Here is a 54001-nt window from a genome sequence, read left to right as displayed (position 1 = left end):
GCCGCGCAGGCGGCCCTGGAGCTGCGCGACGGCCAGCACGTCAACCTGGGCATCGGCATCCCGACGCTCGTGGCGAATCACCTTCCCGCCGGGGTGTCCGTGACCCTGCAGAGCGAGAACGGCATGCTCGGCATGGGGGCGTTCCCCATCGAGGGCACCGAGGACGCCGACCTGATCAACGCCGGCAAGCAGACCGTCACCGTGCTGCCCTTCGGCGCGTTCTTCGACTCCGCCACCAGCTTCGCGATGATCCGCGGCGGTCACATCGACGCCGCGATCCTGGGCGCGCTGCAGGTGGGCGCGAACGGCGACCTGGCCAACTGGACCATCCCCGGCAAGCTGGTCAAGGGGATGGGCGGCGCGATGGACCTGGTGGCCGGCACTCGGCGCGTCGTGGTGGTGACCGAGCACGTCGCCAAGGACGGCAGCCCCAAGATCGTCGCCGAGTGCACCCTGCCCCTGACCGGCCGTGGCGTGGTCCACCGGATCGTCACCGACCTCGCGGTGCTCGACGTGGAGCCGGGCGGGCTCGTGGTCCGACGCCTCGCGCCGGACGTCACCGAGGATCAGGTGCGCGCCTCCACGGGCGCGCCCGTCACCTTCGAGCTGGAGGCGGCATGAGCGTCGTCATCGCGGGATACGCCCGCACCCCCTTCGTGAAGTACTGCGGCGCGTTCTCCCGGATGCCCGCCACCGCGCTCGGCGCGCACGCCGTCGCGGCGGCGTTGGACGATGCGGGGATCGCCGCCGAGGTGGTCGACCAGGTGGTCGCGGGCCAGGTCCTGCAGGGCGGCGCGGGTCAGAACCCTGCCCGGCAGTCCGCCGTCGGGGCCGGGATCCCTCTCACCGTCCCGGCCTCGACCCTCAACGTGGTGTGCCTGTCGGGCACGGAGGCGGTCGCCGCCGGCGCGCGGCTGATCGCCGCGGGCGAGGCTCAGGTGGTGGTCGCGCTCGGGCAGGAGTCGATGACCCTCGCCCCGCACGCCTACGCCGCCCGCATGGGCACCCGCTACGGCCAGATCGCGCTGCTCGACACGCTCGCTCACGACGGTCTCTCCGATGCGTTCGAGAAGCGCTCGATGGGCGAGTCCACCGAGGAGCACGGCGCCCGGCACGGCTTCACCCGCGAGGAGCAGGACGCGTGGGCGGTCGAGTCGCACGCCCGGGCCGTCGCCTCCCGCGAACTGCTGGCCGGCGAGATCGCGCCGGTCACCGTCAAGGAGGGGCAGGACCCGGTCGCGGAGGACGACGGCGTGCGACCCGGGACCTCGCTCGAGTCGCTGGCGCGGCTGCGCCCCGCCTTCGGGGCGAGCGGCACCATCACTGCGGGCAACGCGTCGCAGATCTCGGACGGGGCGGCCGCCGTGGTGCTGGCCGACGAGTCGGTCGCGCCGCGCGCCATCGCGCGCATCGTCGCGACCGCCCTGGTCGCCGGCCCCGACGTGTCCTTGCACGAGCAGCCCGCGGCGGCCACCGAGGCGGCGCTCGCGAGGGCCGGCCGCGCGGTGGGCGACCTCGCGACCGTCGAGATCAACGAGGCGTTCGCGTCCGTGGCGCTCGCGTCGATGCGTCGCCTCGGGGTCGATGCGAGCATCGTCAACCCGCACGGCGGCGCGATCGCGCTCGGCCATCCGATCGGCGCCTCCGGGGCGCGGCTCGTGGGTCACGCGGCACGAACGCTGGCGTCGCTCGGCCCGGGCGCGCTCGGGGTAGCTGCGCTGTGCGGCGGAGGGGGTCAGGGATCGGCGGTGCTGTTCGAGGCGGTCTGAGCACGCGGGTGCGGGGCCGCTTCGCCTCATGAGGCGCGGACCGGTGCCGTAGCTGGGCGCGGCACCCGTCGCCAGGTCGCCTAGCTCTGGGCCGTGCGGTCCTCGATCTGCTGGGCCAGCACGTCCTCGGCGGCGGCGTCGCGGGCCTCCCGCTCCGCCTCCTCCGGCGTCGGATAGCGCACCCGCACGAACGGTCGCGAGAGCTGGTACGTCAGCGTGAGCCGCTGGTCGCGCACCACCCACGCGGCGGCGGCGACGGAGACCAGCAGCGCAGCGATGGCCCCCACGGCGATCGACCAGCGCGGGCCCCAGGCCTCGCCGATCCATCCGACGATCGGTGATCCGATCGGCGTGGTGCCCAGGAACACCATCATGTACAGCGCCATCACGCGGCCACGCATGCGCGGCGTGGTCGAGGTCTGCACCGCGGCGTTCGCCGACGTGATCATGGTGAGGGCGGTGAAGCCGACCGGCACGCAGGTCACCAGGTACACCCAGTACGTCGGGGCGAGCGCGTTGAGGCCCGCGGCCACGCCGAACGCGAAGGCGGCCCCCACCACCAGGCGCAGCCGCGCCTGCCGTCGGCGCGCCGCCGCCAGCGCTCCCGCGAGCGATCCGATCGCGATCACCGAGCCGAGCAGGCCGTACTCGCCGGCGCCGCGCCCGAACTCCGTCGCGGCCATCATCGCGCTGGTGAGCTGGAAGTTGAGCCCCAGCGCGGCGACCACGCCGACCACGATCGTGATGATCATGAGGTCGGGCCGCCGTCGCATGTAGCGCACGCCCTCCCGCACCTGACCGCGGCGCCGGGACGCCCGTTCCTGAGGATGCAGCTCCGAGGCGCGCATCAGGGAGAGCGCGGCGATGGTGGCCGCGTAGGTGAGCGCGTTGATCAGGAACACCCAGCCGGTGCCGACCGCCGCGATCAGCAGGCCCGCGACGCCGGGACCGATCAGCCGCGCAGCGTTGAAGGAGGTCGAGTTCAGCGCCACCGCGTTCTGCAGGTTCGAGGTCGGCACCAGGTCGGACACGAAGGTCTGGCGCGCGGGGCCGTCGATCGCCGAGACCACCCCGAGCGCGAAGGCGAGCACGTACACGTGCCACAGCTCGACATGCCCGAGCAACGTCAGCGCCGCGAGAGCGAGGCCCAGCACCGCCTGGCCGATCTGGGTGAACATGAGCAGCGTGCGGTGGTCGAACCGGTCGGCGAGCAGGCCCGCCCACGCGCTCAGCAGCAGGAACGGCAGGAACTGCAGCGCGGTGGTGATGCCCACGGCTACGCCCGACTCCGGCGTCAGCACGGTGAGCACCAGCCAGTCCTGGGCGACGCGCTGCATCCAGGTGCCGACGTTGGACACCAGGGCGCCGGCGAACCACAGGCGGTAGTTGAAGATCCGCAGGGAGGCGAAGGTCTGGCTCATGCGCCCCCTGGAACACTTGACGTACGGCGAAGTATTCCGCCCCGCCCAGGCTACTCCCGCATCGTCCCTCCTCTTGCGGGGGGACGCTGCGCGGCGTACCTTCGTGCGGGTGCGCCGCGACCGTCGGCGCCGAGGAGGACCGGTGGAGCGCTAGGGATGCCAGACCACGAGTCTGGCCATGGTCATCGCACCTTCCAGACCCTCGGAGCTCCCCATGCCCGCGCTCACCTTCTCCCATGTCTCCTTCGCCTGGCCCGACGGCCGCGCGTTCCTCGACGACCTGACCTGGTCGCTGCCCGACGGCCTCACCGCGCTCGTCGGCCGCAACGGGATCGGCAAGACCACGGTGATCCGGCTCGCGCTCGGCGACCTCGTGCCGACCGCGGGCCGCGTCGGACGGCCGCCGTCGCTCGCCTACGTCCCGCAGGACGTCACGCTCGCACGCGGCACGACCGTCGCCCTGGCGCTCGGAGTCGCCGACCGGCTCGCCGCGCTGCGCGCGATCGAGGCGGGCTCCGCCGACCCGGCCCACTATGACGTCCTCGCCGACGACTGGACCGTCGAGGAGAGCGCGCACGCGACCCTCGCGGGGCTGGGCCTCGGGCTCGACCTCGACCGCCCGGTCGAGCGCGCGAGCGGCGGCGAGGCGGTGCTGCTCGCCGTCGGCGCCGCGCTGCTCGCGCGCCCCGAGGTGCTGATCCTCGACGAGCCGACCAACAATGTCGACGCGGGCTCCCGGGCCGCGCTCGCGCACCAGCTGCGGGCGCGTACCGGAGCGACGCTGGTGGCGAGCCACGACAGGACGCTGCTCGCGGGCGTCGACACGATCGCCGAGCTGCGCGAGCGCGACGACCGCACGGCCGAGCTCCGCTGGTACGGCGGCGGGCTCGCCGCGTTCGAGGCCGCCCGCGATGCCGAGCGGGCCGCTGCCGACCGCGCGGTGACCGCGGCGACCGCCGACGTGGCGAGGCAGCGGCGGGCGCTCGCCGCCCACGTCGAGGGGGCCGGACGCAAGCGCCGCGCGGGAGAGAAGGCCCGGGCGGAGCGCCGGGTCGTCGGCCTGGTGGCGGACGCGAAGAAGCAGCAGGCCGAACGTACCGACGCGCGCGTGCGCGGCATCCATCAGGAGCGCCTCGCGGATGCGCGCGGACGCCTGGCCGACGCGCGGGCGGCGCTGCCGCGCGACCGCACCATCCGGATCGACCTGCCTGGCACGGCCGTGCCGCAGCGTCGCCTGGTGCTGGAGGCGAGCCGCCTGGCGACGCGCACCGGCGCGGTGCTCGACGCGATCGTGCGCGGCCCCGAGCGGATCCATCTCGCGGGTCCCAACGGGTCGGGCAAGAGCACCCTGGTGCGGACGCTGCTGGGCGGGCTCGCCGCGCGTGACGGCCTGGTCGAGATTCCGGTGCCGGTCGGCGTGCTGCCGCAGCGCCTCGACCACCTCGACGATGCCGCCACCGTGCTCGACACCGTGCGGCGCGCGGCTCCGGACGCCGACGAGCAGGAGATCCGCGACCGCCTCGGCCGCTTCCGGCTGCGGGGCGCGGCCGCGTCGGGTCCCGTCGGGACGCTGTCCGGGGGCGAGCGCTTCCGGGCCGCGCTCGCATGCGTGCTGCTCGCCCGTCCCGCGCCGCAACTGCTCATCCTCGACGAGCCCACCAACAGCCTCGACCTCGACTCCCAGGCGCAGCTGGTCGAGGCGCTCGAGGGCTTCGGAGGAGCGCTGCTGGTGGTGAGCCACGACGCGGCGTTCGTCTCCTCGCTCGCCCCCACGCGCCGGTGGTCGATCACGGCGGGGCCGGGAGACGTGGTCGACGAGCCGTTGCGGTGAACCCCTCACCGCGGCGCGGCGCTAGGGCTAGCCTGGGCATATGCCTCGGCTCCTGATCCTCGGCGGCACCGCGTGGCTCGGCCGCGAGACCGCCCGCGAGGCGCTCGCGCGCGGGTGGGAGGTGACCTGCCTCGCCCGGGGCGAATCCGGCGACGTCGCGCCGGGCGCGACGCTGGTGCGCGCCGATCGGGACGCCCCGGACGCCTACGCCGAGGTCGCCGGCACCCGCTGGGACGCCGTGGTCGAGGTCAGCTGGCAGCCGCGGCACGTGCGCGAGGCGGCCGAAGCGATCAGCGCCGGCCACTGGACGTACATCTCGTCCGTCGCCGCCTACGCCCCCACGCGCGTGGTGGTCGCGGAGGACTCGTTGCTCCGGCCGCCCGTCCCGCGCGATGCCGAGGTCGACGGATCCCTGTACGACGCGGCGAAGGTGCGCTGCGAGCTCGACACCGTCGCGACGCATCCGGATGCGCTCCTGGTGCGTGCGGGGGTGATCGCCGGACCGGGAGATCCGACCGAGCGCCTCGCCTACTGGCCGCGCCGGGCCGTGCAGGCCGGGGACCACGCGATGATCGAGCCCGCCGGACCCTCGCACCCGCTCCAGGTGGTCGACGTGCGCGACCTGGTCGCCTGGCTGATCGGCGCGATCGAGGCCGGTGTGACGGGCGCGGTCAACGCGGTGGGTCCGCAGGTGCCGTTCGAGGACCTGGTCTCCGCCGCGCGCGACGCGGCGGTCTCGACCGGGGCCCGCATCCGGGTCGAGCACGACCGGCTCGGCGACCTGGACGTGAGGTCCTGGAAGGGGCCGCGTTCCCTGCCGCTGTGGGTCGCCGACCACGGGGGACCCGCACGGACCGGCTACCACTCGGACGCGCGGTTCCTCGCGACCGGTGCCCGCCGGCGCCCTCTCGCTGCGACGGTCGCGGACGTGATGGAGGAGGAGATCGCGCTCGGGGTCGACCGCGAGGTCGCCGGCGGCCTTACCCGTGACGAGGAGCTCGCGCTCCTCGAGGAGCTCGCCTGACGGTCGGGCCGGGGGTCAGCCCCAGAAGCCTTCGTGCGGCGCGCGGGCCTCGTCCGCGAGCAGCGGCCCGGTGACGTCGACGGCGCGGGATCCCGCCGCGAGCACGTCGCGGCAGGGCAGCAGCAGCGTCGGGTTCTCCGGGTGCGCCCCCGTCATCGCGTAGAGCTCCGACTCCGGCAGGCCGTAGACGACCGCGCCGATGCCCGCCCAGTAGATCGCGCCCGTGCACATGGCGCACGGCTCGGTGCTGGTCACCAGCGTCGCGGCCGCCAGCTCGTCCGCGTCGAGCTGGTTGGAGGCGAGCCGCACCAGGTTGGTCTCCGCGTGGCCGGTGGCGTCGCGGTGCGTCACCACGGTGTTCTCCGCCTCGAGGACGATGCGGCCGTCGCCGTCGAGCAGCACCGCGCCGAAGGGGTGGTTGCCGTGGGCGCGGGCCGCGTGCGCGACGTCGATCGCGCGGCGCAGGGCGGTGAGGTGATCCATGCGGTCAGCCTAGGTCCGGCCGAGCTCCGCCAGGCGCGCCTCCACCAGCGTGGTGATGAGCGCGCGCGGAGGCGGCCGGTCGGCGGGCAGGCGAACCGCGCCCTTCGACCAGCCGACGCCCTCGAGCGCGGTCGGATCGGAGGCCGCAAGATCCGTCAGCACGGTGCCCGAGTGCGGGAGGTAGGAGACGTGACGGGCCGCGGCGGAGAAGCCCGCGACCGGTGTCCCTCCCATCCGGAACGCGGGCGCCGCGTAGCTGAGCCCCTGCTCGGCGTCGGGGAGGAGCTCGGCGAGCAGGTCGCGCAGCGCGGCGAGCGTGCTCCGGTGCGGCTCGTCGAGCCCCGCCAGGTACGCGTCGATCTCCGCGGCGGTCATGCCGCCCACGCTACGTCGCGCATCGTCCCTGCGCGCCGCGGCTCACACACGTCCGAAGGCGACGATGTCCTGACCGAACTCCCCCGCGACCTCGTCGGACACGGTCGCCCGGGTGGACGCGATCGCCGCGAGGTAGTCGTCCGTGGTGGGCCCGGGTGCGCCGGCGCCGCGGCCGTCGACCGCCGCCTCGAGCGCGGACTGCGACGCCCGCCGCGCCGCGAACTCCATGTCCGCGGGCGTGAACCCTCCCGAGGCCGCGACCAGCGCATCGAGATCGACGCCGGCCGCCGCGTCCGCGGGCACGAACCGCGACCAGATCGCCTGACGGGCCTCGCCGTCCGGCAGGCCGATCGGGATCACGTAGTCGAAGCGGCCGTGGCGCAGGAACGCGCTGTCGAGGGAGCGGATGAAGTTGGTGGCGCACACCAGCAGGCGATCCGGGCGCTCGCGGAAGGCGGGGATGATCTTGAGCAGCTCGTTGGTCACCCCCTGCAGCGGCGACGGCGGATCGCCGCGGCGGTGCGAGGCGATCTCCTCGACCTCGTCGATCAGCACCACCGCGTGCTCGAGCTCCGCGATCTGGTGGAAGGTCTCGCGCAGCGCGCCCGCGAGCCCGCCCGGGTCCGCCGCCAGCCGCGACGGGAACACCTCCACGAACGACCACTCGAGGCGCGACGCGATCGCCTTCGCGAACGTGGTCTTGCCGGTCCCGGGCGGTCCGAACATCACCACCGCGCGCGGCGGTGCGACGCCGTAGCGCTGCGCGAGCGACGGCTCGGCCAGCGGCAGCACCAGGCGCTTCTCGATCAGCGCCTTCTCCGCGCGCATGCCGGCGACGCCGTCCCACAGCCCGCGCGGGAGGATGCGCCCCCCGAGCTCGGACAGCATCGCCATCTCCTCGCGCTGCACCGGGAGCCGACGCTCGAGGTAGCGGACCGCCTTCTTCTCCCCGTAGCCGGCGTCGCGGAAGGCGTCGAGGTGGGTCTGCTCCGCGGGCACCAGGGCGGACAGCGTCGACGGGCCCGCCTCGGCGACCTGGGCCTCGAGGGCGCCGAGCAGGGCCGGGCCGATGCCCTGGCCGTGCATCGCATCGTCCACGCCGTGGAACACCACCCACGCCTGGCGGTGCGCGCGTCGGCCGACGGCCGCGCCGACGATCTGCTCGTCGACGGTCGCCACCACCGCCATGTCCTCGGTCGCGGAGGTCAGCACCTCCGCCAGGGCGTAGACGGGCTCGACGCCGGCGGATCGGGACTGCTCCCAGAGCCGCACGATGCCCTCGAGGTCGTCGGCGTGCGCGTCGCGGATGCGCCAGCTGGCCATGGGTCGCTCCTTGCCTACGTCGTCGTAGCGGGGACGTCTCGACGCTACTCCAGGGGGGTATCCGGTCGCCAGGCGTCGGCCCGCGCGCGTCCTCTCGGCCTAGGCTGGCCGGGTACCCGGATCGCTAAGGAGCGAACATGAGCAACCCCACCATCACCCGCGACGCCTCCGGCGCGCCCTCCGTCGACTTCTCCGGCGCCGAGAAGCCCGAGGGTCTCGTGGTCGACGTCCTCGCCGCCGGCGACGGCCCCGAGGTGGCCGAGGGCCACCACATCACGGTCCACTACACCGGCTGGCTGTGGGACGGCGCGAAGTTCGACTCCTCGTGGGACCGCGGCGACACCATCTCCTTCCGCATCGCGTACGGCTCGCTGATCGACGGCTGGGTCGACGGGATCGTGGGCCAGCCCGTGGGCTCGCAGCTGCTGCTGGTGGTCCCGCCGGAGTCCGGCTACGGCTTCCGCCCGATGGGTCCGATCCCCGCCGGCTCGACTCTGGTGTTCGTGGTCGACGTCCTCGACGCCAAGTAGCCCGGGCTCGTCCGGTCCGGCATGGAGGCCGCCGCCGCATCGTCCGCTCCGAAGCACCTCGTCACGGCGCTGCACGTCGGCGCGGTGGCGCTCGGCATCGCGTTCCTCACCACCGGCGTGCACGAGTGGTTCGGCGGCGACCTGCCGGTCGCGGACCCGCTGCGGCGCTGGCTCACCGGGCTCCTCGCGGTGGTCTACCTCGGGCGCCTGCTGATCACCCAGTACGTCATGGTGACGCGGCCGTTCCCGTGGGCCGAGGCGCTCGCGGTCGGGCCGTGGGTGGTGGTGCTGCAGCTCACCATGGCGTGGTTCGGCGGCACCACCCAGGCCCCGGTCGACGGGGTCGTGTGGGTCGGCGTCGCGCTGTACGCCCTCGGCTCGTGGCTCAACACCTGGTCCGAGGAGCAGCGGCGGCGGTTCAAGAAGGACCCGGCGCACCGCGGCGTGCTGTTCACCGGAGGCCTGTTCTCCGTGGTGATCCATCCGAACTACCTGGGCGACACCCTGCTGTTCACGGGGTTCGCGATGGTGGCGGGAGGCTGGTGGCCGCTGCTGGCCGCCGCGATCATGGCGGCCAGCTTCGCGTTCGGGCACATCCCGCGGCTCGACGCGCACCTCGAGGAGCACTACGGGGATGCGTTCCGCGCGTACGCCGCCCGCACCAGGCGGTACATCCCGTTCGTGTGGTGACGGGCGCGTAGGCTCGCGGGATGGCCGCCCCGTTGACCGACGCCCAGGTGGTGGAGCTGCGCGAGTCCTACGCGGCGGGCGCGCGTCAGGTCGATCTCGCCGCTCGCTTCGGGATCTCGCAGACCGCGGTCTCGGCGATCGTGTCGGGTCGCACCCGCGCGGCGGCGGGCGGGCCGGTCAAGGAGTCGGCTCCCCGCGCGCGCCGTGCTCGGAGCGGGTCCGCGCCGGGACCGGGCCCGGCCGGGGCATCGTCCCGCCGGACGCGCCTCACCCCCGTGCGCGTCGACGCGATCCGCGCGCGGGTCGCGGCGGGGGAGCCGCGGGCGGCCGTCGCCGAGGCCGAGGGGGTGTCGATCCACACCGTTCACTCGATCATGAGCGGTCGGCGCAGCGGGTCGGCGGGCAGCGGGTCCCTCACCGACGCGCAGGTGACCGAGCTGCGTGCGGCTGCGGAGGCCGGTGCGGGCCAGGCGGAGCTGGCGGTGCGGTTCGGCATCTCGCAGCAGGCGGTGAGCGCGATCCTCCGCGGCCTCTCCCACCGGGACGGTCAGTACTGATCCACGGCCCGGCTCGTGCCGCAACCGCCCTGCGCCTGTCGGGACACTCAGTCCTCCGAATCTGCTGAATCGCGGGCTCTCGGGACACTCAGTCCTCATCCGGCCCATCGAAGAGGACTGACTGTCCCGGGAACGCGAGATCCGGCTCGAGATGAGGACTGGCTGTCCCGACCCCGGCGGGTGAGGGGCGGGCGGAGGGTGAGGGGTTGCGCCGCACCCCGCCCGGGTCTAACCTGCAACCAAATGGTTGTACAAACTGATCTCTCCGACGCCGAGGTGGACCGCATCTTCCACGCTCTGGCCGACGCGACGCGCCGCGACATCGTGCGCCGCACCCTCACGGTCGAGTCCTCCGTCAGCGAGCTGGCGCAGGCCTACGACATGTCCTTCGCCGCCGTGCAGAAGCACGTCGCCGTCCTGGAAGGAGCGGGCCTGGTGGTGAAGACGCCACGCGGCCGCGAACGCCTGGTCCGCGGCAACCCCGACAGGATCAGGAAGGCCCAACGCCTCCTGGATGCCTACGAGCAGCTCTGGCGCGACCGCGTCGACCGGCTCGACTCGCTCTTCGCCGAGCGGCCCGACCGCTGACCCCACCCGCACGAGACAGGTCCCCACCATGCCCATCACCTCCGTCACCAAGGACCCCGAGGCGCTCACGATGACCGTGGTCGCCGAGTTCCCCGTCCCCGTCGAGCGCCTCTGGGACGCCTACACCGACCCGCGCCAGATCGAGAGGTTCTGGGGTCCGGTCGAGTGGCCCGCGACGTTCACGCGCCACGACTGCGCCGTGGGCGGCCGCACCGACTACTACATGACCGGCCCCGACGGCGAGCGCTCCGGCGGCTACTGGACCTGGCTCGCGGTGGACCCGGGCCGGAGCTTCGAGGTCGAGGATGGCTTCGCGACCGAGGACGCGGAGAGCAACCCGGACCTGCCGTCCATGCGTATGACCTTCACGTTCGAGTCGACGCCCGCCGGCTCCCGCCTCACCACCACCACCCGCTTCCCGAGCCTCGAGGCCCTCGAGCAGCTGCTGGGCATGGGCATGGAGGAGGGCATGCGCTCCGCGATGAGCCAGATCGACGCGGTGGTCGCGGATCTCGAGTCCTTCGCCGCCGGCCGCGGCACCGAATCACAGATCCTGTCCGACACGCAGGTCCGGATCTCCCGCGTGATCCGCGGCAGCGCCGCGCAGGTCTGGCGCGCCCACCACGAGCCCGAGCTGATGAGGCGATGGCTGCTGGGACCCGAGGGATGGACGATGCCGGTGTGCGTGGTCGCCCGGAACGTGGGCGACTCCTACCGCAACGAGTGGGCGCCCGTCGCGGGCGGCGCCGCCGACGGGCAGCCCGGCTTCGGCTTCGAGGGCGAGCTGCTCGCATCCGAGCCGCCGTACCGCGAGGTCACCACCGAGCGGATGATCGGCATGCCCGGGGAGGGCAACGTCAACGAGCTCACGCTGATCCCCCGCTCCGACGGCACCACGCTCCTCAGCCTGCTCATCACATATCCGAACGCGGAGATGCGCGACATGATCCTCGGCACCGGCATGACCGACGGGATGGAGACCAGCTACGCGCGGCTCGAGGAGGAGGTGCTCGCACCGGCCTGACGCGCCACCACGACGACGGCGCCGCGCTCGTCGTCCCGCTCCAGCGCGGGGACGAGCCCGGCGCCGGCGGCCGCGGCCACCGTCAGCCTCTCCAGGGCGTCGCTCGTCTCCACGACACAGGCGCCGCCGGGGCGCAGCAGGCGGGACGATGCGGCGAACACCCCGCGCTGCAGGTCCAGGCCGTCGGGTCCGCCGTCGAGGGCGAGGACCGGCTCGTGGTCGCGAGCCTCGCGCGGCATCAGCGGGATCTGGGCGGTCGGCACGTACGGCGGACACGCCGTCACCACGTCGACGAGGCCGCGGAGGTGCGCCAGCGCATCGTCCAGGTCCGAGGCGATCGCGGTGGCGCCGAGCGGCGCGAGCAGCGCGTGCGCGAGATCGACCGCGGCCGGGTCGATGTCCGCCGCGACCACCGTCAGGTCGGGACGGGCGTACGCGACGGCGCCCCCGATCGCGCCCGCGCCGCAGCACAGGTCGACCATGGTGCCGCCCGCGGGGGCCAGTGCGAGGGCGACCTCCGCGACCAGCTCGGTCCGCCTGCGCGGCACGAACACCCCGGGGGCGACCGGCACGCGCAACCCCGCGAACAGGGCCCACCCGAGCACCAGCTCGAGCGGCTCGCCGCGCTCGCGGCGCGCCACCAGCGCGTCCCGGTCGCCGCCCGCGGCGGCGAGCAGTGCGGCCTCCTCCTCCGCGAACACGCAGCCCGCGGCGCGCAGCCGCGTCACCATCGCATCGTCCATGCGCGGCACGCTACCCGTGACGGACCGCGCCGGACAGGGCACACTGAGGGACATGGACGATGCGGTCATCGACCCGGCGCACCTGGGCCGGGTCATCCACGCCGAGGCCACCGACGTGCTGCGCTTCGAGCGCACGTATCCCGCGCCCGCCGTCGACGTGTGGGACTCCCTGGTGTCGCCCGACCGCAACGGGACCTGGGGCTTCCCGACCGGCTACGAGCCGCGCGTCGGAGGTGCCGTGTCCGCGAACGGCGCGGAGGTCGGGGAGGTCCTCGCGTGGGAGCCCGGGCGCGTGCTCGAGTACGCGTTCGACGGGCCGGGAGGCCGCTGGCACCTGTGCCTCATGCTCGACGCGGTCGACGGCGGCACGCTGCTCACCTTCGACCACCTGGCCCCGGATCCGCACGACCCCGACTACGCGGCGGGTTGGCACTGGCACCTCGACCGGCTCGCCCAGCACCTGGTGGGCGAGGATCCGGCAGCGGTCGAGTCGGACGCGCACTTCGAGGAGCTGCAGCGGCTGTACTCGCAAGCCGGCGGCTGAGTGGCGCAGGAGTGCCGCGACGGGACCGCGTCAGGCGGGCCGTCCGCGGTGCTGGCCCCGCCAGAGTGCGTGAGCGTCGCGTACGAGGGGCGCGATTGTACGGTCGATCTCGCTCGCCTCCTGCGGCCATTCTCGGCCCTCCGCTCGTAGCGCCGCGGCGGCGGCTTCGCCGTACAGGGTCTCGCGGTTCCATTCGACCTGGACCACGTCGACGACCGGCTCGGCTGACCCGCCCGTCGAGCCGAAGGTGTCGCGCAGCTGCACCGTCTCGGCGGCGCCGCGATAGGGCGCGTTGATGCTGAAGCCCGCCGCCCCGGGGAACACCTTCATGTAGGCGTCCTTGAGGGCCTCGACCGAGGGCGATGGCATCGAGGTCGGCTCCGTCCCCACGGGCTCGCCGGCGGGATCTCCGCGCGTGCCGAAGTCGACGTACCGGGGTAGCCGGTCTGTTTCTGGTTTGGCGACGTTGAGCCTGTCGTCGGCGGTGAGGGTGTAGTTGCTGGTGTCGTGGAGTCCCACGATCAGCAGGTGGCCGATCCTGGCGCGCTCAGCGGCCGATCCACGGTCATCGGGCAGCGCGGAGAGGGCCGCCCGCTTCGCCGCGATCACCCTGGTGATCATGGCCTCGACGGTGCGGTGGTAGACGTCCACGGTGCGTGCGGCCGCCTCGAAGATGACGTCGAGGAAGCCGTCGATGTCCGCCTCCACCCGAGTGATGTCGAGGAGGGGCAGGCCGGCGAACGTGACGGTCCGGATGGTGTCGACTCCTGCCAGCCGCGGGGTCTCTCCTCGCTGAGCCGCCGACCGGGTGCGGGCGATGGCCTCGACGAGCTGCTCCCGCGCGGTCGCTCGCGACGGGCGCGCGCGGTTGGGGTCGAGCACCAGCCGGTTCACCGGGTTGCGAACGTAGACGATGTGAGGGTCGAGGCTTGCCCAGTGGCGCCCGAGAGCATCCGAGGCGAAGTCGGAGAAGTCCATGCGACGGCGTTCTGACACGTCGGCTGCGAGCCACTCCTCGACCTCGGAGGGCAGGGCGACGGAGGCATGGGGATCGTGGACGACCGTGGTGACGTCCGCGAGAGGCGTCGCAGGGCTGGCGCTGATGAGCGAGGCTGGATCGATGGTCGTCTCGGGGTCCAGTCGGAGGCGGCGGTCGAGCCGCCACGGGTCGAGGTCACCCATAGAAGATGCCGCCGATGCCGAGGCCGACGAGCACGGACACGACCGCCATCACGAGCATGCCGATCGTGAACGAGTGGTAGATGACGAACCGGCTGATGCGCGTCGAACCGGTGGCGTCGAGTTCGATGGTGGCCAGCTGGGAGCCGTTGATCGGGAAGGTGTAGAGGCCGATCACCGCCATCCACATGGCGGTCAGCTGCCACGGTTCGAGGCCCAACGTGATGCCGATCGGGATGATCGCGATGGTCGCCGATGACTGGCTGGTGGTCAGAGCAGCGACGATGAACAGAGCGACGGCGATGAATATCGGTGCGTTGTCGGCGATCCCGCCGAGTCCCTCCACGATGGAGTCCTCGTTCGCGGCGATGAAGGTGTTCGCGAGCCACGACACTCCCCACAGCGCGATGATCGCGCTCATGCCCGAGCGGAAGACCTGCGCGCGCGGAACATCCGCGGATCGTGTCCTGCACCACAGGAGGATGACCAGCGCGACGATCAGCATGATGATCTGGATCATGGTGGTCATCGCCAACGGCTCAGGCCCGTCGGCGCCGGGAATGACGGGCCGCAGGCCCTCGAAGATGCCGAAGGCCAGGATCAGGAGGATCCCGGTGCCGAAGATCCAGGTCGATCGCTTCGCCGATGCGCTGGCGACGCCTATGTCGACCGGTTCGGGTGCCGTCACCTCGCCAGCCGCGAGTCGTGCCTGGTACACCGGGTCGCGGTCGAGAGGCTTGCCGATCTTGTTCTGGACGAAGGCGGCTGCGCCGATCGCGATCGCCGTCGAGGGCAGCACGATCGACAGGATGTTCGTGATCTCGAAGCCCAGGGGAGCCATCAGCCCGACCATGATCGCCATGGCCGAGGAGACGGGGCTCGACGTGATGCCCATCTGGGACGCGGTCGGCGCGATAGCCATGGGCCGCTCCGGGCGCACCTTGTTGCCGTACGCGACCTCGTAGATCACCGGGAGGATCGAGTAGTAGACGAAGCCGGTGCCCGCTCCGGTGGCGAACAGCCACGCGACGTACGGGGCGATGAACGTCACCTGGTTCGGGTGGGCGCGTATGACGCGCTGCGCGATGCCGACCAGGTAGTCGATCCCGCCCGCGGCCTGCATCGCGCCGGCCGCGGTGACGACGGCGAAGATCACGAAGATTGCCGACGTCGGCACCGACCCAGGAGGCAACCCGAACACCCACACGAGCACCAGGACGCCGGCAGCGCCCCACAGGCCGACGGTCAGGCCTTTGGTGCGCACGCCGAGCGCGATCGCCGCTAGCACCGTCAGAGCCTGAAGCGCCACATCCACGGTTGCCCCCTGGAACCTACGAGCTGCCTGGTATCCGCTCTAGATCACGCTAGCACCCGAGTCGGGCGACGAGACAGGGGCACCGCTAGGGTCGATCCATGAGCGATTACCAGGTGCTGGAGATGGGCGGGCTCGACGAGTGGCGGGGCCACCACGGTGGCTTCCAGCCGCACACGCTGCGCGACGGGCGCCGGGTGGTCGACCACGAGCTGGCCATGCAGTACATCGGGATGACCGCCAACGCGTTCGTCCCCGGCGAGGAGGCCGGCTACTGGCACACCCACCGCGACATCGAGGAGATGTACGTCTTCCTCGCCGGCCGCGGACAGATGGGCCTGGACGATGAGGTGGTCGACGTGGGCCCCGGCACGGTGGTGCGGGTGGGCCAGGGGGTGTGGCGCACGTGGCGCTGCGTGCCCGACAGCCCGGGGCCGATGCGCTGGTTCTGCATCCGCGCGGGCGGCGGCGAGCTTCCGCACCTGCCCGACGATGCGACGCGCGACGAGGCCCGCCCCTCGCCGTGGTGACGAGGAGCGGGCCGGTCGGTCCGTGTCAGGCGGGGATGAGCGCCGGGGCCTCGGCGGGTGCGCCCGCCGCATCGTCGCGTGCCGCGACCGTCGGCTGGTCCGATCGCCTCGGCAGCAGGGTCGCCACCATGACCGTCACGGCGAGGATCGCGGCGCCGACCAGGACGGCGGTCTGCGCCGCGTCGGTGTAGCCGGTCGGGGTGAGCTCGCCGCCCGCGCCGGTGAACACGGCGGTGAGGATGGCGATGCCGAGCGCCACGCCGATCTCCCGCAGGGTGGCGTTGGTGCCCGACGCCTTCGCCTGGTCGGCCTCGCTCATGTGGGCCAGCACGGCGGTGGCGAGCGGGGCGAACACCAGCCCCATCCCGACGCCGCACAGCACGAACCCGGGCACCAGCGCGCCGTAGGCGACCGACGGGTCGAGCACCAGGCCGATCCACGCCAGGCCGACCGCCTGGGACGAGACGCCCGCGGTGACCAGCGCGCGGGTGCCGACGCGGGGGGCGATGAGGCCCGTGAGCGGGGCGACCACCAGCGGTGCCATGGTCCACGGCATCGTCATCACCCCGGCCTCCAGCGGGCTCTTGCCCTGCACCACCTGGAGGAACTGGATGAGGATGAAGACGGCCCCGAGGATGCCGATGGAGAACATCACGCCGACGACGTTCGCGACGGAGAAGGACCGGTCGCGGAACAGGCGCATCGGCAGCAGCGCATCGTCCCGTCGCCTCTCCCAGGCGACGAAGCCGGCGAGGAGGACGGAGCCGCCGACCAGGCCGGCGAGCACCTGGCCGCTGGTCCAGCCCGCCTCGTTGCCGCGGATGATGCCGAAGACCACGCCGAACACGCCGGCCATGCCGAGCCCGAGGCCCACGATGTCGAGCGGCGCCCGGGCGCCCCTGCTCTCGGTCAGGTAGGCGCGGATGAGCATCAGCGCGAGGATGCCGACAGGGACGTTCAGCCAGAACATCGCGTGCCAGCTCATCCCCTCGACGACCGCGCCGCCGACCAGCGGGCCCACGGCGACGCCCAGGCCGGCCACGCCGCCCCAGATGCCGATCGCCATGGGGCGCATCCGCTCGGACACGTTGGACGCGAGGATCGCGAGCGAGAGCGGCATGAGCGCCGCGCCGCCGATGCCCTGGAGCACCCGGGCGGCGATGAGCGCCTCGGCCGTCGGGGCGAGCGCGCAGAGGATCGAGGCGAACGTGAACAGCGCGATGCCGCCGGAGAAGACGCGGCGACGGCCGTAGCGGTCGCCGAGCGCGACCGCCATGAGGATCATGCTCGCGAAGGCGAGCGAGTACCCGTTGACGAACCACTGGAGCTGCTCGAGCGTCGCCTCCAGGTCGGTGGCGAGCACGGGCAGCGCGTTGGTCACCACGAGGTTGTCGAGGCTGGCCATGAAGGCCGGGACCGAGGCCGCCAGGATCACGAGCCCGACGGGCGCGCGGCGTGCGGTGGTGGACATGTTCCCCTCCCAGGGTCGGCGCGTACTCCCGCGCTTCGGTGAAGTAATCAATTGATTACCTCTTGGTGGCACAGTAAGTTATCGCTTGATAACATGTCAACATGGGAGCGACAGAAGGCCGTCTGAGCAGCGAGGACAGGCGCGAGCAGATCCTCGCCGCCGCCACGGCGGTGTTCGGGGAGCGCGGCTACGCCGGCGGGACCACCGACGCGATCGCGCGCGAGGCGGGCATCTCGCAGGCCTACGTGGTGCGCATGTTCGGATCGAAGGAGCAGCTGTTCCTCGAGGTCGCCCGCCGCGCCGTGGGGCGCCTCGAGGCCGAGTTCCGCGCGGTCATCTCGCAGTTCTCGGGCGAGGAGACGATGCTCGAGCGCCAGTCCGCGCTCGGGCGGGCGTACGGCGAGCTGGTCGCCGACCGCGGGATCCTGCTGTCGCTGCTGCACCTGTTCGGCCTCGGCCACGACCCGGTGTTCGGGCCCGAGGCGCGGGACTCCTTCCTCGGGGTCTACCGCCTGGTGCGCGAGGAGGCCGGCTTCTCACCCGAGGACGCCACCGACTTCTTCGCCCGCGGGATGCTCAACACCATCCTTCTCGCGATGCGCATGCCGGACCGCAAGGAGGACCCGATGGCCTTCGAGCTGCTCAGCACGAGCATGGGTCCCCAATGCGAGGCGATCCTCGCGCTGTACGAGGACGCACCGGCCCGCGCGTGAGCTGCGCCCGCGCGGATCGTCCTCCCGGCAGTTCTCCTGTGAGGAGATGAGGGTACGAATCGGCGCGATTCGTACCCTCATCTCCTCACAGGGCCCGGGTCAGGCGGGCCGCGAGCACCTGCACAAGCCGATCGCGGCACCAGTCGGGCCTCCGGACCAGGTCGTCCCATCCGAATCGGACGGTGAGGTAGCCCGCCGCGGCAAGGTCGGTGGACCGCTCGCGGTCACGCTGCTGCGCCGCGCGCGACGAGTGATAGCGATGCCCGTCGAGCTCGACCACCAGCCGCGCCGCGCGGTGGAGCATGTCGGCCTGCACCCGCCGGCCGCGGAGGCACAGCTCTGCTTGCCACTCGAAGGCGGCGAAGCGCGGGTCGGCGAACGTCTCGTAGCGGGCTCGCACCTCGAGCGGCGTGGTGGCTCCCGCCTCGAACCATCCCAGGACGCGCTGGAGCTCGTGGCGCGCAGGCACGCGTGGCGTGCGCGCAAGCTCTCTCCGCACCTGCTGCCAGGTGCAGATCCGGGACCACAAGGCCTGGTAGAGCACCTCTCGGCGGCCCGATGGTGGGGCGGTGCTCCACGCATCGATGACCGCGCGCTCAGTGGTGACCGTGGTGACGCCTCGCGCGCTCATCGTGACCCGGCCCAGCGCCCCCTGTCGGAGTCGCACCCATGCCGGAACCCGGTGGTGCTGTCCCGACAGCACCGCGTAGTCCGCAACAGGCGGATTCGGTAGCGGTACCGCATGCAGGTGGAGTGCCAGCGCCCCGGTCACGGCGCCCCCGGGCTGCCACAGGTTGAGGGCCTCGCCGCGCACCACGGGGTCGTCGCGGTGGGTCGCCGCGCAGTACACACCGGGGAGGATGCGTGTGACTACCCCGCTCATGACGCCGTTCTCGAGTCGGCGCCGTGACCACGCGCGCACCAGCTCTGCGCGGGTGAAGGCGTGAGCGTGAGCGACGAGGAACTCGTCGAGCCGGCCGGTGGGCGCAGGCACGCCGGGAAGGAGGCGCATCCCACCATGAGACCGTCCCGAGCGAGATCACCGGCGGTGGCAACTGCATCTGTGGACAGCTGTGCTCCCTGTGAGGAGTTGAGGGTACGAATGTGCACGATTCGTACCCTCAACTCCTCACAGGGGCAGAGGAGGTGGGAGCCGCGGTCAGTCGGAGGCCGGGGCGGCCTCGATCTCGGAGGTCCGCACCGGCGGCTCGTAGGTGCCGAGCGGCATCCGGATGGTCACCGTGGTGCCCTCGCCCTCGACCGACTCCACCGCGAGGGTGCCGCCGTGGGCGTCCACGATCGCCGAGGTGATCGCGAGCCCCAGGCCGGAGCCACCGGTCGAGCGGGCGCGGGAGCCGTCGCCGCGCACGAAGCGCTCGGTCGCGCGGGCGGCCATCTCCGGCGTCATGCCCGGGCCGTCGTCGATGACCTGCACCACGCCGTCGTCGCCGTCGACCCGCACCCGCACCGTGATCGCCGAGCCGCCATGGACGGCGGCGTTGGTGACCAGGTTGATCACGGCCTGCCGCAACTTGTCCGCGTCGCCCACCACGGGCACCGCGACCGGGGCGTCGACGGTGAACGAGACGCCCTCGCGTGCGGCCCGGGCGTCGCCCACGACCTCGGCGCCGAGCGTCGCGAGGTCGACCGTGACGAGCATCAGCTGGGGCTCGGCGTCGAAGCGTGCGAGCTCGAGCATGTCCTCGACCAGGCGTCGCATCCGCGAGGCCTCCGCCTCCGTGCGACCCCAGGCGTCCGCGACGTCCTCGTCCTGGCGCAGCGCGCCGCGGCGGTACAGCTCGGCGTACCCGAGCACGGTGGTCAGCGGCGTCCGCAGCTCGTGGGAGGCGTCGGCCACGAACTCCCGCAGCCGCGCCTCGGACCGCTCGCGCTCGTCGAGCGCGTCGGTGAGGGTGCCGATCATGGTGTTGAGCGACTGCGCGAGCTCCGCGCTCTCCGACCCGTGGCCCACGCCCTCGAGGCGCACGTCGAGGTCACCGTCCGCGATCCTCGCGCTCGCGTCGACCATCCGGCGCATGGGAGAGATGCCGAGCCGGATGACCCACCAGCCGACCACGCTGAGCCCGATGAGCGTCGCCCCGATGCTGATGGCCTCGATCACGATCAGCTGCTGCGTGGTCGACTCGACGGAGTCGAGGGGCAGCGCGGTGAGGTCGGTGCCGAGGGCGGACACGCGCGCGTAGACGCGCCACTCGCCCTCGCCGTCGGACGACGGCACCGTGAAGTACGCGTCCCCGGTCTCGGGGAGGTCGTCGAGGGTCAGCACGGGCGAGGCGTCGGTGCTGCCGATCGTGTTGGGTGCGACGATCCCGCCGAGCTCGCCGGAGGAGAGCAGGAAGGCGCGCCAGGCGTCGGAGGGGCGCGCGTACTCGCGCCGGAGGTCGTTCGGGTCGACCAGCTCCGGGTCCTGATCGCTCTCCCGCAGCGGGATGGCGAACGAGTCGAGCCGCTCGTCTAGCTGGACCACCAGGTGCGAATGGGTGACCGCCGTCACGGCGATCGCGGCGGCGACCGCGACGGCGGCGATCGAGCCCAGGCCGATCAGGACGCGGGCCCGCAGGGACAGGCTGCCGCGACGGGTCACGGCAGCCTCAGCGTGTACCCCACACCGCGGATGGTCTGGATGAGCTTGGGGTCGTTCGCGTCGACCTTGCGTCGCACGTACCCGATGTACGTCTCCACCACGCCCGGGTCGTCGTCGCGCGAGTAGCCCCACACGTTCTCGAGCAGCTGGCCGCGGGACAGGACACGGCCCGTGTTCTGCATGAGGTACTTGAGCAGGTTGTACTCGGTCGGGGAGAGCTGGATGTCGACGCCGGCGCGGGTGACGCGGTGCGCGACGTCGTCGAGCTCCAGGTCGTCCACCCGGTAGACGTCGGCGGCGGACGGCTCGCGGTCGACACGACGGGACACGGCCTCCACCCGGGCGACCAGCTCGTCCAGGTTGAACGGCTTCTGGAGGTAGTCGTCCGCGCCGATCGTGAGGCCCTCGACCTTGTCCTTCGAGCTGTCGCGCGCGGTGAGGAAGATGATCGGGGTCCGGTCGCCGGACTCGCGCAGGCGACGGCACACGGCGAAGCCGTCGAGGCCGGGCATCATCACATCGAGGATGATCAGGTCGGGGCGGGTCTCGCGCGCAGCCTTGAGCCCCTCCTGGCCGTCGGCGGCCTGGGAGACGTCGTAGCCCTCGTAGCGGAGGGCGGCGCAGAGCATGGTGCGGAGGTTGTCCTCGTCATCGACCACGAGGATGCGGCGTTCAGGCATGCATCGATTATGTCGCGGGACTCTCAGGATTGGCTGGGAGCGCGCTGGGGGAGCGCCCGGAGCACACTCCCGGTCGATTCTCCCGGCCGTCCCAGCGTTCTCCCAGGCGCCGTCGGTTGACTACCGGTGAACGTCGGCTCCCGACCCGAACCCCGGGAGCCTCACCCGAGAGGAAGCCATGCCCGTCTACGCCTTCATCGCCGCTGACCTGATCGCCATCGCCGTGATGGTCTTCGGCCTGTACTTCCCGCGGCACCGCCGCCGCGACATGATCGTCGCGTTCCTGTCCATCAACGTGGGCGTCATGGGCGTCACGTACGCGATGACCAACGCGGACATCTCGCTCGGATTCGGACTCGGCATCTTCGCGGTGCTCTCCATCATCCGCCTCCGCTCGACCGAGATGGACCACGCGGAGATCGCGTACTACTTCACGGCGATCGCGCTGGGCCTCCTCGGAGGGTTCCCGGCGATCAGCCCCACCATCAGCTTCACGCTCATGGCCGTCCTGCTCGCCGTGATCGCCGTCGGCGACCACCCCGCCCTGTTCCGACGCACCCGCCAGCAGCTCATGATGCTCGACCAGGCCTTCACCGACGAGGGGGAGCTCACGCAGCACCTCGCCGTCACGCTCGGCGCCGACATCCAGCGCATCAACGTCCGCAAGGTCGACCTGGTCAACGAGTCCACCCTGGTGGACGTCCGCTACACCCTCCTGGCGGCCGCGGACCCTACGCCGCTCGACGACCGCTTCGCCGCGGTCGTCACCGCCCCTGAGGTCGAGGTCCGTCGATGACCAGGGGCTGGACCTCGCGGCTCGGCACCCTGCCGGCCGTGAGCCTCGAGCAGATCGACTCCGAGGCGGGCCTGCAGACCCGCGTGGACCGCAAGTACATCGTCGACCCCGAGACCTGGTCGCAGGTGCTCGGCAGCCTCGACGGGGTCCGCGTCCTCGAGATCGACGGCGCCCGGATCTTCCGCTACTCGTCGGTCTACTACGACACCCCGGAGCTGCACTCGTACACCGCGGCCGCCCGCAAGCGGCCGTCCCGCTACAAGGTCCGCACCCGCGAGTACCTGGACACGGGCTCCCGCGCGATCGAGGTCAAGCTCCGGTCGGGCAAGGGCGAGACGGTCAAGCACCGCGCGTGGCTGCAGGACGATGCGGTGGCCGAGGGGCCGCTCGCGGGCGAGGCGCGCGCGTTCGTCGCCTCGTTCCCCTCCGTGGCGTCGGCGGTCGATCATCTCGAGCCAGTGCTGCGCACGTCGTACGAGCGGGCCACGCTGCTCACCCCGGACGGCCGCATCACGATCGATCGCGCCGTCACCGGAACCGCGGTCGACGGCCAGGCCGTCGACTTCGGCGACCGGCTGATCGTCGAGACCAAGTCCGCCCTGCGGGCCGGCGCGGTCGACCGGGCGCTGTGGGCGCGCGGCATCCGCCCGAGCCGCGTCTCCAAGTACTGCACCACCCTCGCGGCGCTGCGCCCCGAGCTGCCCGCCAACCGGTGGGCCCGCACGCTCCGCCGCCACCTCCCGACTCTCGACCCGGCGATCGCCGCCGGCAGCTGAAAGGCATCCCCCATGCGCAAGCCCACCATGATCTTCGCCGGCCTCACCGTCGCCGGTGCGCTGGCCCTCGCGGGCTGCAGCACCACCGCCGACACCTCGACCGGCACCTCCGACACGACCACCACGACCACGGAGACCACGTCGACCACCCTGTCCGCGACCGACGTCACCGAGCGCACCTACGAGCAGCTCGGGGTCAAGGACGTCGAGATCCCGTTCGACGAGGCCTCCGCGATCGACATCACCCTGTCCGACTCGGGCTCGACCGGCGGCGACGGCGTGACGGTCGACGGATCCACCGTCACCATCACCGAGGGCGGCACGTACCGCCTCACCGGCACCCTGTCCGCCGGGCAGGTGATCGTCGACACCGACGACGAGGACGTGAACATCATCCTCGACGGCGTCTCCATCACCTCCGACGACACCGCGGCGCTCGACATCGAGAACGCCGACGAGGTGGTCGTCTGGCTCGCAGAGGGCTCCACGAACTCCCTGGCCGACGCCGCCGACGCGACCGCCTCCACCGACGACTCCGAGACCGACGTGCCGAACGCCACGCTGTACTCGACCGCCGACCTGTGGATCGCCGGCACCGGCTCGCTCGACGTCACCGCCGTCGCCAACGACGGCATCGCGTCCAAGGACGGCCTCGTGATCGAGGACGGCACCATCACGGTGACCGCGGCGGACGACGGCATCCGCGGCAAGGACTACCTGGTCATCGAGGGCGGCGACATCACGGTCGACGCCGACGGCGACGGGCTCAAGGTCACCAACGAGGACGTGGTCGACGACAACGGCGACGCCGTGGGCGTCCTGTGGATGTCCGGCGGCACCGTCGACATCACGTCGGGGTCCGACGGCATCGACGTGGTCTACCAGGCGACCATCGCGGGCGGCGAGCTCACCATCGCCGCCGGCGACGACGGCATCCACTCCGACGGGATCCTCGCGATCTCCGACGGCACGGTCGACGTGACCACCTCCTACGAGGGCCTCGAGGGTATGCAGATCCTGCTGTCCGGCGGCACCGGCACCATCGTCTCGAGCGACGACGGCTTCAACGCGACCGACGGCTCCGGCTCGAGCGGCACCGAGATGGGCGGCGGTCAGATGCCCGGTGGCGGCACGCGTCCCGGCCGCGACTCCTCCTCGACCGACACCTCGAGCACCTCCTCGACCACCACCGGCGACTCCACGGCGGTCACCACCGCGGCCTACACGACCACGTCGACCACCACCGACGGCGCCACCGACGCGACCACCGTCGCGGGCGGCATGGGCGAGACCGCGTCCGAGGGCGTCTACCTCGAGATCAGCGGCGGCACCTGGGTGATCGACGCCGAGGGCGACGGCCTCGACTCGAACGGCACCGCGGTCATGACCGGTGGCACGGTCGTGGTCAACGGCCCGGCGAGCAGCGGCAACGGCGCGCTCGACGTCAACGGCTCGTTCACGGTCTCCGGCGGCACGCTGGCCGCCTCGGGGTCGAGCGGCATGCTGGTCGCGCCCACCTCCGACGGTCAAGGCGTGCTCACCATCGCGTTCTCGTCGCAGGTCGCCGCCGGCACCGTGCTCACGGTGACCGACACCGACGGGAACGTCATCGCCTCCTTCACGTCGGAGAAGACCGCCCAGTCGCTGGTGCTGTCCTCTCCCGAGATCGTGAGCGGCGAGACCTACACGGTGACCGCCGACGCGACCGTCACGGGCACCTCCGTCGGCGGCCTCGTGGTCGACGGAACGGCGACCGGCGGCACCGAGCTCGGCGACCTCACCGCCGACTGACGCGCCCCGGGCGCGACCTCAGCCCGACGCCCCCTCCCGCCGGACCGCGGGAGGGGGCGTTCGTGCGCGCGGCGGTCCCGCATCGTCCCGCTCCCCGGCAACTCCCCTCCGGCTCTCAGCGCCCTCCCAGGGACGCGGCGTTGTATAGGAGTCGAGGCCCCCACCCCCTCGGGGGACCTCACCAGACGGAAGGAGCAGCCATGCTGGTCGCGGCCCGTCCCCGGATCCCCGGGGCGTTCTCCGCCTCCTTGAACGCCGCGGCCGCGGCGGACCTGGCCTCGCTCGACTGCTCCGTCCTCCCGGGAAGGTTGGTCCCGGGGGGACATCCGTCGCTGTCTCACGCGGTCGTCGGCCCTGCCACCGACGACCGTCACCGCATCGCGGTGCGGCGCTAGCCGCACCGCCTCCTTCCAGGACACGAGGCCCCCGGGGACTGCCACCCCGGGGGCCTCGAGCCGTGTCCGGGCCCGGGGCTCAGGCGAGCGAGCCTCCCGTCAGCAGCTCGGCGAAGGCCGCCGCGGCGGGCGCGGGCTCCGCCGGCATCGCGACGAAGATGTCGCGGTAGGTGGGCGGCTGGGTCGGGATCGCGACGATGCCGGGGATGGCCGGGCTGGCGTCGAGCGCCATGCGGGGGAGGAGTGCGACGCCGAGCTCCTCCGCGATCAGTCGCTGCGCCGCCACGTAGTCCTCTGTCAGGAACGCGATGTTGGGCGCGAACCCGGCGTCGGCGGCGTGCGCGACCAGGTGGGTACGGCAGCGGACGCAGCCCGAGATCCAGCGCTCGTCCGCGAGGCTGCCCAGGTCGATGCGGTCCCGCCCGGCGAGCGGGTGGGAGGCCGGCAGGATCGCGAGGTACTCGTCGCGCTCGAGCTCGACCAGCGGCAGGTCCTCCGGGGCCGGGGTCGCGGAGTCCGAGAAGCTGATGGCCAGGTCGGCCTCTCCGGCCCGCAGCATGGCCAGCGCATCGTCCGTCTCCTTCTCCTCGAACCCCACCTCGACGCCGGGGTAGGTGCGCGCGAACATCGCGAGGGGCCGGGGCAGCACGGTCGCCGCGAACGACGTGAAGGTGGCGATACGCAACCGCCCCACCTGGAGCCCCGAGTGGCGGTGGAGGCAGCGCTCGGCGTCCTCGAGGCTCGCCGCGATCGAGTCGGCGTGCCGCAGCAGGGCCTCCCCGGTCGGGGTGAGCCGGGTGACGCGGCCGGACCTCATGGTGAGCGGCACGCCGGCGCGACGCTCGAGCGCCCGGAGGTGGTGGGCGACGGTGGGCTCGGAGAGGGTGAGCGCGCGGGCGGCGGCGGCCTTCGAGCCGTGGCGCGCGACCTCGCGCAGGATGAGGAGACGCTCGACATCGATCATGAGACCATCATCTCATCGAGGTCTGGGTGCCGACAGCGGCATCTTGTCTGGTTCACCGGCGCGCCTGACCATGGATCCATGCTGGAGATCGCGCCCCTGTTCCCCCGAGTCCCGGGCTACCTCGACACCGCCACGTACGGGCTGCCGGCGCACGCCACCATCCGTGCGCTGCACGAGGCCACCGACGCGTGGGCGGTCGGCGCGCTCGACCCCGTGGCGCTCGACGCCGCGGTCGACCGCATGCGCGCGGCCTACGCGAGCCTGGTGGGGGCCGAGGCGGCCGACGTCACCCTCGCCGGGTCGACCTCGCAGGTGGTCGGGATGGTGGCCGCCTCGCTGCCCGACGGCGCCCGGGTGCTGGTCGCGCGCGGCGACTTCGCCTCCGTTCGCATGCCCTTCGAGGCCGACCCCCGGCTCCGCGTGATCGAGGTGCCGCTCGCACGGCTGGTCGACGAGGTGCGCCCGGGGGTCGACCTGGTCGCCGTGAGCGCGGTCCAGTCCGCGGACGGCACGGTCGTGGATCTTGGCGCGCTCGCGCTCGCCGCCCGCGTCGCCGGCGCGCGCACCCTGGTCGACGCGAGCCACGCCGCCGGATGGATGGACATCCGGGCGCGCGAGTTCGACGTGGTGGTCGCCAGCGCCTACAAGTGGCTCGGGGCGCCGCGCGGGATCGCGTTGGCGGCCGTGCACCCGGCCGCGACCTGGATCCGCCCCGTCGTGGCGAGCTGGTACGGGGCGGACGTGCCGTGGGACGCGCTGTACGGGTCGGCGGCCGACCTGAGCGCCGGGGCGCGGCGCCTCGACACCTCGCCCGCGTGGCAGACGGCGGAGGCAGGCGCGGTGGCGCTCGAGATCCTGGCCGCCCAGGGCGCGCCGGCGATCCGCGAGCACGCCGTGGGCCTCGCGAACCTGTTCCGCGCGGAGGCGGGCCTCGCGCCCGGGGCGTCGCCGATCGTCGCGGTCGACCTGCCGCGCGCCGACGCGCTGGCCGCGGCCGGCATCCGGGCCGCGACCCGCAACGGGCGCGCCCGCCTGGCGTTCTGGGTGCACAGCACCGAGGACGATGCGCTCAACGCGGCCCGCGCGATCCGCGCCGGGGTGCCGGCCGGGGTCTGAGGGGCGCGACGCATCGTCCCGGCCCTCACCCGGCACCGCCCTCGCCCTCGAAATGGACGATCGGTGCCCGAAACGAGCCGGAATCGAGCCCCCCGCGTCCATCTCGCGGGTGTTGGTGGGGGTGGCGAGATCAGCCCGCGAGCTGCTGGCCCAGCTCCTTCGACCGGTGCACGGCGGCGTTCATGCCGGCCGAGATCACGCCCTGGAGACCCGCGTTCTCCATGGCGGCGAGCGCGGCGAGCGTGGTGCCGCCCGGCGAGCTCACGCGACGCCGGAGCTCGCCCGGGGTCTCCCCGGACTCCGCGAGCAGGCGGGCCGCGCCGATGAACGTCTGCTGCGCGAGCAGGGTCGCCGTCTCACGCTCGAGGCCCTGCATCACGCCGGCCTCCACGACGGCCTCGACCACCGCGTAGAAGTAGGCCGGCGAGGACCCGGCGGTGGCGCCGACCGCATCGATCAGCTCCTCGTCGACCCGCACGACCACACCGGTGGACCGCAGCATGGTCTCGGCGAGCAGCAGGTGCTGCTCGGTCGCGTGCGCGCCCGCGGAGATCGAGGTCGCGCCGGCGCCGACGAGCGCGGGCGTGTTCGGCATGGCGCGCACCACCGCGGTGCCGGCGGGCAGCCGTGACTCGTAGAACGAGGACGGCAGCGCGGCCGCGACGGTGAACACGAGCGCGCCGGGCGCGACCGCGTCGCCCACGGCGTCGAGCAGGTCGCCCATCTGCTGCGGCTTGACGGCGAGGATCACGAGTCCGGCCCCCGCGAGCGCGGCGCGCGGGTCGGCCTCGGCGGTGATCTGGTACTCGGCGGCGAGAGCGGCGCTGCGCTCCGCGGTGCGGTTGACCACGGTGATCGACTCGCCGGGCCATCCGGCGACGCGCAGCGCGGCGATCATGGTGCCGCCCATCACGCCGCCGCCGATCACGGCGACGCGGGGCAGGTCGGACGGGGACAGGGCTTCGGTGCTCATGCCCTCCAACCTATCGCGGGAGGGATCGCCGGTTCAGGTCGGGGAGGCGCTCACTCGGTGCGGCGGCGGAGCGTCAGGACGCCGAGCAGCAGCGAGCCGACGATGAAGGCGAGCAGGATCCCGACCTCGGGCCAGATGTCGCCGGTGTCGCCCGCGACCAGGTCGTTGATCGCGTCGATCGAGTAGCTCATCGGCAGCGCGTTCGAGATGATCTCGAGAGCCCGCGGCATCGCCTCGCGCGGCATGAAGAGCCCCGCGATGAGCAGCTGCGGCAGGATCACGGCGGGCATCATCTGCACCGCTTGGAACTCGGTGCGCGCGAGCGACGAGGCGGCGAGCCCCAGCGCCGTGCCGAGCAGCGCGTCGAGGACGATCACGAGCACCAGCGCGGGCGTCGATCCCTGGATGTCGAGCTGGAGCGCGTACACGCTGAACAGGACCAGCAGGGTCCCCTGGATCACGGCGACGATGCCGAAGGCCACCGCGTAGCCCATCACCACGTCGCCTCGGCGCAGCGGCGAGGCCATGAGCCGCTCCATGGTCCCGGAGGTGCGCTCGCGCAGGGTCGACACCGACGTGATGATGAACATCAGGATCATGGGGAAGAGGCCCATGATCTTCGCGCCCAGCGGGTCGAACAGAGGCTGGCCGGTGGCGGGATCCGGGGTGTCGCCGAACATCCACCACAGCAGGGTGAGCAGGATGATCGGCACGAACATGAGCAGCCCGATGGTGCGCTTGTCGCGCCGGAACTGCTGGAGGATGCGCCTCGCGGTGGTCGCGGTGAGCCGGGGGTTCATGCCGCGCTCCTTCCCGCGAGCGTGAGGAACGCCCGCTCGGCGTCCTCGGCCCCGGTCTCGGCGAGGATCTCCGCGAGCGTGCCGTCGGCGAGCACGCGGCCGTCGCGGATGAAGACCAGCCGGTCGCACCGGACGGCCTCGTCCATCACGTGGCTCGAGACGACGATGGTGGTGCCGGCCTCCGCGAAGCGCCGGAACAGCGCCCACAGGTCGTTGCGGATCGCGGGGTCGAGGCCCACCGTCGGCTCGTCGAGGATCAGCACCTCGGGGTGCCCGACCAGGGCGGCCGCGAGCGATGCCCGGGTGAGCTGCCCGCCCGAGAGGGTGCCGGCCAGCTGGTCGGTCTGGTCCGCGAGGCCGACCGCGTTGATGGTGTGGGGCACCGTGTCCGCGGCCGCTCCCACCAGCGACGCGAAGTACGCCACGTTCTCGCGTACCGTGAGGTCGAGGTAGATGGAGGGCGCCTGGGTCACGTATCCCACCCGCGCGCGGATCGGGGGCGACCCGGCCTCGTGGCCGAGCACCGTGACCGTGCCTCCGGCGATGATCTGCGCGCCGACGATGGCCCGGATCAGCGTGGACTTCCCGGCGCCCGAGGGGCCGAGGAGCCCCACGACGGCGCCGCGCGGCACGGCGAGGGAGAGGTCGGGGAGGATCTCCTTGCCGCCGCGGACCACGCGGAGGCTGGACACGTCGATGGCGGGAGGTTCCGCCGGTGAATTCTCCATGTGATGAATACTCCTCTCCGTCGAGGACCGTGTCAATCGCTGAGGTCGAGGTCCCCGTCCAGGTAGCGCTGGAAGGTGGGGCCGTAGATCGCCGCGAGCCGCTCGACGGGGGCGTCGGCGAGGCTGGGCACGCGCAGCACGTAGCGGCCCATGGCGAGGCCGGCGATCTGGGTGGCGCACGCCGCGGCCCGATCCTCCGCGTGGTCGGGTCGCACCATCCGCAGCAGCACGTCGCGCATCATGACCTGGGCGAACGCGGCGCCCACATCGTCGACGGCCGCGATGGAGGCGAGGATCGCTCGCAGCCGGGCGCCGATCACCGGGTCGTCCCAGAGCGAGAGCGCGAGGCGGATGAACGCCTCGCCGCGCTGCTCCGCCGGGGTCGCGAGCAGCGCGGTCACCGCCGCATCGTCCGCCCTCAGCGGGCGCATGGCCTCGACGAACAGCTCCGACTTCGACCCGAAGTAGTGCCGGACCAGCGCCGGGTCGACTCCTGCCTGGCGCGCGATCCCCCGGAGCGACGCGGCGCCGTAGCCCTGGGTGGCGAAGGCCTCGGCCGCGGCCGCGAGGATGTCTCCGCGGGTGTCCGCGTCGCCGCCCCGTGGCCCCCGCTGGCGGGGGCGCTCCGCGGCGGTGCTGCCGGTCACAGCCCGAGCGCCTCGACTAGGCCGTCGACGGTCCCCGCGGCTCCGACCGCCTCGAAGTACGCCGACCCGTGGGTCCACATCACCCGCGTGTCCTCCTCGTCGGAGAGCTCGGCGCGCTCGCCCACGACCTGGCCGCCGGCGGTCGCGTCGGTCAGCTCGGCGTCGCTCCCCGCCGCGGCGACCAGGGCCAGGTGCGCATCGTCCTCGGTGTAGAGCTGCCGGGCCTCCACCGTCACCTCCTCGGTGCCGTCGGAGTAGGTCAGGGTGTGCCACTCGGCGACCCTTCCCGGCAGCGCCTCGTCCGACGCCGCAGCGTGGGTGTCGACCGCCGTCAGGGCCCACGTGCCGGCCACCAGCGGCATCGCGGCGAGGAACGGCGTCGGCTCCTCGAGCTCGATGGGCTCCACGACGGCGCCCGCCGGGGCGCTCATCACCCGTTGCGCCGGGATGTCGATGGCTGCCGGGTGCAGGGCGGGCCAGAGGATCGCGAGGGTGATCGCCGCGATGGTGAGGAGGCCGATGAGCACCAGGGGCCAGGCGCGCCCGGGCCGGCGCTCCGCGAGGTCGACGGCGGGCGGAGGCGCGGGGGTGTCGGGCGGGGAGCCGGGGCCCTCCGTACCGTCCTCGGACGCGGCGACGCGGGGCCGGTACAGCGGTGTGTCCGCATCCAGGTGGTGTCGGCGGAGGTCCGCGGCCGACGCGATCGCGGGCTCGGGCGTCGACACGCGAGGCTCGTCCCCGGGCGCCGCGGCCGCTCCGGCGAACGTCGGCACCCACCGCGGCTCGGAGTCGCCCAGGTCGGCCGGCGCGGCGCCGTTCGCGTCGACCCGGGGGATCCCGCCCAGGGGGGTCGGCGCTCCGGAGGCAGAGAGGGACGCGTTGGCCGCGGCCGCGCGTCCCAGCAGCTGGATCGAGGTCAGGGGGCCGTCGGCCACCGCGGGCGCGTCCTGGGGCATGGTCTCGAAGGGGCCGCGCGGCTCCGGCGCGACCTCGTCGGGCGAAGGAGACGCCACCGGCGACACGATCACCGACTCGTCGACCTCGACATCGACGGGCTCGGGGGACGGTGCGCTCCGGCGGGGCGACAGCGGCGTCACGGGCTTGGATGGCGCGACCTGGTCGCGCTCCGGCACGTCCGTCGCGTCCCCTGCGCGCGCGTCGGGACCCTCGGGGTGCTCGGTCATGGGGCCAGCGTAGAGGCGCAGTCCGACCGCGCGGCGGCGCCGCACCGCGTGTCACACCGCACGGGTAGCGTGTGCCGCATGGCGACCTCGACCAGGAAGAGCACCCCCGGCTACCGGTGCACCGAGTGCGGCTGGACCGCTGTGAAGTGGGTGGGCCGGTGCGGCGAGTGCCAGGCGTGGGGCACCGTGGTCGAGGCGGGCGCCGCCCCGGCGGGCCCGGCCACCAAGGCCACCGCGGTGACGACGCCCGCGACCCCCCTGCCGCGGGTCGACGCGGCCGCGGCGCGCCGCACTCCGACCGGCGTCGGCGAGCTCGACCGGGTGCTCGGCGGTGGCTTCGTCCCGGGCGCGGTGGTGCTGCTCGCCGGCGAGCCGGGAGTCGGCAAGTCGACCCTGCTGCTGGACGTCGCCGCGCGTGCGGCGCGCGACGGCGGCACGGTGCTCTACGTGTCGGGCGAGGAGAGCGCCGGCCAGATCCGGCTGCGCGCCGAGCGCATCGGGGCCCTGGAGGACCAGGTCCTCCTCGCGGCCGAGACGGACCTGGGCGCCGTGCTCGCCCACCTCGACCAGGCGGCGCCATCGCTCGTGATGATCGACTCGATCCAGACCATCGCCTCCGCGCAGATCGACGGCACCCCCGGCGGCGTCGGGCAGGTGCGCGAGGTCTCGTCCGCGCTCATCCAGGCCGCGAAGACCCGTGGCCTCCCCATGGTGCTCGTGGGGCACGTGACCAAGGACGGGTCGGTCGCCGGCCCGCGCATCGTCGAGCACCTGGTCGACGTGGTCTGCCAGTTCGAGGGCGACCAGCACAGCCCGCTGCGACTCCTGCGGGCGCTCAAGAACCGCTTCGGCTCGGTCGACGAGGTGGGCTGCTTCCAGCTGGTCGACTCCGGCATCGAGTCCGTCGCGGACCCGAGCGGGCTGTTCCTGTCGCACGAGTCGGAGCCGGTGCCCGGCACCTGCCCGACCATCACGCTCGACGGCAAGCGGCCGCTGCCGGCGGAGATCCAGGCGCTGGTGGCTCCGAGCGCGCTGTCGAACCCGCGCCGGGCCACCTCGGGGGTCGACTCGTCGCGCGTCGCCATGCTCCTGGCGGTGCTGCACCGGCGCGTGGGCGTCGCTCTCGCGGCCGACGACGTCTACGTCTCGACCGTGGGAGGCGCCCGGGTCATCGAGCCGGCGGCGGACGTGGCGCTGGCGCTCGCCCTCGCCTCGGCTCGCGCCGACCGTCCCGTGCGGGCCGGCTGGGCCGCCGTGGGGGAGGTGGCGCTCTCCGGTGCGGTGCGTCCGGTCGCGGCCACGGCGCAGCGCGTCGCCGAGGCTGCCAGGCTCGGCTTCACCGACGTGGTGGTGCCGGCCAAGGTCGACGCCGGGCGTCTCGCGGCGGGGATCCGGCTCCACCCGGTGGGCTCCGTCGCCGAGGCGGTCGCGCTCGCGATCCCCGGGGAGTGAGACCCGCCGCGCGGGGCAGGGGCGCCGCTACCCGATCTGGAACTGGAGCCGCTCGGCGGTGATCCCCTGCACGGTCAGCTCGGCGTAGTAGTAGCCGGGCTGCGGCACGTCGTTCGAGCTGCCGCAGCCCTCGAAGGACCACTCGCGGGGCCAGGCCACCGACGTCGTCTCCTCGGCGCCCGGCTGCAGCAGCCAGCTCGTGTCCAGGATCGCGGCGGTCGCGTCGCAGTCGGTCGACATCCACACGCGGGTGTCGCCGGACGTGATCAGCAGGGACGTGTCGACCGTGCCGTCGAGCAGGCACTCGACGGTGCCGATCTGGGTCAGCGTCACGGGGAACGTGACGGCATCGGCGGACACGTCGGGCGTCCCGAGCGCCACCGCGACGTCGGTGGCGGTGCAGTCGGCGATCGCGGCGGGCTCGGCGCTCGTGCTGGTGGTCACGGTCGGGGACGGGGAGGCGCTCGGCGCGGCGGTCGCCGTCGGGGACGGGGTGGCGCTCGGCGCGGCGGTGTCGGCGCCGCTCGAGGTGATCGCGCGGATCGCGAGCCAGGTCACGGCGACGATGACGATCAGCGCGAACGCGACGACGATCCGTCGGCGCCGGTACACCTCCGGCGGCAGCCGCCGCGGCGCCTGGGGCACCTGATCCATCACTCACCTCCGGACTCTGCGTCTACCGTAACCGCGCCCGGGACCGGGAGAATGGCGGCATGCCGCACGAATCCGAGTCCGCCGCCGCGCGCGATGCGCGCATGGTCGCCGCGGTCCTTGAATGGTTCGCCCAGGCCGGCCGCGACCTGCCGTGGCGCGGGGGCTCGGCGACCCCATGGGGGGTGCTCGTCAGCGAGATCATGCTGCAGCAGACCCCCGTGGTCCGAGTCGAGCCGGTGTGGCGCGAGTGGATGGCCCGCTGGCCCGCCCCCGTGGACCTCGCCGCAGCCGAGCAGGCCGACGCGGTCCGAGCCTGGGGGCGGCTCGGCTACCCGCGGCGGGCCAAGCGGCTGTGGGAGTGCGCCGGCGCTCTCGTCGATCGGCACGGCGGCGTGGTGCCCCGCACCTACGAGGAGCTCGTGGCGCTGCCCGGGATCGGCGACTACACCGCCGCCGCCGTGGTGGCCTTCGCGCACGGCGGGCGGTCGGTGGTGCTCGACACCAACGTCAGGCGGGTGATCGGCCGCGCGTGGCACGGGCGCGCCCTGCCGGCCGCGCATCAGACGGTGGGCGAGCGGGCGCATGCGGCGTCGCTGGTGCCACGGGACGATGCGGGGGCGGCCGAGTGGGCCGTCGCCTCGATGGAGCTGGGCGCGCTGGTGTGCACCGCCCGGGTGGCGCGGTGCGACGAGTGCCCGCTGGCCCGGGAGTGCGCGTGGCTAGCACAGGGGCGGCCCGGGCTGGACCTGGCTCCGCGCCGGACGCAGCCATGGCACGGCACGGACCGCCAGGTCCGCGGCCGGGTGATGGCGCTGCTGCGCGCCGCATCGTCCCCCGTCAACGTCACGGGCCACGCGACCCTCGAGGACGTCGAGCCCGGCCAGCTCGACCGCTGCCTCGAGGGCCTGCTCGCGGACGGGCTCATCCGGCTCGACGACGCCGACCGCGGCACCTACACGCTGTGACCGGCCCCGCGCATCGTCGCTAGGCGTAGTACGTGCCGTGCACCGCGTGCGGCTCGATGGCGGCGATCTCCGCCTCCGTGAGCTCGGGGAAGTCGAGGGCCGCCACGTTCGCCTTCAGCTGCGCGACCGAGGAGGCGCCCACCAGGGCCGAGGTGACACGGCCGCCGCGCAGCACCCACTGCAACGCGAGCTGGGCGAGCGACTGGCCGCGACCGGCTGCGATCTCGTTGAGCGCGGAGGTCCGCGCGAGGTAGGTCTCGGTGACCTGCTCCTCGTGCAGGAACTGCGAGTGGGTGATCCGCGAGCCCGCGGGGATGCCCGTCAGGTAGCGGTCCGTGAGCATGCCCTGCGCGAGGGGGGAGAACACGATCGAGCCGGCGCCCACCTGATCGAGCGCGTCGAGCAGGCCGTCCTCGGGGGTGCGCTCGTACATCGAGTACTTGAACTGGTGGATGAGCAGCGGGGTGCCGAGCTCGGCCAGGATCCGGGCGGCCTCCTCGGTCTCCGCCGGGCCGTAGTTCGAGATGCCCGCGTACAGCGCCTTGCCCGAGCGCACGGCCTGGTCGAGCGCCATCATCGACTCCTCGATGGGCGTGTCGGGGTCCGGGCGGTGGTGGTAGAAGACGTCGACGTAGTCGAGGCCCATCCGCGACAGGGACGCGTCGAGGCTGCTCAGGAGGTACTTGCGCGAACCCCACTCGCCGTAGGGCCCCGGGTGCATGTAGTAGCCGGCCTTGGTGGAGACGATGATCTCGTCGCGGTACGGAGCGAGGTCGCGCGCGAAGATCCCGCCGAAGTTGGTCTCCGCGCTCCCCGGCGGAGGCCCGTAGTTGTTCGCCAGGTCGAAGTGCGTGATCCCCATGTCGAAGGCCGCGAGGATGATCCCCCGCTGGCGGTCGAGCGGATGGTGCCCGCCGAAGTTCTGCCACAGGCCCAGGCTGATGCGCGGGAGGCGGAGCCCCCACCGCCCGCAGCGGGGGTAGTCCATGGAGTCGTAGCGGGCGGCTTCGGCAGCGTACGGATCGTTGGTCATGCCTGCCAGACTACGGGTCCACGCCCCGCAGCAGGGCGTCCGTGGCCTGCTCGAGATACCGCCAGCCCGACTCGTCCTCGACCGCCGGGGCCTCGCCCGGGACGTAGACGTCGAGCAGCGCGGCCTTGCCCTGCCCCTCCGTGACCACCAGGAGCATCCCGTGGTACGGATCGCCGCCGTAGACCTGCGCATAGCGGGCGGACACCGCGGTCGCGCCGCGCCACTCCTCGACCTCGCGCGCCGCCACGTCGTCCAGCACCGTGATGCCGTCGCCGGTGAACTCCTCGTCGACCACGGCATGGAACACGTCGACCGCGTCCTGCGAGCTCGCGGGCACCTCGTACGCCACCACCGTGAGGTCCTCGAAGTAGTCGGACGCGGCGCGCGCGAACGGGTAGCCGTCGCGGCTGGTCGCCTCGTTCACGATCGTCATCGACGGCAGGAAGGACACGGAGAAGTCGTCGAAGTCCGCCTCCGCGACCCGGTCCTCCATCGCGATGTACGCGTCGCAGAAGTCTTCGCTGCCCGTCTCGTAGCCGATCCACAGCGCCTGCGTCCGGGCGAAGGGGTCGCCGTGGGCGCCGGCGTCGAACCAGCCGGTCTCGTCGAGGTAGGACAGGTCGACGAGCGAGCTCAGCATCGCGTCCACATCCTCGGGGGACACGCTGACCGTGTAGCCGCCGTCCTCCACGGCGCCGACGAAGATCCCGGCCCTGCAGTCGGCCTGCAGCTCCTCGCCCACGTCGATGCGCGCCTCGAGCCCCTCCAGCAGGGAGACGTGGTGCGCCCACTCGTGCGCGGCGACCAGCATCGCCGGGCCCGGGGAGTCCTGCGAGTCGGACAGCCCCTCGAGCAGGTCGAGGTTGAGCGCGATCGACCGGTCCGCGCCGCAGTAGAACGAGTTGTCGATGTACAGCTCCGGCGGGATCTCGCAGGCGTTCGCCGCCAGCGGGAGGTCGGCCTCGCGGTAGAGGTCGACCGTGGGGGACGTGTAGTCCGGCACCCGCGCGGTCCAGAAGGTGTCCAGCGCGTCGACGGTGTCGCGGGTGACGGCCTCGGTGCCCGGCGCGTCGTCGTCCGCGGGGCCGCCGGAGCACGCCGCCAGCAGCAGGGCCGCGGCGGCGGGGAGGGTCCAGGCCGTCACACGCACGCAGATCAGGGTACGTCCGATTTGTAGGAGTTCGGGCCGATGTGACGGGTGCCACGTCCTCCACCCCCGTCCGACCGGCGCCCGCCGCCCGCCCCCGCATCGTCCGACCGCCCGCGGCCCACCCCCGCCGGGACGCTCAGTACTGCGGCGCCGGCCCCGTGGCGCCGCCCGGGACGCTCATGACCGGAGCCCACCCCCGCATCGTCCCGCCGCCCGCCCGGCACGACGAAGGCCCGGCCCACCCTCGCGGGTGAGCCGGGCCTCGTCTGCGTTCCAAGCCTGGGAGGGGCGGAGCGCTAGTCCTTCTTGGTGGTGACCTCGGGGTCCGTGGTGAGCGGCTCGCCGGTCACGTCGTCGCGGTCGACGCCCTCGAACGTGAACTCGCCGAGGATGCCCTCGCCCTGCGCGTCGACGCGGACGATCTGCCCCGAGGTGACCTCGCCGAACAGGATCTTCTCCGACAGCGGGTCCTCGATCTCGCGCTGCAGCGCGCGGCGCAGCGGACGGGCGCCCAGGACCGGGTCGTAGCCCTTCTCCGCGAGCAGCGCCTTGGCCGCCGTGGTGAACTCGATGCCCATGTCCTTGTCCTTCATGCGCTCGTCGAGGCGGGCGACCATGAGGTCCACGATCTGGATGATCTCGTTCTGGGTGAGCTGCGGGAACACCACCACGTTGTCGACGCGGTTGAGGAACTCCGGCTTGAAGTGCTCCTTCAGCTTGCCGTTCACCAGCTTGACCATGTCCTCGTAGGTGTGGCCGCCCTCGGTCAGCGCCGTGAAGCCGGTCGCCTGACGGCGGGAGATGGCGTCCGCACCCAGGTTGGTGGTCATGATGATGATGGTGTTCTTGAAGTTGACCTCGCGGCCCTGAGCATCGGTCAGCTTGCCGTCCTCCAGGATCTGGAGCAGCGAGTTGAAGATGTCCGGGTGGGCCTTCTCGACCTCGTCGAACAGCACCACGGAGAACGGCTTGCGACGCACCTTCTCGGTGAGCTGGCCGCCCTCCTCGAAGCCGACGTAGCCGGGGGGCGCACCGAACAGGCGGGCCACCGTGTGCTTCTCGCCGTACTCCGACATGTCGAGCGAGATCAGCGACTCCTCGTCGCCGAACAGGAACTCGGCGAGCGCCTTGGCGAGCTCGGTCTTTCCGACACCGGTCGGGCCGGCGAAGATGAACGAGCCACCGGGACGCTTCGGGTCCTTGAGGCCGGCACGGGTGCGGCGGATCGACTGGGCGAGGACCTTGATGGCCTGCTCCTGACCGATCACGCGCTTGTGCAGCTCCTTCTCCATGGTGAGGAGGCGGTTGGACTCGTCGGAGGACACGCGGGTCACCGGCACGCCGGTGGACATCGACAGCACCTCGGCGATCAGGTCCTCGTCCACGACCGCGGCCACGTCGAGGTCGCCCGACTTCCAGGCCTCCTCCTTGCGGGCGCGCTCCTCGGAGAGGCGGCGCTCCACGTCGCGGAGGTTGGCGGCCTTCTCGAAGTCCTGCTCGTCGATCGCGGACTCCTTGTCGCGACGCACGTTCGCGATCTTGTCGTCCAGCTCCTTGAGCTCCGGCGGGGAGGTCATGCGGCGGATGCGCAGGCGCGCGCCCGCCTCGTCGATCAGGTCGATCGCCTTGTCCGGCAGGAAGCGGTCGGAGATGTAGCGGTCTGCCATGGTGGCGGCAGCCACGATCGCGTCGTCGGTGATGGTGACGCGGTGGAACGCCTCGTAGCGGTCGCGCAGGCCCTTGAGGATCTCGATCGCGTGCGACAGCTCCGGCTCCGGCACCTGGATGGGCTGGAAGCGGCGCTCGAGCGCGGGGTCCTTCTCGACGTGCTTGCGGTACTCGTCGAGCGTGGTCGCGCCGATGGTCTGCAGCTCGCCGCGGGCCAGCATGGGCTTGAGGATCGACGCGGCGTCGATCGCGCCCTCGGCGGCACCCGCACCCACCAGGGTGTGGATCTCGTCGATGAACAGGATGATGTCGCCGCGGGTGCGGATCTCCTTGAGCACCTTCTTGAGGCGCTCCTCGAAGTCACCGCGGTAGCGGGAGCCCGCGACCAGGGAGCCGAGGTCCAGCGTGTAGAGGTGCTTGTCCTTGAGGGTCTCGGGCACGTCGCCGCGCACGATCGCCTGGGCGAGGCCCTCGACCACGGCGGTCTTGCCGACGCCGGGCTCGCCGATCAGCACCGGGTTGTTCTTGGTGCGGCGGCTGAGGACCTGCATGACGCGCTCCATGATGAGCTCGCGGCCGACCACCGGGTCGAGCTTGCCCTCGCGCGCCGCCTGCGTGAAGTTGCGGCCGAACTGGTCGAGGACCGTCGAGCCCGCGGGCTGGCCCTCCTGCGGGCCGGCGCCGGTGGCGACCGGCTCCTTGCCCTCGTAGCCGCTCAGCAGCTGGATGACCTGCTGGCGCACGCCGCCCAGGTCCGCGCCGAGCTTGCCGAGCACCTGCGCTGCCACGCCCTCGCCCTCGCGGATGAGGCCCAGCAGGATGTGCTCGGTGCCGATGTAGTTGTGGCCCAGCTGCAGCGCCTCGCGCAGGGACAGCTCGAGGACCTTCTTGGCGCGCGGCGTGAAGGGGATGTGGCCCGACGGGGCGTGCGAGCCCTCGCCGATGATCTCCTGCACCTGCTCGCGGACGCCGTTGAGAGAGATGTCCATGGCCTCGAGCGCCTTCGCGGCGACGCCCTCGCCCTCGCGGACAAGTCCCAGGAGGATGTGCTCCGTCCCGATGTAGTTGTGGTTGAGCATGCGCGCCTCTTCCTGCGCGAGCACCACCACTCGACGGGCCCGATCGGTGAACCGTTCGAACATGTCACCCTCCCTTGAATCGTCCGGCCGGGGCCGGGGGTCGCGGCGACAGCTCCGCCGCGGTGTCTCCAGGCTAACCACGGGCATGGGGCCGGTCTGCCCGATTTCGCCAGGGGCGTGACGATGGTTACCGCGGCGAAACATCGTGCGATCGGTACTGGTCGTCCCGTGGGGGGACGATGCGCGGCCCCAGCAGTGCTGAGTGTCCCGGTAGGAGGGGGAGGGGCGGCGTCAGGCCTCGAGGAGGATGGTCACCGGGCCGTCGTTCACCAGCTCGACCTTCATGTCCGCGCCGAAGATCCCCGTGCCGACGGTGAGCCCGTTCTCACGCAGCTTCTCGACCACCTGCGCGACCAGCGGTTCGGCGACCGGGCCCGGCGCCGCCTGGTTCCAGGTGGGGCGGCGGCCCTTGCGGGAGTCGGCGTAGAGCGTGAACTGCGACACCACGATGATCGGGGCGTCGACATCCGCCGCGCTCCGCTCGTCGTCGAGGATCCGCAGGTCCGCGATCTTGCGGGCGATGGTCGCCACCTGGTCGGGTCCGTCGCCGTGCGTGACGCCGACCAGCGCGAGGATCCCCTGCCGGTCGAACGATGCGGTGACGGTTCCGTCGACCGTGACCGACGCGCGCGAGGCGCGCTGGAGGACCGCCTTCACCCGGCGCTCACCAGCCGCCGGTGGAGCGGCCGCGCGAGCCGCCCGAGCCGCCGGTGGCCGGGCCGAGCTTGGGCTTCACGCCCACGAGGTAGACGATGATGGCGACCGAGGCCGCGAGGCCGCCGATCCAGAACACGCCGCCGCCGCTGGCGCCGAAGATGTTGAGGATCGGGAGCGCGGGCAGGGAGATGAATGCGATCGCGGTGGCGACCGCGAGGATCGCGACCCAGACCATCTTCGAGAGCTTGCCCGCGGAGGAGAAGGACCCGTCGGAGTGGCGGATCGCGTCGATCAGCGCCCAGATGCCGCCCGCGAGGACCGCGGCGGACAGCGCCCAGTTGATCAGTTCCTGAAGGAAGCCCAGCATGGGCACCTACGCTAGCGCAGGCGGCAGCACCCGGAGCCCCTCCGCGCGGCCCGCGGTCGCAAGCCGGCGGTCCCAGGCGACGAACAGCGGCCTCGCCTCCGCCAGCAGCAGCGCGCTCACGAGATGGATGGCGTCACCGGCGCGCAGCGGCCTGCGGTCGACCAGCTCGGCGGCGCGGTCGGTCACCGCCCCGACCACCTCGACCTTCGCGAGCCCGGGCCACAGCTCGGCCCAGCGGTCACGTGCCTGGGCTGCGGGAGCGGCGTCGATCCGGCCGATCCGCTCGGCGGACGCGAGCACGGAGCGGACCTCCGCATCGGCGATCCGCGAGGTGACCAGGGCGTCGGCGCCCTTCCACACGGCGACCGCGAGGTCGGAGCCGGTCTCGAGGACGCAGAGCTTCAGCAGGGCCGAGGTGTCGAGGTAGACCAGTGACATCGCTACCTGCGCAGGCGTCCGAGCAGGCTGGACAGCGCGTCCTTGGCGGCCTCCGCCTGCGGCAGGCGGGGCACCGCGCGCTCGTCGGCGGGGACCGCGATCACACCGTCGGCGGCGAGGCGCTCCATGAGCGGCGCCGAGTCGACGCCGCCGAGCCGGGCCACGGCGATCCCGTCCTCGGTGATGACCACGTCCTCGCCCCCACGCGCCGCTGCGAGGGCCTCCTCGATGCGCGAGCCGAGCTCGCCTGCGGGAATCTCCACGCCCTCACCGTAACGCCGGCGCGCTCGGATTGCCGGGAGCGCGCCGCGCGCATCGTCCCGGGCTGGCCGCTCGCGCTCCCCACCCCGATGGACTCTCGGTGCTCGGAACCGGCTGTTCCTGTGCACCCAGCGTCCATTTCGCGGATGTGGGGTGGGCGAGGGGCTGTGTGGAGTGGGCGAGGGGCGGCGTGGAGCTCGCGCGTGGGGTGGGCGCGGCGCGCCACTGCGGGAGCGCCGACCGGGAGCCGGTCCCGAGGGACGATGCGCGCGCCGGCAGGGTCCCTCAGTCGGGCAGGTCGCCGCCGTCCGCCGCGCAGCCCTTGCCCATCAGCAGCCCCTTCATGGTGGGCCCCACCTTCGGGGGCCGGTCGGCGGAGAAGCCGTCCGCGTTCACGATCAGCTCCTGCGCCGCGGCGACCCGGCCGCCGTCGGTCGGCACGGTGAGCGTCATCGACGGGTCGACCGAGCGCTTGAGCACGGCGAGCGCGATGGGACCCAGCTCGTGGTGGCGGGCGGCTGAGGTCACGTGGCCGACCACCGCACCGTCCCTCCCGAGCACGTCCGCGCCGGCCGCGGGGATCTCGTGCGAGGAGCCGTCGAGGTGGAGCAGCGTGAGGCGCCGGGGAGGCCGGCCCACGTTGTGGACCTTCGCGACCGTCTCCTGCCCGCGGTAGCAGCCCTTGTGGAGGTGGACCGCGGTGCGGAGCCAGTCGAGCTCGTGCGGCAGGGTGGTGGCGTCGATCTCGGCGGCGGCGCGGGGACGATGCGCGGCGATCCTGATCGCCTCGGTCGCCCAGGTGCCCGCGAGCGTCCAGCCGGCGTCGAGCCGTGCCTGGATCTCATCTGCGAGCGAGTCCCGGGGCACGAGCACCAGCCGCCAGGCCCGCGTGGCACCGGGGTGATCTGCGGGAGAGGCGGCATAGGTGGTGCCGCCCGCGGCGATGTGAGGCCACGGGTCCACCCAGGTGACGGGCTCGCCGTCGGCGGCGGGGCGCGACACGGCCTCGCCGATCGCCGCCCAGGCCCTCGTCGCATCGTCCACCTCGACGCGCAGCATGAAGCGCATGCGGTCGAGGAACGTGGCGAGCGCGGGTGCGGACTCGGTGAGCAGCCAGGCGGTGGTGCCGTCGTCGATCAGACCGGCGACGTGCTCGATGCGGCCCTGCGGCGACAGGATCATGATCTCGGTGGAGACGCCGGGCGCGAGCGCCGCGACCTCCTGCGTGCACAGCGAGTTGAGCCAGCTCAGGCGGTCCGGGCCGGTCACCGTCACGACTCCGAGGTGCGACTGGTCGACCACCGCGCGGCCTGCCTCGAGCGCGCGCTGCTCGGCCGTCGGGTCGCCGTAGTGCCAGGCGACGCCGGCGTCGGGTCCCTCCGCGGGGACCGCGCCGTGCCGCGCGAGGGTCGGTGAGATGCTCATGTGCGGTGAACGCGCGGGGACGCTCTCAGGATTCCTCGGGCGCGTCGGGGACCTCGGGACCCTCGACGCGCGACAGCCGCGCGCTCGCGTAGGACTGCAGCTCCTGGCCGAACGCCGCGAGGTCCCATGCCCACATGAGCTCGCCGCCGACGTTGCCGTACATGCGGGTCGCGCCGCGGACGTCGGGGCCGGACTCGGTGGCCGCCGCGAACCGCGTGGCGAGGTCGATGCGGCCGTTGCCCACCGCCCCGAAGTACGCGGTGAGCAGGCCGGACGCGTCGGCGAGCACCACCTCGAGCGGGTGCTGGAAGTCCTGAAGGGTGACGCCCTCAGGCGCGGACGGCGCGACGCGCCAGTAGCCGGACTCCTGGGACCAGACCTGGCCGTCCTCGCCGTCGGGTCCCATCAGCGTGATGGTCGACGAGTAGATGAGGTACGGCCCGCCGTCGTGATCGAACACGACCCGCTGGCGGAAGTCGGCGGCGTCGATCCCGGGGTAGTCGACCACGCCGTGGCCCTCCCAGGTCCCGACCACCCACGCGAGCGGGTAGACCTCGGGGGCGAGGTCGCTGGGGATGACGAACGTCACCGGGCGGGACCCTTCACCAGGCGGTAGACCACGATCCCGGCGATCCAGGCGGTGGCGCCGAAGCCCGCGACGGCGAGGGCGGTGAACGTCATCTCAAGAGCGGTCATAGGGGTGAGTCTAGTCGTGGATCCGGGACCTTCGGCAGGGGTCAGTAGACCAGCGCGGTCGCGTCGGGCGCGGTCGCCTCGGCGACGAAGGCCGCGGCGCCGGCGATGCGCGCGCCCTCGATGAGGTCCGCCTCGGTGATCCCGCGCCGCTGCGCGCACTGCGTGCAGACCGTGAGCGTCCCGCCGGCGGCGAGGATCGCCTCGCGCAGCGCGGACAGTGGCGGCGAGTACGCCAGCTCCACGTCCTCCGACCCGAGCACGCCGTGGACGCTCGCCTCACCGGTGAGCCACACGCTGACGGTCCGGCCGCTGGCGGCCGCGGTCGCGGCGACGGTGAACGCCTGCATCAACGCCTCCGGCCGCTCCGCGCCCCAGGTGCACTTGACCACCAGCGCGGGCATGTCAGGCCGCCCGGGTGGTGAGGCGCTTGACCAGCAGGTAGATCTCGCAGCCCAGGCAGAGGTTGAACACGCCGTTGAGGAACGAGGCGAAGGTCACGAAGCCGGTGAAGACGTAGAAGCCGAGGTCCAGGCCGAGCAGGCCGCACGCGACGGCGAGGATCGAGAAGGTGAGGCCCATCTGCTGCGCGAAGCGCGGCGGCCGGAACGACTCGGTCTCCGTGGGCGGCGCGAGGCGGGGACGCACGAACGTCTTGAACACCCACGACTGCACGGTCGCCTGCGGACCCACGATCGCGCCGGGGATGAACAGCACGAGCAGCACCGCCATGATCGCGATGCCCCCGGTGTTGGCGCCCACGAGCAGGGCGGCGACGGAGAACGCGAGCTGGAAGAACGCGCCGAAGCGAGGGCCGCGCGGGTCGAGCTGGAGGTCGTTCATGGGGGGCTCCTGGGGTGGGGACGATGCGGGGGTTCAGATGGAGTAGTCGGTGCCGGTGCGCGGCACGGCTGCGAGGGCCTCGCGCGCCTGGTGCTCGGTGGGGGCTCCCGAGATGCGCGACACGACCACGCCGTCGCCGTCGAGCAGCAGGATGGTGGGGGTGCGCATGATCTCGAGCTCGCGGGCCAGGTCGAGCCGCTCCGACGCGTCGATCTCGATGTGGACCACGCGGGGGTCCTCGGCGGCGAGGCGTCCCAGCAGCGACGCGGTGGGCGGGCACTTCGCGCACATGGGCGTCGAGAACTGCACGAACGTCGCGTGGTAGCCGCGCTTCGCGCCGAGCGTCGCGGAGGACAGCGAGCCCGCTCGCTCGACCTCGTGCGCGACTCCCTGGCGCCGCTGCCACCAGAGCGCGGCGAGGGACGCGACCACCAGGATCGCGACGACGATGAGGACACGGACGAGCATGGACTTCCTTCGAGGGCTTCAGCCGATGAGCAGACGGCCGGCGATGTAGACGAGCGCGCCCGCCGCCAGAACGGGCGAGAGTGCCGATGCTATTCCCGGCATCCAGTCGCGTGGTCGCGGCTCCCGCCGGTACAGCTCCTGCAGCAGCGTGACGATCACCGCGCAGAGGAAGCCCACGAAGCCGCCGGCGTACCAGACCAGGTCCGGGAACAGGTAGCCCGTGCCCAGCCCGAAGCCGGTGCCGGCGACCAGCGCGATGATGGTGTTGAGGTGCGGGTTCGGCGTCGAGACCGCCGCCACGGACGAGGCCGCCAGCGCGACGGCGCCCGCGACCACCAGGTCCTCGGAGCCGTGCGTGCGGGCGGCCGCGAGCCACGCCGCACCTGAGGTCACGACGATGGCCCCCGCCGCGACGGCGGCGACCGAGGTGACGGTCCGTCCCCGTGCGCTCGCGAAGAACACCTCGGAGACGAGCGCGGCGATGACCATGAGGGCGACCGCCGCGACCACGTGGCGCAGGTGGGGCGCGGTCCTGCCCAGTGCGATCGCCGCGAGCGCCAGCGCGCCGCCCACGGTCAGGATCACCGTGGCGTGGCGCTTGCGGGACGCGCGCAGCAGCGCGGGCCATCCCAGGGCTGTGAGCGTGATCAGTGCGAGCACCGCGACCGCGAGATACCTGGTCCCCAGGTATCCGGCGACGCCGACGAGGGCGGCGGCGGCGGCCGTGATGGTCGCCCTCGTCGTCGGAATCATGGGCGTTAGTCTCTCAGACCCCGCGGCGGTACAGTGAAGCCCAATCGGAGGTGGCGATGGCAGACCTGCTCGTGCTCACGCCGTCGGCAGACGGCGCGGCCGATGTCCTGCCTGCCCTCGCATTGCTGTCGCATCGCACCCGCGTGGTCGCGCCCGAGCCGTCGGCGATGCTCGACGCGATGGACGCCGACATCCTGGTGGTCGACGCGCGCGCCGACCTGGTCGAGGCCCGCAACAACTGCAACCTCATCCAGGTGACCGGCGTCGCGGTCCCGATCCTCCTGGTGCTCCGCGAGGGCGGCATGTCGATCGTGAACGCCGACTGGGGCGCCGCGGACGTGGTGCTCGCCGAGGCGTCCCCCGCCGAGGTGGAGGCGCGGGTGCGGCTGCTGATGGGACGCGCGAGCGCCGCCGACCCCCTCGAGCGGGCGGCCGAGTACTCCTCGGGCGACCTCACGGTCGACGTCGGCGGCTACACGGCCCGCCTCAAGGGCGTCCCGCTGGACCTCACGTACAAGGAGTTCGAGCTGCTCAAGTACCTGATGCAGCACCCGGGCCGCGTGTACACGCGCGACCAGCTCCTGCAGGAGGTGTGGGGCTTCGACTACTACGGCGGCACCCGCACCGTCGACGTCCATGTACGCCGGCTGCGCGCCAAGCTGGGCGCCGAGCATGAGCACCTGATCGGCACCGTGCGCAACGTCGGCTACCGCTTCGATCCCCCGCAGCCCGCGCGCACCGCGGCCCAGGGAGCAGCCACCGTCTGACGGGTAGACTCCTGCTGCACCCTCCCCGACGAGATCTTCGGAGCAGCATGCCCACTCGCGCGACGCGCCTCTTCTCCCGCCTGACACCGTCGACGGAGCGCACGCTCGCCGACGTCCTGCGGACCGAACGCGCCGGCGGCATCCTGCTCCTGATCGGCACGGTCGCGGCGCTGGTGCTCGCGAACAGCCCGCTGCACGAGCTCTACGAGTCGGTGCGCGACTTCGTGATCGGGCCGCACGCCCTCCACCTCGACCTGAGCGTCGAGGCGTGGGCGAAGGACGGGCTGCTCGCCATCTTCTTCTTCGTGGTGGGCCTCGAGCTCAAGCGCGAGATCGTGGTCGGCGAGCTCCGCCGCCCGTCGACCGCGATCGTCCCGATCGTCGCCGCGATCGGCGGCATGGCGGTCCCCGCGCTGCTGTACGTCGCCCTCAACCTGGCCGAGGGCGGGTCCCTCAAGGGCTGGGCGGTGCCGACCGCCACGGACATCGCCTTCGCCATCGCCGTGCTCGCAGTGGTCGGCAAGTGGCTCCCCAACGCGCTCCGCGCGTTCCTGCTGACGCTCGCCGTGGTGGACGACCTGCTCGCGATCATCATCATCGCCGTGTTCTTCAGCAGCGACCTCAACTTCCTGTGGCTGGCGGTGTCCGCGGTGCTGATCGTCGGATTCGGCCTGGTGATCCGCAAGGGCTGGACCTCGCCGTTCCTGCTGGTGCCGATCGCGTTCGCCGCGTGGGCCTTCATGCACGCCTCCGGGGTCCACGCGACCATCGCGGGCGTCGCGCTCGGCATGATGGTGCCGGCGGTCGCCCGCAAGGGCGAGAAGCACTCGCTCGCCGAGCACTGGGAGCACCTGTGGCGCCCCGTGTCGGCCGGCTTCGCGGTCCCCGTGTTCGCCCTGTTCGCCGCCGGCGTCGCCATCAGCGCGGACGCCATCTCCGAGGTGATCGCGAGCCCGGTCGCGCACGGTGTCGTGGTCGGCCTGGTGATCGGCAAGCCGCTCGGGATCGTGCTCGCCACCTTCCTGGTCGCGACCTTCACCAACGCCCAGCTCGATCGGGGCCTCTCGTGGTGGGACGTCACGGGGATGGGGTTCCTTGCGGGCATCGGCTTCACCGTCTCCCTCCTGATCGGAGACCTCGCGTTCGGCGGGGAGAACGCCGACGTGGTCAAGCTCTCCGTGCTGACCGCGTCCGTGCTCGCGGCCGCGCTCGGCGCGGGGCTCCTGGGCTTCCGCGACCGCTTCTACCGACGGCTGTACGAGCGGCGCTCCACGCCGGTGCCGCTGCCCGCCAACCGGATGGCGAAGCCCGAGGACCTCGCGAAGAGCGTCGGGGTCGACCCCGACGAGGTCGGCGTCGACGAGCACCCGCGCGCGGACCACTAGCGCCCCGGGGGCTACCGCCGGACGCGCGCCCCGGGAGCGGTGGGGCACAGCGCGGCGATCTCGCAGGAGCCGCAGTCCGGCGTGCGCGCCATGCACCGGCGGCGACCGTGGAAGATCACCCGGTGCGACCAGAGCGTCCACTCGCGGCGCTCGATCAAGGCCATCAGGTCCCGCTCGACCACCACGGGGTCCTCGCTCACCGTGAGACCCAGGCGTCGGGCGAGGCGGCCCATGTGGGTGTCGACCGTGATGCCCGGCACGTCGAACGCGTTGCCGAGCACCACGTTCGCCGTCTTCCTCCCCACGCCGCGCAGCGTCACCAGGTCCCGGAGCCGGCCGGGCACCGCGCCGTCGTACCGCTCGACGATGTCGCGGCTCAGCCCGAGCAGCGACTCCGCCTTGGAGCGGTAGAAGCCGGTGGGCTTGATCAGCGCCTCGAGCTCGTCCCGGTCCGCGCCGGCCATCGCCGCGGCGTCGGGGAACCGGGAGAACAGCGCGGGAGTCACCTGGTTCACGCGGACGTCCGTGCACTGTGCGCTCAGCACCGTCGCGGCGAGCAGCTGGAACGGCGTGCCGTAGTCGAGCTCGCAGTGGGCGTCCGGGTACACGTCGGCCAGCGCCCGGTTGATCGCGCGGGCCCGGCGGACGAGCGCGACCGGGGGCGCCTCCTGGTCGCTCCTCGCGACGGTCAGCGGTGCGGGGCGGGACATGGATCTCACCCTAGCGACCGCTCAAGCCTCGCCTGGCCCCGGCCGATACACGGATGTGGCGAGCACACGGCCCGCCGGTCGCGAGGGAGGTGAAGGTGACCCCGTCCTCGACTGCAGACGCCGTCGCCGAGCTGCGTCAGCGACGCCGCGACACACGACGTGAGCTGGCCCGCGTGCGCTGGTGGCGCCGCCTGGTGCAGGCGCGCCGCGACCTCGCCGTCGCGTTCCTGGCGCGACCGGAGATCACGGGTGACGCCGGCCTCGATCTGTCGTGGGAGGCGCTCGCGGCCGGTGCGCCGACGGGCGACGAGCTCTCCCGGGCGCTGTGGCCCGACGCTGCCGGCCTGTCCGTCGCGACCGTCGACGATCTCGACCGGCTCGACGCCGGGCTGGAGGCGTACGAGACTCGCGTGGCCGCGACCCTTGATAATGTGACGGCGCAGATGGTGCGCGCGCTCGCGGACACGCACCGGATGGATGACGGCGAGAAGGGTCCCTGACATGGCCGATGCCGCTCGTGAGGAGCAGCTGCTGCGCTCCTCGCCGCTGTTCGGCGGCATGGATCAGGCGACCGCACGCTCGCTCGTCGGGCAGATGAAGCGCCGCGAGCTCGCCCGCGGCGAGACCATCTTCAACGAGGGCGACGACGGTCACGCCCTGTATGTCGTGGTCAAGGGCAAGATCAAGCTGGCCCGGACCGCGCGCGACGGCCGCGAGAACCTGCTCGCCCTGCTCGGCGTGGGCGACATGCTCGGCGAGCTGTCCGTCTTCGACCCCGGCCCGCGGCTGTCGCGGGCGCACGCGGTCGAGGACTCGATCGTCTACGAGCTGCCGAAGAGCGTGCTCGACGTCTGGCTGGACGACCACCTCGAGATGTCGCGCCACATGCTGCGCGCCCTCGCCCAGCGCATCCGGCGGATGTCGAACACGATGGCGGACCTGGTGTTCTCCGACGTGCCCGGGCGCGTCGCCAAGGCGATCCTCGACCTGGGCCACCGCTTCGGCAGGATGGAGCGCGGCCATGTCACCGTGAGGCACGGCCTCACGCAGGAGGAGCTCGCCCAGCTCGTCGGAGCCTCGCGCGAGACCGTGAACAAGGCGCTCGCCGACTTCGCCTCGCGCGGATGGATCGACGTCCACATCGGCGCCGTCGAGGTGTACGAGCCCGAGCGCCTCCGGGCCCGCTCGCGCTAGCCGCGTCGCGCCGCCCGACGGCGAGGCGACGCGGGACGATGCGGTGGTCGCCGCATCGTCCCGCTACAGGGAGCGAAGCGCGACGGTGAGCTCGACCTCGACCGGTGCCCCCAGCGGGAGTGAGGCGACGCCGACCGCGGAGCGCGCGTGGCGACCCGCCTCGCCGAAGACCTCGACGAGCAGGCTCGAGGCGCCGTTGATGACCGCGGGCTGCGCGGTGAAGCCGGGAGCGGAGGCGACGAAGCCGGTGATCTTCACCACGGACTCGATGCTGTCGAGCCCGCCGGCGGCCTGCGCGGCCGCGGCGAGCGCGTTGAGCGCGGCGACCCGGGCGCACTCGTTCGCGCGCTCCGGGGTCACGTCGCCGGACCGCTGGCCGACGACCCCGACCGCGATCAGGTCGCCCGAGACGAGCGGCAGCTGACCCGACGTGTGGATGAGGTCGCCGATCCGCTTCGCGGGGACGTAGGTGCCCACCGGGGTCGCCACCTCGGGCAGCTCGAGCCCCAGCGCGGCGAGGCGCTGCGAGGCGCTCACGCTCAGCCGACCTTGGGACGCTTGAGGTAGGCCACCAGGCCGCCGGTCGGACCGGTCACCACCTGCACGAGCTCCCAGCCGTCGTCGCCCCACTGGTCCAGGATCTGCTTGGTCACGTGGTCGATGAGCGGCACGGTCGCGTATTCCCACTTCTCAGTCATGCCGCGAGCCTATCCTCCGCGTACCCCGCGCACCGGCCGGACGGGCTCTCAGCATCGCTGACTTAAACTGGAAGGCATGGCTCGTTCCCCTCGCCCCCGCACCCGCGTGACGCTCGTGCAGGTCGTGACCGCTCTGGCGGCGTTCGTCGCACTGTCGATCATGGGGGGATTCCTCCTCGCAGGCGTGGCTCTGCCTGCGGTGACGGTCGCGGGCTCCGCCGCCCAGGGGTCGGCCGAGCTCTTCGAGGAGCTGCCGCAGGAGCTCGACTCGGTGTCGCTCCCGCAGCAGTCGAACATCTACGACCGCACGGGGGAGAACCTCCTCGCCACGTTCTACACACAGAACAGGGTCGTGGTGCCGCTCGAGGAGATCTCGGTGTGGCTGCAGCGCGCGGTGATCTCCATCGAGGACAAGCGCTTCATGCAGCACCACGGCGTCGACGGCGAGGGCCTGCTGCGCGCGGCATACGTGAACCTCACCTCCTCGTCGAGCCCCGGCGCCTCGACGCTCACCCAGCAGCTGGTCAAGAACACGCTGCTGCAGCAGGCCATCGAGACGGAGGACGACGAGGCGATCGAGGCGGCGACCGAGGTCTCCCTCACCCGCAAGATCCGCGAGTGGCGGCTCGCGCTCGCGTTCGAGGAGAAGGTCGACCAGACCTACGGGACCGAGTGCAGCGACGAGGACCCCGCGGTGGACTGCGGCAAGGAGCAGATCCTCGAGCAGTACCTCAACATCGCGCAGTTCGGCACGAACATCTACGGCGCCGAGGCGGCCGCCCAGTACTACTTCTCGAAGTCCGCGAAGGACCTCAACGCGATCGAGGCGGCGACCATCGCGGGCATCACCCAGAACCCCTCGAAGTGGAACCCGGTGCGCTACCCGCAGAACGCGCAGGACCGCCGCGACACCGTGCTGCTGACCATGTACGAGCAGGGCGAGATCACCGCCGAGGAGTTCGACACGTACACCTCGATCCCGATCGAGGACACGCTCAAGGTGCAGCGGCCCAAGTTCTCCTGCGTGGCCGCGGCGGACGCGCCGTTCTTCTGCGACTACGTGACCAAGATCATCAAGAAGGACGAGGTCTTCAACCAGGAGGACTCCGGGCTGACCGGCGCCGACCTGCTCTACCAGGGCGGCCTCGACATCGTCACCACCCTCGACCTCGACAAGCAGAAGGCCGCGAACGCGGCGCTGCGCGAGTCGCTCCCGGCGGACGACCCGAGCGGCTGGGCGATGGCGCTCGTGTCGCTCGACCCGAAGACCGGCGAGATCCTGGCGATGGCGCAGAACAAGGACTTCGACCCGGCGGCCGACACCATCGACTCGACGGCGATCAACTACGCGGTCGACCGTGAATGGGGAGGCTCTCGAGGCTTCTCGCCTGGTTCGACGTTCAAGCCGGTGATCCTGACCGAGTGGCTGCGGAGCGGCCACGCGCTCATGCAGAACGTGGACGGCCGTCAGCAGGAGTACCAGGCGGACTCGTGGACCGCATCGTGCCTCGACGACAACTGGAACGTCGGCGGCGGCACCTGGGAGCCCGGCAACGTCGAGGGCGCCCGCGCCTACCAGCAGACGGTGCTGGACGCGACGGCGAACTCCGTCAACACCGCGTACGCGAACATGGCGAACCAGCTCGACCTGTGCGCCGTCCGCGACACCGCGGAGGACCTGGGCTTCCACCGCGCGGACGGCGCCGACTTCGAGATCGTCCCGTCCGTCACGCTGGGCACCCAGAACGCGTCCCCGCTGACCATGGCGCAGATCGCCCAGGTCTTCGCCAACGGCGGCGTGCGGTGCGACCCGCTCGCGATCCTGTCCGTGACCGACGCCGACGGGAACTCGCTCGACGTGCCGCAGGAGAGCTGCGAGCGCGTGATCGACGAGGAGATCGCGACGGGTGTCGCGTACGCCATGCAGCAGGTGGTCGAGCGCGGCACGGGTGTGGTGGCGCAGCTGGCCGACGGGCGTCCCGCCGCCGGCAAGACCGGTACCGCCCAGCTCAACAAGCACCTCTGGTTCATGGGCTACACCCCCAACCTGGTCGCGACCGTGTGGCTCGGGAACCCCAACGTTGACGAGCCGGGCCGCAACATCACCCTCAACGGCCGGTACTACAACGTGCTCTACGGTTCGTCGCTGTCGGCGCCGACCTGGAAGGCGTACATGGACGTGGCGCTCGAGGGCATGCCGGTCGAGACCTTCGGCGAGCCCAGCGACGACATCCTCTACGGCAACCCGATCGACGTGCCCTACATCGTCGGCCTCACCGCGGACGAGGCGCGGAGCCGGGTGGCGGCCGCGGGCTTCCGGCTCGCGGAGTACCCGACCCGGGTCTTCAGCCAGGCTTATGCGCCGGGCATCGTCGTGTCGCAGTCGCCCTCGGGACAGGCGCTTCCGGGCTCGACCATCTACTTCTCCGTCGCGACCGACGAGCGACCGGACTGGTGGTACAACTGGCCGGACGGCTGGGACCCGAACGTCGCGCCCGACGACTGGTGGGGCGGTTCCTGGCCCCCCGCCGACTTCGCGACCAACCCGCCCTCGGGCTGGCCGTTGACCGACGACGGCTCGGACGACTCCGACGACGGCAACAACGGCAACGACGGGAACAACGGCAACGGTCGCGGCAACAACAACGACGGCAGCGACGGGAACTGACGATGCGGCGCTCCCTCGGCGTGGTCGGCACCCTCGCGCTCGCGGCCGGCGCCGGGTTGGCGTGGGGCCTCGCCGAGGCGCACTCCTTCGTGCTGCGCCGCCACACGGTGCCGGTGCTGCCCGCGGGCAGTCGTCCCGTGCGGATCCTGCACCTCTCGGATCTGCACCTGACCCCGTCGCAGCGGGACAAGGTGCGGTGGGTCCGGGAGCTGGCGGCGGAGCCGCTCGACGCGGTCATCACCACGGGTGACAACCTGGCCCACCTCGAGGCGGTGCCGACGGTGCTCGAGGCGCTCGAGCCGCTGCTGCGCCTCCCGGGCGCGTTCGTCCTCGGCTCCAACGACTACTTCGGGCCGCACCCCAAGAACCCGTTCACGTACTTCGCGAGCCCGACGCGGGTGCGTCCCGAGCCGGTGCGGCTCCCGACGGACGACCTGCGTCGCGGTCTCACCGACGCCGGCTGGCTCGACCTCGACAACGCGCGCGGCGTCGTGCAGGCCGCGGGGTCGATCCTGGACCTGGTCGGGCTCGACGACCCGCACATCGGCCGGGACTCCATGCCGGAGGCCGCCGAGCTCGCCGCGGGCGCGGCGACCCGCATCGGCGTGGTGCACGCCCCGTACACGCGCGCGCTCGACCGGCTCGCGGCCGACGGGGCCGAGCTGATCCTCGCCGGCCACACGCACGGCGGGCAGGTGTGCGTGCCGCTCTACGGGGCGCTCGTCACCAACTGCGACCTCGACACCAGCCGCGCGAGCGGCCTGCACGGCTGGCCCGGAGTGCGACCCGACTCGGGCGGCGCCGGGGCGTTCCTCCACGTCAGCGGCGGGCTCGGCACGTCGCCGTACGCTCCCGTGCGGTTCGCCTGCCGGCCCGAGGCGACCGTCCTGACGCTGGTGCCGCGGTCCTGACCCAGCCCGGGGGCCGCGGATTTCATGATTCGGCCCCGCGTCGGATATCCTAGGCAGGCTCAAAAACCGGGGTGTGGCGCAGCTTGGTAGCGCGCGTCGTTCGGGACGACGAGGCCGCAGGTTCAAATCCTGTCACCCCG

General features: G+C 72.6%; 58 protein-coding genes and 1 tRNA gene (1 of these 59 cut by a window edge). 25 read left to right on the top strand and 34 right to left on the bottom strand.

The window, feature by feature from the left end; all coding sequences use genetic code 11:
• Together QQX13_RS07995 and QQX13_RS07990 are read left to right on the top strand one after the other, a co-directional pair.
• Nucleotides 1-621, top strand: partial view of a CoA transferase subunit B gene (locus tag QQX13_RS07995; RefSeq protein WP_301119240.1) — the 3' portion only. Its footprint begins 21 nt before the window's first position; 621 of the gene's 642 nt are visible here — the last part of the coding sequence; its start codon lies beyond the left edge, outside the window; its stop codon occupies nucleotides 619-621.
• Nucleotides 618-1769, top strand: coding sequence for an acetyl-CoA C-acyltransferase (locus tag QQX13_RS07990; RefSeq protein ID WP_301119242.1), 1152 nt, complete (start codon nucleotides 618-620; stop codon nucleotides 1767-1769). The genes QQX13_RS07995 and QQX13_RS07990 overlap by 4 nt, the downstream gene beginning before the upstream one ends.
• Nucleotides 1770-1849: 80 nt before the next feature.
• On the opposite strand, the gene QQX13_RS07985 is transcribed toward QQX13_RS07990, so the two are convergent.
• Nucleotides 1850-3190, bottom strand: a complete 1341-nt coding sequence (locus QQX13_RS07985) for an MFS transporter (protein ID WP_301119244.1) — start codon at nucleotides 3188-3190, stop codon at nucleotides 1850-1852.
• A gap of 214 nt (nucleotides 3191-3404) precedes the next feature.
• Between QQX13_RS07985 and QQX13_RS07980 the strand changes: the two genes are divergently transcribed.
• Complete coding sequence (locus tag QQX13_RS07980; RefSeq protein ID WP_301119246.1) at nucleotides 3405-5021, top strand: ATP-binding cassette domain-containing protein; 1617 nt, start codon at nucleotides 3405-3407, stop codon at nucleotides 5019-5021.
• A gap of 40 nt (nucleotides 5022-5061) precedes the next feature.
• The gene (locus QQX13_RS07975; RefSeq protein WP_301119247.1) at nucleotides 5062-6045 is read left to right on the top strand and encodes an NAD-dependent epimerase/dehydratase family protein; all 984 of its coding nucleotides are present in this window, start codon (nucleotides 5062-5064) and stop codon (nucleotides 6043-6045) included.
• 15 nt (nucleotides 6046-6060) lie between these two features.
• Here the strand turns inward: QQX13_RS07975 and QQX13_RS07970 are convergent, their stop codons facing one another.
• The 3 genes from QQX13_RS07970 to QQX13_RS07960 are packed head-to-tail and all read right to left on the bottom strand — an operon-like array spanning nucleotide 6061 to nucleotide 8226.
• The gene (locus QQX13_RS07970) at nucleotides 6061-6528 is read right to left on the bottom strand and encodes a nucleoside deaminase (RefSeq protein WP_301119249.1); all 468 of its coding nucleotides are present in this window, start codon (nucleotides 6526-6528) and stop codon (nucleotides 6061-6063) included.
• A gap of 9 nt (nucleotides 6529-6537) precedes the next feature.
• Complete coding sequence (locus QQX13_RS07965) at nucleotides 6538-6903, bottom strand: iron chaperone (protein ID WP_301119251.1); 366 nt, start codon at nucleotides 6901-6903, stop codon at nucleotides 6538-6540.
• A gap of 42 nt (nucleotides 6904-6945) precedes the next feature.
• The gene (locus tag QQX13_RS07960) at nucleotides 6946-8226 is read right to left on the bottom strand and encodes an ATP-binding protein (protein WP_301119253.1); all 1281 of its coding nucleotides are present in this window, start codon (nucleotides 8224-8226) and stop codon (nucleotides 6946-6948) included.
• Nucleotides 8227-8363: 137 nt separating this feature from the next.
• Here QQX13_RS07960 and QQX13_RS07955 point away from each other — a divergent pair, with 137 nt between their 5' ends.
• The 5 genes from QQX13_RS07955 (at nucleotide 8364) to QQX13_RS07935 (ending at nucleotide 11615) form a co-directional block, all read left to right on the top strand.
• Entirely contained in the window at nucleotides 8364-8756 is a 393-nt protein-coding gene (locus tag QQX13_RS07955) for an FKBP-type peptidyl-prolyl cis-trans isomerase (RefSeq protein WP_301119255.1), read from the top strand.
• Nucleotides 8757-8777: 21 nt separating this feature from the next.
• Entirely contained in the window at nucleotides 8778-9446 is a 669-nt protein-coding gene (locus tag QQX13_RS07950; RefSeq protein WP_301119257.1) for a methyltransferase family protein, read from the top strand.
• Nucleotides 9447-9466: 20 nt separating this feature from the next.
• Nucleotides 9467-10003, top strand: coding sequence for a helix-turn-helix domain-containing protein (locus QQX13_RS07945; RefSeq protein ID WP_301119259.1), 537 nt, complete (start codon nucleotides 9467-9469; stop codon nucleotides 10001-10003).
• Nucleotides 10004-10246: 243 nt separating this feature from the next.
• Nucleotides 10247-10591, top strand: a complete 345-nt coding sequence (locus tag QQX13_RS07940; RefSeq protein ID WP_301119261.1) for an ArsR/SmtB family transcription factor — start codon at nucleotides 10247-10249, stop codon at nucleotides 10589-10591.
• A 28-nt stretch (nucleotides 10592-10619) separates the two neighbouring features.
• The gene (locus tag QQX13_RS07935) at nucleotides 10620-11615 is read left to right on the top strand and encodes an SRPBCC family protein (RefSeq protein ID WP_301119263.1); all 996 of its coding nucleotides are present in this window, start codon (nucleotides 10620-10622) and stop codon (nucleotides 11613-11615) included.
• Here the strand turns inward: QQX13_RS07935 and QQX13_RS07930 are convergent.
• Entirely contained in the window at nucleotides 11576-12358 is a 783-nt protein-coding gene (locus QQX13_RS07930; protein ID WP_301119265.1) for a putative protein N(5)-glutamine methyltransferase, read from the bottom strand. The genes QQX13_RS07935 and QQX13_RS07930 overlap by 40 nt on opposite strands.
• A gap of 52 nt (nucleotides 12359-12410) precedes the next feature.
• On the opposite strand from QQX13_RS07930, the gene QQX13_RS07925 reads away from it, so the two are divergent.
• On the top strand, nucleotides 12411-12902 hold the full coding sequence (locus QQX13_RS07925) for an SRPBCC domain-containing protein (protein WP_301119267.1): 492 nt from the start codon (nucleotides 12411-12413) through the stop codon (nucleotides 12900-12902).
• Between the two features lie 30 nt (nucleotides 12903-12932).
• Here QQX13_RS07925 and QQX13_RS07920 read toward each other — a convergent pair whose 3' ends face one another.
• Together QQX13_RS07920 and QQX13_RS07915 are read right to left on the bottom strand one after the other, a co-directional pair.
• Nucleotides 12933-14084: an N-formylglutamate amidohydrolase gene (locus QQX13_RS07920; RefSeq protein ID WP_301119270.1), complete on the bottom strand. Its 1152-nt coding sequence runs from the start codon at nucleotides 14082-14084 to the stop codon at nucleotides 12933-12935.
• A complete protein-coding gene (locus tag QQX13_RS07915; protein WP_301144534.1) occupies nucleotides 14077-15396 on the bottom strand; it encodes an anaerobic C4-dicarboxylate transporter family protein in 1320 nt (439 codons plus the stop codon). Before QQX13_RS07915 ends, QQX13_RS07920 begins: the two co-directional genes overlap by 8 nt.
• A gap of 98 nt (nucleotides 15397-15494) precedes the next feature.
• On the opposite strand from QQX13_RS07915, the gene QQX13_RS07910 reads away from it, so the two are divergent.
• A complete protein-coding gene (locus QQX13_RS07910) occupies nucleotides 15495-15923 on the top strand; it encodes a cupin domain-containing protein (protein WP_301119272.1) in 429 nt (142 codons plus the stop codon).
• Between the two features lie 25 nt (nucleotides 15924-15948).
• Here QQX13_RS07910 and QQX13_RS07905 read toward each other — a convergent pair whose 3' ends face one another.
• Nucleotides 15949-17394, bottom strand: a complete 1446-nt coding sequence (locus tag QQX13_RS07905; RefSeq protein ID WP_301119274.1) for a DHA2 family efflux MFS transporter permease subunit — start codon at nucleotides 17392-17394, stop codon at nucleotides 15949-15951.
• A 101-nt stretch (nucleotides 17395-17495) separates the two neighbouring features.
• On the opposite strand from QQX13_RS07905, the gene QQX13_RS07900 reads away from it, so the two are divergent.
• On the top strand, nucleotides 17496-18107 hold the full coding sequence (locus tag QQX13_RS07900) for a TetR/AcrR family transcriptional regulator (RefSeq protein ID WP_301119276.1): 612 nt from the start codon (nucleotides 17496-17498) through the stop codon (nucleotides 18105-18107).
• 85 nt (nucleotides 18108-18192) lie between these two features.
• On the opposite strand, the gene QQX13_RS07895 is transcribed toward QQX13_RS07900, so the two are convergent.
• The 3 genes from QQX13_RS07895 to QQX13_RS07885 form a co-directional block, all read right to left on the bottom strand.
• On the bottom strand, nucleotides 18193-19119 hold the full coding sequence (locus tag QQX13_RS07895) for an endonuclease domain-containing protein (protein WP_301119278.1): 927 nt from the start codon (nucleotides 19117-19119) through the stop codon (nucleotides 18193-18195).
• Nucleotides 19120-19266: 147 nt separating this feature from the next.
• Nucleotides 19267-20712: a sensor histidine kinase gene (locus QQX13_RS07890; RefSeq protein WP_301119280.1), complete on the bottom strand. Its 1446-nt coding sequence runs from the start codon at nucleotides 20710-20712 to the stop codon at nucleotides 19267-19269.
• Nucleotides 20709-21392 (bottom strand): response regulator transcription factor, encoded by a 684-nt coding sequence (locus QQX13_RS07885; protein ID WP_301119282.1) that lies wholly within the window; start codon nucleotides 21390-21392, stop codon nucleotides 20709-20711. The genes QQX13_RS07890 and QQX13_RS07885 overlap by 4 nt, the downstream gene beginning before the upstream one ends.
• 178 nt (nucleotides 21393-21570) lie before the next feature.
• Here QQX13_RS07885 and QQX13_RS07880 point away from each other — a divergent pair, with 178 nt between their 5' ends.
• Genes QQX13_RS07880 through QQX13_RS07870 form a run of 3 tightly spaced genes read left to right on the top strand, consistent with a single transcriptional unit; the run spans nucleotide 21571 to nucleotide 24755 of the window.
• On the top strand, nucleotides 21571-22188 hold the full coding sequence (locus QQX13_RS07880; protein ID WP_301119284.1) for a DUF4956 domain-containing protein: 618 nt from the start codon (nucleotides 21571-21573) through the stop codon (nucleotides 22186-22188).
• Nucleotides 22185-22964 carry a polyphosphate polymerase domain-containing protein gene (locus QQX13_RS07875; protein WP_301119286.1) on the top strand — a complete coding sequence of 260 codons (780 nt, stop codon included), beginning with the start codon at nucleotides 22185-22187 and terminating at the stop codon, nucleotides 22962-22964. Before QQX13_RS07880 ends, QQX13_RS07875 begins: the two co-directional genes overlap by 4 nt.
• 12 nt (nucleotides 22965-22976) lie before the next feature.
• Complete coding sequence (locus QQX13_RS07870; RefSeq protein ID WP_301119288.1) at nucleotides 22977-24755, top strand: carbohydrate-binding domain-containing protein; 1779 nt, start codon at nucleotides 22977-22979, stop codon at nucleotides 24753-24755.
• Between the two features lie 474 nt (nucleotides 24756-25229).
• Here QQX13_RS07870 and QQX13_RS07865 read toward each other — a convergent pair whose 3' ends face one another.
• The gene (locus tag QQX13_RS07865; protein WP_301119290.1) at nucleotides 25230-26114 is read right to left on the bottom strand and encodes a LysR family transcriptional regulator; all 885 of its coding nucleotides are present in this window, start codon (nucleotides 26112-26114) and stop codon (nucleotides 25230-25232) included.
• Nucleotides 26115-26192: 78 nt separating this feature from the next.
• On the opposite strand from QQX13_RS07865, the gene QQX13_RS07860 reads away from it, so the two are divergent.
• Nucleotides 26193-27230 (top strand): aminotransferase class V-fold PLP-dependent enzyme, encoded by a 1038-nt coding sequence (locus QQX13_RS07860; protein WP_301119292.1) that lies wholly within the window; start codon nucleotides 26193-26195, stop codon nucleotides 27228-27230.
• A gap of 130 nt (nucleotides 27231-27360) precedes the next feature.
• Here the strand turns inward: QQX13_RS07860 and proC are convergent, their stop codons facing one another.
• From proC to QQX13_RS07835, 5 genes are read right to left on the bottom strand one after another with little or no spacing between them, the layout of a single operon-like run.
• Complete coding sequence (proC, locus tag QQX13_RS07855; RefSeq protein WP_301119294.1) at nucleotides 27361-28203, bottom strand: pyrroline-5-carboxylate reductase; 843 nt, start codon at nucleotides 28201-28203, stop codon at nucleotides 27361-27363.
• 50 nt (nucleotides 28204-28253) lie between these two features.
• Complete coding sequence (locus QQX13_RS07850; protein WP_301119301.1) at nucleotides 28254-29003, bottom strand: ABC transporter permease; 750 nt, start codon at nucleotides 29001-29003, stop codon at nucleotides 28254-28256.
• Nucleotides 29000-29731 carry an ABC transporter ATP-binding protein gene (locus tag QQX13_RS07845; protein WP_301119307.1) on the bottom strand — a complete coding sequence of 244 codons (732 nt, stop codon included), beginning with the start codon at nucleotides 29729-29731 and terminating at the stop codon, nucleotides 29000-29002. Before QQX13_RS07845 ends, QQX13_RS07850 begins: the two co-directional genes overlap by 4 nt.
• Nucleotides 29732-29763: 32 nt before the next feature.
• A complete protein-coding gene (locus QQX13_RS07840) occupies nucleotides 29764-30378 on the bottom strand; it encodes a TetR/AcrR family transcriptional regulator (protein WP_301119309.1) in 615 nt (204 codons plus the stop codon).
• On the bottom strand, nucleotides 30375-31562 hold the full coding sequence (locus QQX13_RS07835) for a hypothetical protein (protein WP_301119311.1): 1188 nt from the start codon (nucleotides 31560-31562) through the stop codon (nucleotides 30375-30377). Before QQX13_RS07835 ends, QQX13_RS07840 begins: the two co-directional genes overlap by 4 nt.
• Nucleotides 31563-31640: 78 nt before the next feature.
• On the opposite strand from QQX13_RS07835, the gene radA reads away from it, so the two are divergent.
• Nucleotides 31641-33014, top strand: a complete 1374-nt coding sequence (gene radA / locus QQX13_RS07830; RefSeq protein ID WP_301119313.1) for a DNA repair protein RadA — start codon at nucleotides 31641-31643, stop codon at nucleotides 33012-33014.
• Between the two features lie 27 nt (nucleotides 33015-33041).
• On the opposite strand, the gene QQX13_RS07825 is transcribed toward radA, so the two are convergent.
• Nucleotides 33042-33668: a hypothetical protein gene (locus QQX13_RS07825; protein WP_301119315.1), complete on the bottom strand. Its 627-nt coding sequence runs from the start codon at nucleotides 33666-33668 to the stop codon at nucleotides 33042-33044.
• A 59-nt stretch (nucleotides 33669-33727) separates the two neighbouring features.
• On the opposite strand from QQX13_RS07825, the gene QQX13_RS07820 reads away from it, so the two are divergent.
• The gene (locus QQX13_RS07820) at nucleotides 33728-34633 is read left to right on the top strand and encodes an HhH-GPD family protein (RefSeq protein ID WP_301119317.1); all 906 of its coding nucleotides are present in this window, start codon (nucleotides 33728-33730) and stop codon (nucleotides 34631-34633) included.
• Between the two features lie 19 nt (nucleotides 34634-34652).
• Here QQX13_RS07820 and QQX13_RS07815 read toward each other — a convergent pair whose 3' ends face one another.
• From QQX13_RS07815 to QQX13_RS07755, 13 genes are all read right to left on the bottom strand, one after another.
• Entirely contained in the window at nucleotides 34653-35666 is a 1014-nt protein-coding gene (locus QQX13_RS07815) for an aldo/keto reductase (protein WP_301119319.1), read from the bottom strand.
• A gap of 10 nt (nucleotides 35667-35676) precedes the next feature.
• A complete protein-coding gene (locus QQX13_RS07810; RefSeq protein WP_301119320.1) occupies nucleotides 35677-36816 on the bottom strand; it encodes a neutral zinc metallopeptidase in 1140 nt (379 codons plus the stop codon).
• A 296-nt stretch (nucleotides 36817-37112) separates the two neighbouring features.
• Nucleotides 37113-39626, bottom strand: coding sequence for an ATP-dependent Clp protease ATP-binding subunit (locus tag QQX13_RS07805; protein WP_301119322.1), 2514 nt, complete (start codon nucleotides 39624-39626; stop codon nucleotides 37113-37115).
• 228 nt (nucleotides 39627-39854) lie between these two features.
• A complete protein-coding gene (gene dtd, locus QQX13_RS07800; RefSeq protein WP_301119324.1) occupies nucleotides 39855-40280 on the bottom strand; it encodes a D-aminoacyl-tRNA deacylase in 426 nt (141 codons plus the stop codon).
• A 7-nt stretch (nucleotides 40281-40287) separates the two neighbouring features.
• The gene (locus tag QQX13_RS07795; protein WP_301119326.1) at nucleotides 40288-40647 is read right to left on the bottom strand and encodes a DUF2516 family protein; all 360 of its coding nucleotides are present in this window, start codon (nucleotides 40645-40647) and stop codon (nucleotides 40288-40290) included.
• 6 nt (nucleotides 40648-40653) lie between these two features.
• Nucleotides 40654-41085, bottom strand: a complete 432-nt coding sequence (locus tag QQX13_RS07790; protein ID WP_301119328.1) for a type II toxin-antitoxin system VapC family toxin — start codon at nucleotides 41083-41085, stop codon at nucleotides 40654-40656.
• A 2-nt stretch (nucleotides 41086-41087) separates the two neighbouring features.
• Entirely contained in the window at nucleotides 41088-41348 is a 261-nt protein-coding gene (locus QQX13_RS07785; protein ID WP_301119330.1) for a hypothetical protein, read from the bottom strand.
• Nucleotides 41349-41631: 283 nt separating this feature from the next.
• Nucleotides 41632-42771, bottom strand: coding sequence for a CAF17-like 4Fe-4S cluster assembly/insertion protein YgfZ (gene ygfZ, locus QQX13_RS07780; protein WP_301119332.1), 1140 nt, complete (start codon nucleotides 42769-42771; stop codon nucleotides 41632-41634).
• Nucleotides 42772-42796: 25 nt separating this feature from the next.
• Nucleotides 42797-43360, bottom strand: a complete 564-nt coding sequence (locus tag QQX13_RS07775; RefSeq protein ID WP_301119334.1) for a heme-binding beta-barrel domain-containing protein — start codon at nucleotides 43358-43360, stop codon at nucleotides 42797-42799.
• A gap of 148 nt (nucleotides 43361-43508) precedes the next feature.
• The gene (locus QQX13_RS07770; RefSeq protein ID WP_301119336.1) at nucleotides 43509-43868 is read right to left on the bottom strand and encodes a DsrE family protein; all 360 of its coding nucleotides are present in this window, start codon (nucleotides 43866-43868) and stop codon (nucleotides 43509-43511) included.
• A 1-nt stretch (nucleotide 43869) separates the two neighbouring features.
• Nucleotides 43870-44307 carry a DUF4395 domain-containing protein gene (locus QQX13_RS07765; RefSeq protein ID WP_301119338.1) on the bottom strand — a complete coding sequence of 146 codons (438 nt, stop codon included), beginning with the start codon at nucleotides 44305-44307 and terminating at the stop codon, nucleotides 43870-43872.
• 33 nt (nucleotides 44308-44340) lie between these two features.
• Nucleotides 44341-44775 (bottom strand): thioredoxin family protein, encoded by a 435-nt coding sequence (locus QQX13_RS07760; protein WP_301119340.1) that lies wholly within the window; start codon nucleotides 44773-44775, stop codon nucleotides 44341-44343.
• An 18-nt stretch (nucleotides 44776-44793) separates the two neighbouring features.
• Nucleotides 44794-45528, bottom strand: coding sequence for a hypothetical protein (locus QQX13_RS07755; RefSeq protein WP_301119342.1), 735 nt, complete (start codon nucleotides 45526-45528; stop codon nucleotides 44794-44796).
• A 56-nt stretch (nucleotides 45529-45584) separates the two neighbouring features.
• On the opposite strand from QQX13_RS07755, the gene QQX13_RS07750 reads away from it, so the two are divergent.
• Together QQX13_RS07750 and nhaA are read left to right on the top strand one after the other, a co-directional pair.
• Nucleotides 45585-46295 carry a response regulator transcription factor gene (locus QQX13_RS07750; protein WP_301119344.1) on the top strand — a complete coding sequence of 237 codons (711 nt, stop codon included), beginning with the start codon at nucleotides 45585-45587 and terminating at the stop codon, nucleotides 46293-46295.
• 47 nt (nucleotides 46296-46342) lie between these two features.
• Nucleotides 46343-47680: a Na+/H+ antiporter NhaA gene (gene nhaA, locus QQX13_RS07745; protein WP_301119346.1), complete on the top strand. Its 1338-nt coding sequence runs from the start codon at nucleotides 46343-46345 to the stop codon at nucleotides 47678-47680.
• Nucleotides 47681-47691: 11 nt separating this feature from the next.
• Here the strand turns inward: nhaA and nth are convergent, their stop codons facing one another.
• Nucleotides 47692-48390: an endonuclease III gene (gene nth / locus QQX13_RS07740; RefSeq protein ID WP_301119348.1), complete on the bottom strand. Its 699-nt coding sequence runs from the start codon at nucleotides 48388-48390 to the stop codon at nucleotides 47692-47694.
• A 95-nt stretch (nucleotides 48391-48485) separates the two neighbouring features.
• On the opposite strand from nth, the gene QQX13_RS07735 reads away from it, so the two are divergent.
• On the top strand, nucleotides 48486-48890 hold the full coding sequence (locus tag QQX13_RS07735) for a hypothetical protein (protein WP_301119350.1): 405 nt from the start codon (nucleotides 48486-48488) through the stop codon (nucleotides 48888-48890).
• Nucleotide 48891: 1 nt separating this feature from the next.
• The gene (locus QQX13_RS07730) at nucleotides 48892-49584 is read left to right on the top strand and encodes a Crp/Fnr family transcriptional regulator (protein ID WP_301119352.1); all 693 of its coding nucleotides are present in this window, start codon (nucleotides 48892-48894) and stop codon (nucleotides 49582-49584) included.
• 63 nt (nucleotides 49585-49647) lie between these two features.
• Here QQX13_RS07730 and QQX13_RS07725 read toward each other — a convergent pair whose 3' ends face one another.
• Together QQX13_RS07725 and sp36 are read right to left on the bottom strand one after the other, a co-directional pair.
• On the bottom strand, nucleotides 49648-50121 hold the full coding sequence (locus QQX13_RS07725) for a RidA family protein (protein WP_301119354.1): 474 nt from the start codon (nucleotides 50119-50121) through the stop codon (nucleotides 49648-49650).
• 2 nt (nucleotides 50122-50123) lie between these two features.
• Nucleotides 50124-50282 (bottom strand): Sp36 family protein, encoded by a 159-nt coding sequence (gene sp36 / locus QQX13_RS07720; RefSeq protein WP_301119356.1) that lies wholly within the window; start codon nucleotides 50280-50282, stop codon nucleotides 50124-50126.
• 76 nt (nucleotides 50283-50358) lie between these two features.
• Here sp36 and QQX13_RS07715 point away from each other — a divergent pair, with 76 nt between their 5' ends.
• The 3 genes from QQX13_RS07715 (at nucleotide 50359) to QQX13_RS07705 (ending at nucleotide 54001) form a co-directional block, all read left to right on the top strand.
• The gene (locus tag QQX13_RS07715; protein WP_301153064.1) at nucleotides 50359-52950 is read left to right on the top strand and encodes a penicillin-binding protein; all 2592 of its coding nucleotides are present in this window, start codon (nucleotides 50359-50361) and stop codon (nucleotides 52948-52950) included.
• A 2-nt stretch (nucleotides 52951-52952) separates the two neighbouring features.
• Entirely contained in the window at nucleotides 52953-53861 is a 909-nt protein-coding gene (locus QQX13_RS07710; protein ID WP_301153062.1) for a metallophosphoesterase, read from the top strand.
• A gap of 67 nt (nucleotides 53862-53928) precedes the next feature.
• Nucleotides 53929-54001 (top strand) — tRNA-Pro (locus QQX13_RS07705).

It is taken from the genome of Demequina lignilytica, assembly GCF_030418375.1.
In the GTDB taxonomy this organism is placed as follows: Bacteria; Actinomycetota; Actinomycetes; order Actinomycetales; family Demequinaceae; genus Demequina; species Demequina lignilytica.
Note: the sequence above shows the minus strand (reverse complement) of the source record. Positions and strands in the feature narration are given on the sequence as shown.

Excerpts from the sequence above, each read along its gene's own strand:
- QQX13_RS07930 (WP_301119265.1), bottom strand. The coding sequence starts at position 12,358 with ATGGACGATGCGATGGTGACGCGGCTGCGCGCCGCGGGCTGCGTGTTC.
- QQX13_RS07835 (WP_301119311.1), bottom strand. The coding sequence starts at position 31,562 with ATGACCGAGCACCCCGAGGGTCCCGACGCGCGCGCAGGGGACGCGACG.
- nhaA (WP_301119346.1), top strand. The coding sequence starts at position 46,343 with ATGCCCACTCGCGCGACGCGCCTCTTCTCCCGCCTGACACCGTCGACG.
- QQX13_RS07985 (WP_301119244.1), bottom strand. The coding sequence starts at position 3,190 with ATGAGCCAGACCTTCGCCTCCCTGCGGATCTTCAACTACCGCCTGTGG.
- QQX13_RS07975 (WP_301119247.1), top strand. The coding sequence starts at position 5,062 with ATGCCTCGGCTCCTGATCCTCGGCGGCACCGCGTGGCTCGGCCGCGAG.
- QQX13_RS07865 (WP_301119290.1), bottom strand. The coding sequence starts at position 26,114 with ATGATCGATGTCGAGCGTCTCCTCATCCTGCGCGAGGTCGCGCGCCAC.
- QQX13_RS07970 (WP_301119249.1), bottom strand. The coding sequence starts at position 6,528 with ATGGATCACCTCACCGCCCTGCGCCGCGCGATCGACGTCGCGCACGCG.
- QQX13_RS07870 (WP_301119288.1), top strand. The coding sequence starts at position 22,977 with ATGCGCAAGCCCACCATGATCTTCGCCGGCCTCACCGTCGCCGGTGCG.
- QQX13_RS07710 (WP_301153062.1), top strand. The coding sequence starts at position 52,953 with ATGCGGCGCTCCCTCGGCGTGGTCGGCACCCTCGCGCTCGCGGCCGGC.
- QQX13_RS07795 (WP_301119326.1), bottom strand. The coding sequence starts at position 40,647 with ATGCTGGGCTTCCTTCAGGAACTGATCAACTGGGCGCTGTCCGCCGCG.
- QQX13_RS07815 (WP_301119319.1), bottom strand. The coding sequence starts at position 35,666 with ATGACCAACGATCCGTACGCTGCCGAAGCCGCCCGCTACGACTCCATG.
- QQX13_RS07910 (WP_301119272.1), top strand. The coding sequence starts at position 15,495 with ATGAGCGATTACCAGGTGCTGGAGATGGGCGGGCTCGACGAGTGGCGG.
- QQX13_RS07770 (WP_301119336.1), bottom strand. The coding sequence starts at position 43,868 with ATGCCCGCGCTGGTGGTCAAGTGCACCTGGGGCGCGGAGCGGCCGGAG.
- QQX13_RS07945 (WP_301119259.1), top strand. The coding sequence starts at position 9,467 with ATGGCCGCCCCGTTGACCGACGCCCAGGTGGTGGAGCTGCGCGAGTCC.
- QQX13_RS07750 (WP_301119344.1), top strand. The coding sequence starts at position 45,585 with ATGGCAGACCTGCTCGTGCTCACGCCGTCGGCAGACGGCGCGGCCGAT.
- QQX13_RS07715 (WP_301153064.1), top strand. The coding sequence starts at position 50,359 with ATGGCTCGTTCCCCTCGCCCCCGCACCCGCGTGACGCTCGTGCAGGTC.
- QQX13_RS07845 (WP_301119307.1), bottom strand. The coding sequence starts at position 29,731 with ATGGAGAATTCACCGGCGGAACCTCCCGCCATCGACGTGTCCAGCCTC.
- QQX13_RS07730 (WP_301119352.1), top strand. The coding sequence starts at position 48,892 with ATGGCCGATGCCGCTCGTGAGGAGCAGCTGCTGCGCTCCTCGCCGCTG.
- QQX13_RS07905 (WP_301119274.1), bottom strand. The coding sequence starts at position 17,394 with ATGTCCACCACCGCACGCCGCGCGCCCGTCGGGCTCGTGATCCTGGCG.
- QQX13_RS07755 (WP_301119342.1), bottom strand. The coding sequence starts at position 45,528 with ATGATTCCGACGACGAGGGCGACCATCACGGCCGCCGCCGCCGCCCTC.
- QQX13_RS07955 (WP_301119255.1), top strand. The coding sequence starts at position 8,364 with ATGAGCAACCCCACCATCACCCGCGACGCCTCCGGCGCGCCCTCCGTC.
- QQX13_RS07765 (WP_301119338.1), bottom strand. The coding sequence starts at position 44,307 with ATGAACGACCTCCAGCTCGACCCGCGCGGCCCTCGCTTCGGCGCGTTC.
- proC (WP_301119294.1), bottom strand. The coding sequence starts at position 28,203 with ATGAGCACCGAAGCCCTGTCCCCGTCCGACCTGCCCCGCGTCGCCGTG.
- QQX13_RS07900 (WP_301119276.1), top strand. The coding sequence starts at position 17,496 with ATGGGAGCGACAGAAGGCCGTCTGAGCAGCGAGGACAGGCGCGAGCAG.
- QQX13_RS07965 (WP_301119251.1), bottom strand. The coding sequence starts at position 6,903 with ATGACCGCCGCGGAGATCGACGCGTACCTGGCGGGGCTCGACGAGCCG.
- QQX13_RS07880 (WP_301119284.1), top strand. The coding sequence starts at position 21,571 with ATGCCCGTCTACGCCTTCATCGCCGCTGACCTGATCGCCATCGCCGTG.
- QQX13_RS07960 (WP_301119253.1), bottom strand. The coding sequence starts at position 8,226 with ATGGCCAGCTGGCGCATCCGCGACGCGCACGCCGACGACCTCGAGGGC.
- QQX13_RS07920 (WP_301119270.1), bottom strand. The coding sequence starts at position 14,084 with ATGGGTGACCTCGACCCGTGGCGGCTCGACCGCCGCCTCCGACTGGAC.
- nth (WP_301119348.1), bottom strand. The coding sequence starts at position 48,390 with ATGTCCCGCCCCGCACCGCTGACCGTCGCGAGGAGCGACCAGGAGGCG.
- QQX13_RS07895 (WP_301119278.1), bottom strand. The coding sequence starts at position 19,119 with ATGCGCCTCCTTCCCGGCGTGCCTGCGCCCACCGGCCGGCTCGACGAG.
- QQX13_RS07805 (WP_301119322.1), bottom strand. The coding sequence starts at position 39,626 with ATGTTCGAACGGTTCACCGATCGGGCCCGTCGAGTGGTGGTGCTCGCG.
- sp36 (WP_301119356.1), bottom strand. The coding sequence starts at position 50,282 with ATGACTGAGAAGTGGGAATACGCGACCGTGCCGCTCATCGACCACGTG.
- QQX13_RS07940 (WP_301119261.1), top strand. The coding sequence starts at position 10,247 with ATGGTTGTACAAACTGATCTCTCCGACGCCGAGGTGGACCGCATCTTC.
- QQX13_RS07935 (WP_301119263.1), top strand. The coding sequence starts at position 10,620 with ATGCCCATCACCTCCGTCACCAAGGACCCCGAGGCGCTCACGATGACC.
- QQX13_RS07820 (WP_301119317.1), top strand. The coding sequence starts at position 33,728 with ATGCCGCACGAATCCGAGTCCGCCGCCGCGCGCGATGCGCGCATGGTC.
- QQX13_RS07980 (WP_301119246.1), top strand. The coding sequence starts at position 3,405 with ATGCCCGCGCTCACCTTCTCCCATGTCTCCTTCGCCTGGCCCGACGGC.
- QQX13_RS07760 (WP_301119340.1), bottom strand. The coding sequence starts at position 44,775 with ATGCTCGTCCGTGTCCTCATCGTCGTCGCGATCCTGGTGGTCGCGTCC.
- QQX13_RS07860 (WP_301119292.1), top strand. The coding sequence starts at position 26,193 with ATGCTGGAGATCGCGCCCCTGTTCCCCCGAGTCCCGGGCTACCTCGAC.
- QQX13_RS07925 (WP_301119267.1), top strand. The coding sequence starts at position 12,411 with ATGGACGATGCGGTCATCGACCCGGCGCACCTGGGCCGGGTCATCCAC.
- QQX13_RS07875 (WP_301119286.1), top strand. The coding sequence starts at position 22,185 with ATGACCAGGGGCTGGACCTCGCGGCTCGGCACCCTGCCGGCCGTGAGC.
- QQX13_RS07790 (WP_301119328.1), bottom strand. The coding sequence starts at position 41,085 with ATGTCACTGGTCTACCTCGACACCTCGGCCCTGCTGAAGCTCTGCGTC.
- QQX13_RS07950 (WP_301119257.1), top strand. The coding sequence starts at position 8,778 with ATGGAGGCCGCCGCCGCATCGTCCGCTCCGAAGCACCTCGTCACGGCG.
- ygfZ (WP_301119332.1), bottom strand. The coding sequence starts at position 42,771 with ATGAGCATCTCACCGACCCTCGCGCGGCACGGCGCGGTCCCCGCGGAG.
- QQX13_RS07885 (WP_301119282.1), bottom strand. The coding sequence starts at position 21,392 with ATGCCTGAACGCCGCATCCTCGTGGTCGATGACGAGGACAACCTCCGC.
- radA (WP_301119313.1), top strand. The coding sequence starts at position 31,641 with ATGGCGACCTCGACCAGGAAGAGCACCCCCGGCTACCGGTGCACCGAG.
- QQX13_RS07850 (WP_301119301.1), bottom strand. The coding sequence starts at position 29,003 with ATGAACCCCCGGCTCACCGCGACCACCGCGAGGCGCATCCTCCAGCAG.
- QQX13_RS07825 (WP_301119315.1), bottom strand. The coding sequence starts at position 33,668 with ATGGATCAGGTGCCCCAGGCGCCGCGGCGGCTGCCGCCGGAGGTGTAC.
- QQX13_RS07990 (WP_301119242.1), top strand. The coding sequence starts at position 618 with ATGAGCGTCGTCATCGCGGGATACGCCCGCACCCCCTTCGTGAAGTAC.